At 34.8% G+C, this 57,671-nt stretch carries 52 protein-coding genes; 26 read left to right on the forward strand and 26 right to left on the reverse strand.

Translation table 11 applies throughout. From position 1 onward, the window contains the following. Positions 1–164: 164 nt before the first annotated feature. Complete coding sequence (locus AA089_RS15480) at positions 165–857, reverse strand: LytR/AlgR family response regulator transcription factor (RefSeq protein WP_046757891.1); 693 nt, start codon at positions 855–857, stop codon at positions 165–167. Between the two features lie 187 nt (positions 858–1,044). Here AA089_RS15480 and rpsF point away from each other — a divergent pair, with 187 nt between their 5' ends. From rpsF to AA089_RS15500, 4 genes are all read left to right on the forward strand, one after another. After that, a complete protein-coding gene (gene rpsF / locus AA089_RS15485) occupies positions 1,045–1,383 on the forward strand; it encodes a 30S ribosomal protein S6 (RefSeq protein WP_046757892.1) in 339 nt (112 codons plus the stop codon). Positions 1,384–1,388: 5 nt separating this feature from the next. Beyond that, positions 1,389–1,685, forward strand: coding sequence for a 30S ribosomal protein S18 (rpsR, locus tag AA089_RS15490; protein ID WP_046757893.1), 297 nt, complete (start codon positions 1,389–1,391; stop codon positions 1,683–1,685). A gap of 14 nt (positions 1,686–1,699) precedes the next feature. Beyond that, on the forward strand, positions 1,700–2,152 hold the full coding sequence (rplI, locus tag AA089_RS15495) for a 50S ribosomal protein L9 (RefSeq protein WP_046757894.1): 453 nt from the start codon (positions 1,700–1,702) through the stop codon (positions 2,150–2,152). Positions 2,153–2,251: 99 nt separating this feature from the next. Then, on the forward strand, positions 2,252–2,722 hold the full coding sequence (locus AA089_RS15500; protein WP_046757895.1) for a DUF6495 family protein: 471 nt from the start codon (positions 2,252–2,254) through the stop codon (positions 2,720–2,722). Between the two features lie 261 nt (positions 2,723–2,983). Here the strand turns inward: AA089_RS15500 and AA089_RS15505 are convergent, their stop codons facing one another. The 4 genes from AA089_RS15505 to AA089_RS15520 form a co-directional block, all read right to left on the reverse strand. Next, positions 2,984–3,961 carry a succinylglutamate desuccinylase/aspartoacylase family protein gene (locus AA089_RS15505; RefSeq protein WP_046757896.1) on the reverse strand — a complete coding sequence of 326 codons (978 nt, stop codon included), beginning with the start codon at positions 3,959–3,961 and terminating at the stop codon, positions 2,984–2,986. Continuing rightward, a complete protein-coding gene (locus tag AA089_RS15510) occupies positions 3,951–4,958 on the reverse strand; it encodes an ATP-grasp domain-containing protein (RefSeq protein WP_053002475.1) in 1,008 nt (335 codons plus the stop codon). Before AA089_RS15510 ends, AA089_RS15505 begins: the two co-directional genes overlap by 11 nt. Next, entirely contained in the window at positions 4,958–6,382 is a 1,425-nt protein-coding gene (locus tag AA089_RS15515) for an ATP-grasp domain-containing protein (RefSeq protein WP_046757897.1), read from the reverse strand. Before AA089_RS15515 ends, AA089_RS15510 begins: the two co-directional genes overlap by 1 nt. 84 nt (positions 6,383–6,466) lie before the next feature. Continuing rightward, the gene (locus AA089_RS15520; RefSeq protein ID WP_046757898.1) at positions 6,467–6,772 is read right to left on the reverse strand and encodes a hypothetical protein; all 306 of its coding nucleotides are present in this window, start codon (positions 6,770–6,772) and stop codon (positions 6,467–6,469) included. A 783-nt stretch (positions 6,773–7,555) separates the two neighbouring features. Here AA089_RS15520 and AA089_RS15525 point away from each other — a divergent pair. Genes AA089_RS15525 through AA089_RS15555 form a run of 7 tightly spaced genes read left to right on the forward strand, consistent with a single transcriptional unit; the run spans position 7,556 to position 13,746 of the window. Next, the gene (locus tag AA089_RS15525) at positions 7,556–9,025 is read left to right on the forward strand and encodes an arginine decarboxylase (protein WP_046757899.1); all 1,470 of its coding nucleotides are present in this window, start codon (positions 7,556–7,558) and stop codon (positions 9,023–9,025) included. A 47-nt stretch (positions 9,026–9,072) separates the two neighbouring features. Further along, entirely contained in the window at positions 9,073–10,020 is a 948-nt protein-coding gene (speB, locus tag AA089_RS15530; RefSeq protein ID WP_046757900.1) for an agmatinase, read from the forward strand. Then, the gene (locus AA089_RS15535; protein WP_046757901.1) at positions 10,010–10,984 is read left to right on the forward strand and encodes a deoxyhypusine synthase family protein; all 975 of its coding nucleotides are present in this window, start codon (positions 10,010–10,012) and stop codon (positions 10,982–10,984) included. The genes speB and AA089_RS15535 overlap by 11 nt, the downstream gene beginning before the upstream one ends. Positions 10,985–11,001: 17 nt before the next feature. Then, entirely contained in the window at positions 11,002–11,310 is a 309-nt protein-coding gene (locus tag AA089_RS15540; RefSeq protein ID WP_046757902.1) for a hypothetical protein, read from the forward strand. A 20-nt stretch (positions 11,311–11,330) separates the two neighbouring features. After that, positions 11,331–11,783 (forward strand): NUDIX hydrolase, encoded by a 453-nt coding sequence (locus tag AA089_RS15545; RefSeq protein ID WP_046757903.1) that lies wholly within the window; start codon positions 11,331–11,333, stop codon positions 11,781–11,783. Next, positions 11,749–12,165, forward strand: coding sequence for a VOC family protein (locus AA089_RS15550; RefSeq protein ID WP_046757904.1), 417 nt, complete (start codon positions 11,749–11,751; stop codon positions 12,163–12,165). The genes AA089_RS15545 and AA089_RS15550 overlap by 35 nt, the downstream gene beginning before the upstream one ends. Positions 12,166–12,213: 48 nt before the next feature. After that, a complete protein-coding gene (locus AA089_RS15555; protein WP_046757905.1) occupies positions 12,214–13,746 on the forward strand; it encodes a bifunctional GNAT family N-acetyltransferase/carbon-nitrogen hydrolase family protein in 1,533 nt (510 codons plus the stop codon). A 177-nt stretch (positions 13,747–13,923) separates the two neighbouring features. On the opposite strand, the gene AA089_RS15560 is transcribed toward AA089_RS15555, so the two are convergent. From AA089_RS15560 to AA089_RS15585, 6 genes are all read right to left on the reverse strand, one after another. Beyond that, positions 13,924–15,735, reverse strand: coding sequence for an acyl-CoA dehydrogenase family protein (locus AA089_RS15560; RefSeq protein ID WP_046757906.1), 1,812 nt, complete (start codon positions 15,733–15,735; stop codon positions 13,924–13,926). A 44-nt stretch (positions 15,736–15,779) separates the two neighbouring features. Next, on the reverse strand, positions 15,780–16,133 hold the full coding sequence (locus AA089_RS15565) for a four helix bundle protein (protein WP_046757907.1): 354 nt from the start codon (positions 16,131–16,133) through the stop codon (positions 15,780–15,782). Positions 16,134–16,175: 42 nt separating this feature from the next. Next, the gene (locus tag AA089_RS15570; protein ID WP_046757908.1) at positions 16,176–17,366 is read right to left on the reverse strand and encodes an acetyl-CoA C-acyltransferase; all 1,191 of its coding nucleotides are present in this window, start codon (positions 17,364–17,366) and stop codon (positions 16,176–16,178) included. Positions 17,367–17,444: 78 nt separating this feature from the next. Next, positions 17,445–19,850 carry a 3-hydroxyacyl-CoA dehydrogenase/enoyl-CoA hydratase family protein gene (locus AA089_RS15575; RefSeq protein ID WP_046757909.1) on the reverse strand — a complete coding sequence of 802 codons (2,406 nt, stop codon included), beginning with the start codon at positions 19,848–19,850 and terminating at the stop codon, positions 17,445–17,447. Between the two features lie 80 nt (positions 19,851–19,930). Next, positions 19,931–20,392 carry a MarR family winged helix-turn-helix transcriptional regulator gene (locus AA089_RS15580; protein ID WP_046757910.1) on the reverse strand — a complete coding sequence of 154 codons (462 nt, stop codon included), beginning with the start codon at positions 20,390–20,392 and terminating at the stop codon, positions 19,931–19,933. Between the two features lie 200 nt (positions 20,393–20,592). Next, complete coding sequence (locus AA089_RS15585) at positions 20,593–22,368, reverse strand: AMP-dependent synthetase/ligase (RefSeq protein WP_046757911.1); 1,776 nt, start codon at positions 22,366–22,368, stop codon at positions 20,593–20,595. Positions 22,369–22,680: 312 nt separating this feature from the next. On the opposite strand from AA089_RS15585, the gene AA089_RS24290 reads away from it, so the two are divergent. Both AA089_RS24290 and AA089_RS15590 read left to right on the forward strand, forming a co-directional pair. Further along, positions 22,681–22,854 (forward strand): DUF1843 domain-containing protein, encoded by a 174-nt coding sequence (locus AA089_RS24290; protein ID WP_082113299.1) that lies wholly within the window; start codon positions 22,681–22,683, stop codon positions 22,852–22,854. A gap of 70 nt (positions 22,855–22,924) precedes the next feature. Next, positions 22,925–24,367: a radical SAM/SPASM domain-containing protein gene (locus AA089_RS15590; protein ID WP_046757912.1), complete on the forward strand. Its 1,443-nt coding sequence runs from the start codon at positions 22,925–22,927 to the stop codon at positions 24,365–24,367. A gap of 229 nt (positions 24,368–24,596) precedes the next feature. On the opposite strand, the gene purL is transcribed toward AA089_RS15590, so the two are convergent. After that, positions 24,597–28,304 carry a phosphoribosylformylglycinamidine synthase gene (purL, locus tag AA089_RS15595; protein ID WP_046757913.1) on the reverse strand — a complete coding sequence of 1,236 codons (3,708 nt, stop codon included), beginning with the start codon at positions 28,302–28,304 and terminating at the stop codon, positions 24,597–24,599. A gap of 419 nt (positions 28,305–28,723) precedes the next feature. Then, positions 28,724–29,266, reverse strand: a complete 543-nt coding sequence (locus AA089_RS15600; RefSeq protein ID WP_046757914.1) for a DUF4287 domain-containing protein — start codon at positions 29,264–29,266, stop codon at positions 28,724–28,726. A 109-nt stretch (positions 29,267–29,375) separates the two neighbouring features. Here AA089_RS15600 and AA089_RS15605 point away from each other — a divergent pair, with 109 nt between their 5' ends. Further along, positions 29,376–30,479: a bestrophin family protein gene (locus tag AA089_RS15605; protein WP_046757915.1), complete on the forward strand. Its 1,104-nt coding sequence runs from the start codon at positions 29,376–29,378 to the stop codon at positions 30,477–30,479. Positions 30,480–31,066: 587 nt separating this feature from the next. Next, positions 31,067–31,759, forward strand: a complete 693-nt coding sequence (locus AA089_RS15610; protein WP_053002479.1) for a carbonic anhydrase — start codon at positions 31,067–31,069, stop codon at positions 31,757–31,759. Between the two features lie 82 nt (positions 31,760–31,841). On the opposite strand, the gene fumC is transcribed toward AA089_RS15610, so the two are convergent. Continuing rightward, positions 31,842–33,239, reverse strand: coding sequence for a class II fumarate hydratase (gene fumC / locus AA089_RS15615; protein ID WP_046757916.1), 1,398 nt, complete (start codon positions 33,237–33,239; stop codon positions 31,842–31,844). Between the two features lie 244 nt (positions 33,240–33,483). Between fumC and AA089_RS15620 the strand changes: the two genes are divergently transcribed. Next, a complete protein-coding gene (locus tag AA089_RS15620; protein WP_046757917.1) occupies positions 33,484–34,875 on the forward strand; it encodes a metallophosphoesterase in 1,392 nt (463 codons plus the stop codon). An 85-nt stretch (positions 34,876–34,960) separates the two neighbouring features. Then, positions 34,961–35,125: a hypothetical protein gene (locus AA089_RS25470; RefSeq protein ID WP_046757918.1), complete on the forward strand. Its 165-nt coding sequence runs from the start codon at positions 34,961–34,963 to the stop codon at positions 35,123–35,125. A 73-nt stretch (positions 35,126–35,198) separates the two neighbouring features. On the opposite strand, the gene AA089_RS15630 is transcribed toward AA089_RS25470, so the two are convergent. Both AA089_RS15630 and AA089_RS15635 read right to left on the reverse strand, forming a co-directional pair. After that, a complete protein-coding gene (locus AA089_RS15630; protein WP_046757919.1) occupies positions 35,199–35,993 on the reverse strand; it encodes a type 1 glutamine amidotransferase domain-containing protein in 795 nt (264 codons plus the stop codon). A 57-nt stretch (positions 35,994–36,050) separates the two neighbouring features. Further along, the gene (locus AA089_RS15635; protein ID WP_046757920.1) at positions 36,051–36,644 is read right to left on the reverse strand and encodes a Crp/Fnr family transcriptional regulator; all 594 of its coding nucleotides are present in this window, start codon (positions 36,642–36,644) and stop codon (positions 36,051–36,053) included. Positions 36,645–36,858: 214 nt separating this feature from the next. On the opposite strand from AA089_RS15635, the gene AA089_RS15640 reads away from it, so the two are divergent. Then, positions 36,859–38,496, forward strand: coding sequence for an ABC-F family ATP-binding cassette domain-containing protein (locus AA089_RS15640; RefSeq protein ID WP_046757921.1), 1,638 nt, complete (start codon positions 36,859–36,861; stop codon positions 38,494–38,496). Between the two features lie 144 nt (positions 38,497–38,640). Here AA089_RS15640 and AA089_RS15645 read toward each other — a convergent pair whose 3' ends face one another. Both AA089_RS15645 and AA089_RS15650 read right to left on the reverse strand, forming a co-directional pair. Then, positions 38,641–38,961, reverse strand: a complete 321-nt coding sequence (locus AA089_RS15645; protein WP_156169052.1) for a hypothetical protein — start codon at positions 38,959–38,961, stop codon at positions 38,641–38,643. A 56-nt stretch (positions 38,962–39,017) separates the two neighbouring features. Beyond that, a complete protein-coding gene (locus tag AA089_RS15650; protein ID WP_046757923.1) occupies positions 39,018–39,938 on the reverse strand; it encodes a LysR family transcriptional regulator in 921 nt (306 codons plus the stop codon). Positions 39,939–40,022: 84 nt separating this feature from the next. Between AA089_RS15650 and AA089_RS15655 the strand changes: the two genes are divergently transcribed. The 3 genes from AA089_RS15655 to AA089_RS15665 are packed head-to-tail and all read left to right on the forward strand — an operon-like array spanning position 40,023 to position 41,582. Next, positions 40,023–40,289 carry a hypothetical protein gene (locus AA089_RS15655; RefSeq protein ID WP_046757924.1) on the forward strand — a complete coding sequence of 89 codons (267 nt, stop codon included), beginning with the start codon at positions 40,023–40,025 and terminating at the stop codon, positions 40,287–40,289. An 11-nt stretch (positions 40,290–40,300) separates the two neighbouring features. Then, the gene (locus AA089_RS15660) at positions 40,301–40,591 is read left to right on the forward strand and encodes a hypothetical protein (RefSeq protein WP_046757925.1); all 291 of its coding nucleotides are present in this window, start codon (positions 40,301–40,303) and stop codon (positions 40,589–40,591) included. Between the two features lie 28 nt (positions 40,592–40,619). After that, positions 40,620–41,582 carry a sodium-dependent bicarbonate transport family permease gene (locus tag AA089_RS15665; protein ID WP_046757926.1) on the forward strand — a complete coding sequence of 321 codons (963 nt, stop codon included), beginning with the start codon at positions 40,620–40,622 and terminating at the stop codon, positions 41,580–41,582. Between the two features lie 91 nt (positions 41,583–41,673). Here AA089_RS15665 and AA089_RS15670 read toward each other — a convergent pair whose 3' ends face one another. The 6 genes from AA089_RS15670 to prfB all read right to left on the reverse strand — a co-directional run bounded on the left by AA089_RS15670 (position 41,674) and on the right by prfB (position 47,642). After that, positions 41,674–41,949 (reverse strand): RebB family R body protein, encoded by a 276-nt coding sequence (locus AA089_RS15670; RefSeq protein WP_046757927.1) that lies wholly within the window; start codon positions 41,947–41,949, stop codon positions 41,674–41,676. A 60-nt stretch (positions 41,950–42,009) separates the two neighbouring features. After that, complete coding sequence (locus AA089_RS15675; protein WP_046757928.1) at positions 42,010–42,606, reverse strand: aspartyl/asparaginyl beta-hydroxylase domain-containing protein; 597 nt, start codon at positions 42,604–42,606, stop codon at positions 42,010–42,012. A 342-nt stretch (positions 42,607–42,948) separates the two neighbouring features. Then, positions 42,949–45,375, reverse strand: coding sequence for a TonB-dependent receptor domain-containing protein (locus AA089_RS15680; RefSeq protein ID WP_046757929.1), 2,427 nt, complete (start codon positions 45,373–45,375; stop codon positions 42,949–42,951). 131 nt (positions 45,376–45,506) lie between these two features. After that, the gene (arsC, locus tag AA089_RS15685; RefSeq protein ID WP_046757930.1) at positions 45,507–45,848 is read right to left on the reverse strand and encodes an arsenate reductase (glutaredoxin); all 342 of its coding nucleotides are present in this window, start codon (positions 45,846–45,848) and stop codon (positions 45,507–45,509) included. Continuing rightward, positions 45,841–46,470, reverse strand: a complete 630-nt coding sequence (locus AA089_RS15690) for a hypothetical protein (RefSeq protein ID WP_046757931.1) — start codon at positions 46,468–46,470, stop codon at positions 45,841–45,843. Before AA089_RS15690 ends, arsC begins: the two co-directional genes overlap by 8 nt. Positions 46,471–46,534: 64 nt before the next feature. Beyond that, positions 46,535–47,642, reverse strand: a protein-coding gene (gene prfB, locus AA089_RS15695; RefSeq protein ID WP_156169053.1) for a peptide chain release factor 2 whose coding sequence is annotated in 2 segments (ribosomal slippage) — positions 46,535–47,578 and positions 47,580–47,642 — 1,107 coding nt in all. Because the reading frame shifts where the segments join, the coding sequence is not laid out codon by codon here. A 139-nt stretch (positions 47,643–47,781) separates the two neighbouring features. Between prfB and AA089_RS15700 the strand changes: the two genes are divergently transcribed. Beyond that, complete coding sequence (locus AA089_RS15700; RefSeq protein WP_046757933.1) at positions 47,782–50,205, forward strand: zinc-dependent metalloprotease; 2,424 nt, start codon at positions 47,782–47,784, stop codon at positions 50,203–50,205. A 203-nt stretch (positions 50,206–50,408) separates the two neighbouring features. Then, on the forward strand, positions 50,409–51,431 hold the full coding sequence (locus AA089_RS15705; protein ID WP_046757934.1) for a threonine aldolase family protein: 1,023 nt from the start codon (positions 50,409–50,411) through the stop codon (positions 51,429–51,431). A gap of 56 nt (positions 51,432–51,487) precedes the next feature. Here AA089_RS15705 and AA089_RS15710 read toward each other — a convergent pair whose 3' ends face one another. Further along, a complete protein-coding gene (locus tag AA089_RS15710; RefSeq protein ID WP_046757935.1) occupies positions 51,488–51,817 on the reverse strand; it encodes a YegP family protein in 330 nt (109 codons plus the stop codon). Between the two features lie 246 nt (positions 51,818–52,063). Between AA089_RS15710 and AA089_RS15715 the strand changes: the two genes are divergently transcribed. Then, complete coding sequence (locus AA089_RS15715; RefSeq protein ID WP_046757936.1) at positions 52,064–53,746, forward strand: OmpA family protein; 1,683 nt, start codon at positions 52,064–52,066, stop codon at positions 53,744–53,746. A 76-nt stretch (positions 53,747–53,822) separates the two neighbouring features. Here the strand turns inward: AA089_RS15715 and AA089_RS15720 are convergent, their stop codons facing one another. Further along, positions 53,823–54,146 carry a YbaB/EbfC family nucleoid-associated protein gene (locus AA089_RS15720; protein ID WP_046757937.1) on the reverse strand — a complete coding sequence of 108 codons (324 nt, stop codon included), beginning with the start codon at positions 54,144–54,146 and terminating at the stop codon, positions 53,823–53,825. A 139-nt stretch (positions 54,147–54,285) separates the two neighbouring features. On the opposite strand from AA089_RS15720, the gene AA089_RS15725 reads away from it, so the two are divergent. Both AA089_RS15725 and AA089_RS15730 read left to right on the forward strand, forming a co-directional pair. Beyond that, on the forward strand, positions 54,286–56,346 hold the full coding sequence (locus tag AA089_RS15725; RefSeq protein ID WP_241480004.1) for a S9 family peptidase: 2,061 nt from the start codon (positions 54,286–54,288) through the stop codon (positions 56,344–56,346). An 83-nt stretch (positions 56,347–56,429) separates the two neighbouring features. Next, positions 56,430–57,470 carry a PLP-dependent cysteine synthase family protein gene (locus AA089_RS15730; RefSeq protein WP_046757939.1) on the forward strand — a complete coding sequence of 347 codons (1,041 nt, stop codon included), beginning with the start codon at positions 56,430–56,432 and terminating at the stop codon, positions 57,468–57,470. Positions 57,471–57,671 lie beyond the last annotated feature (201 nt).

Here is a 57,671-nt window from a genome sequence, read left to right on the forward strand (position 1 = left end):
CGAATTACTTAACCTTTACAACTTCGAGTGATTTTCGAAGAAAATAGTATCGAGAAGTGCAGTTAGGTTAGAAGTGAGTATTGAGAAGTTAGAAATGAACACAGTTTTAATCCTTTAATTCTTCAATCTTTCAATTCTTCAATTTTTCAATCAAGCAAAGCGATCTAAATATTCGAAAGTGCTTCGGAAAGTTCCACCTTTTTATTTCTACTAAGTGGAATCAATTGTCCATCTATTTCAACATTTTTACTATTAAAACGATCGACTTTGTCTAAATTCACGATATAAGATTTGTGAATTCGTAAAAATTTATTTTCTGGCAATTGCTTTTCAAAAGCTTTCATCGTAGAAAGTACTACAATATTGCTATCGTCAGTAACTAACTTTACGTAATCGCCTAATGCTTCAATCCACTTGATGCTATTCAAAATAACTTTACGCTTTTTCAAATTGCTTTTCACAAAAATATGATCGTCATCTTCAGCGCTTTTTGCTCCGTAATTAGATTTGTCTAATGCACGTGCAATGGCTTTGTCAAAACGTTCTTTCGTTAAAGGTTTGTGTAAGAAGTCGGTAACGTCATAATTAAATGCTTTAAACGCATATTCTGTTTTACCAGTTACCATAATTACCTGTGGCGGATTTTTTAACGATTCAAGTAAATCGAATCCATTTAGAACAGGCATTTCAATATCCAAAAAGATTAAATCAACGTTATTAGTCTTCAACCCATTCTTTGCCTCTATAGCATTGCTATATTCAGCAATTAGGTTTAAAGATGGATGGTTCAGCGTCAACTTCGCAACAGCCATTCGCTGTATGGAAGAATCATCAACGATAATACAGTTAAGCTTCATATTAAAAAGCGATTTTATCAAATTTGGGTACATGCAATGTTATAAAAAATAAATCAAAGTCGCAACAAAATCAGGGATTTATTACTAATTTTATTACATAATTTAGCGAAAAAAAGATAGTTTTTTATTTGTAATCAAACAATAAAACAGTACTTTTGCGCTCAATTTTAATTAAAAAATAGTATTTATGAATCATTATGAAACTGTTTTCATTTTAAATCCCGTTTTATCTGAAACTCAGATAAAGGAAACAGTACAGAAATTTGAAGATTTCGTTGTTTCAAGAGGTGGAAAAATGATTTCAAAGGAAGATTGGGGACTAAAAAAGTTAGCCTACCCAATTCAGCACAAAAAAAGTGGTTTCTATCACTTATTCGAATTCCAAGCACCAGGAGAAGTAATTACTCCTTACGAGCTAGAATTTAGACGTGACGAGCGTATCATGCGTTATTTAACTGTAAGGTTAGACAAACATGCAATCGCTTGGGCAGAGAAAAGAAGAAATAGAAAAACCGCTAAATCTTAAGAAATATGTCTTCAATAGAACAACAAGCAAAAGGAAAGAAAGAAGGAGAAATTAGATATTTAACTCCTTTAAATATAGAAACTACGAAGGCAAAGAAATATTGCCGTTTCAAGAAATCTGGTATCAAATATATCGATTATAAAGATCCAGACTTCTTAATCAAATTCGTAAACGAGCAAGGTAAATTATTACCACGTCGTTTAACAGGAACTTCATTAAAATATCAACGAAAAGTGTCTGTAGCTGTAAAAAGAGCACGTCACTTAGCATTAATGCCATATGTTGGCGATATGTTAAAATAAAATAGAGACAGATTATGGAACTTATTTTAAGACAAGACGTTGAAAATTTAGGATTTAAAGATGACGTTGTAACAGTGAAAAACGGTTACGGAAGAAACTATTTAATTCCACAAGGATTTGCAACATTAGCAACAAGTTCAGCTAAAAAAGTTTTAGCAGAAAACTTGAAACAAAAAGCATATAAAGAACAAAAATTAGTTGATGAGGCTAACGCAACTGCAAAAGCATTGTTAGACTTAGAGATTAAAATTACTGCAAAAACAGGCGCTGGAACGAAACTTTTCGGATCAGTAAATAATATTAACTTAGCAGAAGCACTTGAAAAAGCAGGTCACTCAATTGAGAAGAAATTCATCAAAGTGATCGGTGGAAGTGTAAAAAGAACTGGTAAATACGAAGCAAAAGTAAGATTGCACAGAAGTGTAGTTGTTGACTTACCATTCGAAGTTATTGCAGAAGCAAAATAATAACGCAACGCGTTTATACAAAGCCACTCAATTTTGAGTGGCTTTTTTTATGGTTAAAAATTTGAATAATTGTAAATTTGCAACTCATTTTTGAAAAGCATGAAATACACAAGACTTACAAAGGAACAATTAGAAGAATTACACCAAGAATTCATCAATTTTTTAGCAACACAATCCATTACTGCGGATGAATGGGCAAGCATAAAAGCGGAAAAACCTGAAGTTGCCGAACAAGAAATTGATGTGTTTAGTGATTTGGTTTGGGAAGGTGTATTAACACGCGCAACATATCTAGAAAATATCTCTCCACAACACATGTATTTATTCCACTTGCGTGAAGATGAAATGAAGCTAATTGCAGTAAAAATCCTCAATGAAAACATCAATATCACGACGAAAGAAGGTTTTGCTTGGCTGCGTGATAATTATTCTACAGGAGAAGTTGAAATCTTAACAGCAAACAAAGCGTATTCAGAGGATAGAAATGCAGATAAATTTACATTAATACAACAAGGTTCAAATATTACAAAAGGACAGCTATTTCAGTGGTTTGAGGGAATGTTGGCTTAATGAATAGTAGTGAGAAATTAGTATTGAGTATTGAGAAGTTTCAAATGCACATCTTCACGAAAAACAAATGAACAGCAAAAGGAGTTTATAAGTTTCATGTTTTAAGAAATAGTAGTGAGAAATTAGTATTGAGAATTGAGAAGTTTCAAATGCACATCTTCACAAAAAATAAATGAACAACAAAATAAGTCTATCTGTTCATGTTACCTAAGCACCTATTTTACCAATACCCAACATCCAACACCCAATACCCAAACCTCCTTATGTTTTTAATATTCCCAAGTGTAATACTCTTCCACCAGTATGTGATACAGGATTCACATTTTTCCCTATAATAACCCCTTTTTCTGGCGCGAAGTATTCTTCTACAATATCTCCAAAAATATTTCGTATTGTGGCAATTTTATCGCCCTTTTCTACAAGTTCGGTCAGTTGAGAATGCACTGTAAGCAATCCGCCTTTAGCCGTATAAATCCAATATGATTTTTTGCAAATAATAGGCGCTACAATATCTTCTTCTACTTCACAATCGAGCAAATTTAGGTATCCAAGCAGATTGTAAATGCCTGTAAGTCCATCACGAATCAATCCTTTCTGAAATAGGTTTGGATTGCCAACTTCCATCGTAATTGCGGGAATTCCAAGCTCGTTAGCAGTTCCTCGGAGTGTTCCATCACTTGGTGGATTGTGTACAATGATTTGTGCATTTTGTAAAAGCGCCATTTTTTGTACTGTCACATCATTCATATCTGCCCGTACATAATACGAGTTTACACGACCATTACTAGCCGTATGTAAATCCAACAAATAATCAAATTGATTGATGATTTTATTTACAACTCTCCAGGTATATACATGACTTACGTTACCAAATTCAGCTCCTGGCATGATGTGGTTTAAATCAACATCATCAATAAATCTACGTTGATTACGTATGTATGATGGCACATTTACCACAGGAATTCCAACAATAGTTCCTTTGAGTTCACGCGTGTCAAGTTCACTAAAAAGTTTTTGAATTACAGAAATTCCATTCAATTCATTTCCGTGTACAGCCGCTGTGATGCCAACCGTTTTTCCTTCTTTGGCACCTTTAGCAACAATGACAGGAATACTAATAGGAGTTCCTAGCCCATCTTCGACAATTTTAAGCCAGTATCGAGTGATGGTTTCTTTCTCAATAGTTTCAATATTAATTTCCTCAACATACAGAGGAGTAGGTATGCGATCATTTTTCATTTGTTTTGTCTATAAAAAAAATCATTAATTCATTTACAGCCTCTTGAATGACTGTAATTCCTTTGTTTTTGTGAAGTTGATAGATTCCACCAACACTTGTTACATTTATTTCTGAGAGAATTCGTGTTCCTTCATCGTTGGTTAATGTATCAATTCCGTACATTCCAATTCCTAATTCTTTTAAAAATGGATTTACTTTTTGAACAATTTTTATTTCATCTTCTGTAATATCAGTATCAACAGAAGTTCCACCGCTAGCAATATTACACAACCAAGAATTTTCAGCAGGTATGCGCAATGTAGCTCCGAATATTTTTCCATTAATCACTACAATTCTTTTGTCGCCTTCGTGTACTTTTTTCAAGTACTTTACTGCTAAATATTCAATCTCTTTTTGGTTCAATTCTTTTAAAAAAGCATATTTCGACACTTTTTTATGCTCAATCCAAACGTTTTCTTTGTCTATACGAATCAATCCTTTTCCTCCGTAAGAATTCGTTGGTTTCAACACAATTTCTTCATGTTTTTCAGTAAAATCAATGATGTCGTCAACAGTTTTACAAAATTGCATCGGAGGACATAATGTTGGAAAATTTAGTAAGTATTCCTTTGTTCCTGCAATTTCAATCCCTGATGGTTTATTAATAATAACTTGATTTTTGAAAGTTTCTTCCAAGAAATCAAGCTGATCTTTTGATAAAGGCGGCGGCAATCGCAACCAAACAAAATCATACTCCGTACTTTCTTTTTTGTTAAGTCCATCTTTAAAAAACATACCATTTTCCACGAATTGAAAAGTAGCATCAATCGGTTTTACCCATAAAGAACTACTGGACTTGTTCTTTAAAAATGCACCATTTTCAGAAATGCCTAAAGAAGCAACATCTACAGATGCGCACAGTTCATGTTGTACTAACATACTCGCCATAATATAAAGTGAGTTTTCTGCTGTATGTGCGCTATGATTTGTTATGATTAAAACGGTAAACTTTTTCATTAATGAATTTTTATTTCATCTAATAAACTCTGATCATTGTTTAAACTTTTAAAAAGATTGTACTTAAAAACACCTTTGGTATTGATTAACATTTTCGCCATTTTGTCAATCGCAACCGTTGACAATACCGTTTGGATGTAAGCTTCTATCAAATCGTCTAATCCTAATCCTAGTTTGTTAAAGTCGCGTCTGTCCATCAACATTAATCGTTTTGCATCACTTCCCCAAGAACCATCTTTTTCTTTGTATGAAAGGTTTGTTCCTAACATTTCCCAACTATCTGAGCCATCGTGAATTTGATCTTTTAAAGGCGCTTTGGCTCTTCTTGCATATGCTACCAAAGGCAAAATTCCCTTTTTTGTAGCGCTTACCATCAAACGAACATCAGCAATATAGGTTTCATTCTTTTGGTTAGGAATCATGCCTACATGATACAATCTCCCAGAAGACGTAACGCTACTCCAATTAGAATTTCCGATCAAACTTTGAATGATAAATAGGTCATAATCAAAATCAATCGCCATAAAATTCTCTAATTCCTTTTCATTGATAATTGTATATACACCTTGTCCAGCGTTGCTATACGGAACTTTTATAACTGCTTGTCCGCCCAATTTATTTACCCATAACGGAATTTCTTCTTTTCTAACATCCCAAATGGTCTCAGGCGTATTTATTTTTAGTCCAAAAGGTTTTAATTCTGCATTGAATATATCATATGCTTTTGCTGCGACCATTTTATTTCGTCCACCTGCCAAACACACTATTGTAGGATTCAAAACCTTTGTTTTTGTGTTCAATGGAAGTCTATTCCACGGTTTTTGTGTCAAATAACGAAAAGCAGCTCTGATCGGAATTGGTTTTTCTTCATCAGATTTTACATGCATCACTCCATCTTCAAAAAACACTTTTGGAGCTGTATCGCCATTATGAAAAGGAACACAATACACAGGTTCGTTCATTACATCCGCAATAACTTTGGCGTATCCAAAAACTTCAATTTCATTTTTATCATATATTACTGCCAAGCTTCCTTTTACATCTTTAATCGTTTTAATGTACGGTTTAAAAGTTCTTTCGATAAGCAAACGATAACTTCCTTGTTCATCATTATCGTCTAATAATGGCATCGATTTTTGTCCTGATGGACATGAATTGTTTTCAATAACCACCATTTGTCTTTTGCCTCCTGAAGAAGTTACATTTAACAAATCGGCACCGCCCCATAAAAAGTATTTAGCTTTATAATTGAGGATTTCACGTAATTTCTCTGCACTTACCGATGGATGCATGTGGCAGTATCGTGTAATGATTCGATCTCTGTCAAGATTAAAAAAGAAATTAACCATTGGATGAATAGTTGCATTCAAAGCTTTAGGATACCAGTGATCAGTTGGCTCAAAATCATTTGGATGAAAAATCATTTTTAAATTTTGTTTGTAATATATTGTTTATAAAAAATTAATGTATGGCTAGGGAACAAAATATATTCCCTAGATTTTTTAGCATTACTTTTCTTCTTTCAATTTTAAAGCTGTGATAACATATGAAGTGTATTCTTCGTCTCCGTCGTCTTCTACCACTTCTTTATAGGTTACTTGAAATACTTTATTTTCGAACTTTTTTGACATCAAATCGTAAGTTTCTAAAACACTCTTTTCAACGTCTTGAAATTCAAGTGACTCGTCTTTTGTATCCGTGAAGTAGTAAATACCTTCTTCGTATCCGTCATACGTAGCTTCTATTGTTTTGTTTTGAGTGTTGGCAAATAAAAAGACAGCCAAGAAACAAGTAATTGTTGTGATTGTTTTCATTGTAATAAATTTTTTAAAAATTAAATTAATGGTGTTTCCGATTTTTGATATTTTGTAGCGCTCGGATGACGCAAACCAATCAATCTTTTAGAAGTATATTTTGCTGAATGTAATGCTGTTTTTAACGATACAAATCGTTGTTAAAAATTGATAAACAGTTGTGAACTCTAAAAAATAATTGGGTTATTTTCTATGCTGAAAAAATTAAGCAATAAAACATCGGGCGACAAGAATCGCGTCTATATACTTTAATAAGAAGTTTTTTGCGGAAGTTGGCTTTATATTTTGGTTACTTATCTGATAAGTTGTTAATGGATTTGACTTCCAAATATCCATAAACCCAAAATTGTAAACACATTTCATAATGTATAGCAAATAGCCAATGTAAATGTATATAAAAATTTGATATGCAATATTTTTTTTTCACTTTTTTGAAAAAAAAATAAAAAAAGCTTTTTGAACTCTTTTTTTCACTATGTTTGTTTTGTAAATGAGTTCATAAATAGAACGCATTGCCTATATAAATGAATGCTTTTTTCAGATTCGGGCTCAGGAGAATAAAGAAGTCTACTCCAAAAGCTGTCTTACGTATCAGACGCCGAATTCTCAGGCTGACTTCTGAAACAGAACATATTTTCAAGTGCTTATTACAACGCACTTTCATGCCGTTTACGGTATTTGCTTTCCGTATTTGAGAAAATCAAATCTTTATTGCTTTTTAATTACTAGTTCAACACCTAGTAATCCTTGATTATTTCTTTAATTCTTTACTCATTTTAACTAATGAAAACAAAATACATTGATCTCATTGAGCAAACATTTGATTTTCCTCAAAAAGAATTCACGCTTGATGAAAAAAAACAATTACAATTTCACGGCATTGACCTTTCCAAGCTCATTGCTGAATATGGTGCGCCTTTAAAATTTACGTACCTACCAAAAATATCGGAAAACATCAACAATGCAAAAACATGGTTTGCCAACGCGATGCAAAAACACAACTACGCTGGAAACTATAATTATTGTTACTGTACCAAAAGTTCACACTTTAAACATGTACTGAACGAAGCATTAAAAAATAATATTCATATTGAAACGTCTTCAGCGTTTGATATTGATATTGTAGAAAACCTAAAAGCACAAGGCAAAATTACAGACGAAACATTTGTCATAAGCAATGGTTTTAAACGTGATCAATACATAAAAAATATCGGAAGACTCATCAATAATGGACACAAAAACTGTATTCCTATCATTGATAATTATGAGGAAATCAGCTTGTTGAGCGAAGAAATCAACGGGAATTACAATATCGGAATTCGAATTGCTTCTGAAGAAGAACCAAAATTTGAATTTTATACATCGCGTTTAGGAATTGGCTACAAAAACATTGTACCTTTTTATAACCGAGAGATCAAAGATAACCCAAAAGTAACGCTCAAAATGTTGCACTTTTTCATCAATACAGGCATTCGCGATACAGCATATTACTGGAACGAATTGTTAAAATGTATGAAAGTGTACATCAACCTAAAAAAAGTATGTCCTTCATTGAACAGTCTTAATATTGGTGGCGGTTTCCCGATCAAAAACTCATTAGCGTTTGATTATGATTACGAATATATGATTGATGAAATCATTCAACAAATCAAACAAACCTGCGACGAAGCTGACGTGCCTGTTCCAAACATCTTTACAGAATTCGGAAGCTTTACCGTTGGCGAAAGTGGCGGCGCTATCTATGAAGTTTTATACCAAAAACAACAAAACGATCGTGAAAAGTGGAATATGATCAATTCATCTTTTATCACAACAATGCCAGATACGTGGGCAATCAATAAACGTTTTGTGATGTTACCAATTAATGGATGGCAAAAAGAATACGAACGCGTATTATTGGGCGGATTAACGTGTGATAGTGACGATTATTACAACAGTGAACAACACATGAACGCTATTTATTTGCCAAAATATAACAAAGAAAAACCGTTATACATAGGCTTTTTCAATACTGGCGCATATCAAGAAACCATTGGTGGTTTTGGCGGATTGCAACATTGCTTAATTCCACAACCGAAACACATCTTAATTGACCGTGATGAAAATGGAAAAATCGTAACAGGCTTGTTTTCACAACAACAAACATCCGAAAACTTGCTGTCGCTTTTAGGCTACGATTACCAAATCAACAATGAACTTTCGGATACACAACAAGAAAAAGGCATTCAAAAAACAACAATAGAAGTAATATAACCAACATATATAGTAAACTAAAAGTAGTAGTAACAATTTTAAAAAAAATGAAAACCACAAAAACATACGCAGGTATTCCTGACGAGTACGCAAACTTCGAAACATCAAAAATCATGTTAATCCCAGTTTCCTATGATGGAACAAGTACTTGGGGAAAAGGTGCCGATAAAGGACCAGAAGCTTTTTTACACGCTTCTGAAAATATGGAATTGTACGATATTGAAACCGATAGTGAAGTGTACAAACAAGGAATTTACTTAGCGGATACCATCACAGAAGATACATCACCGGAAGCTATGGTAAACGCAGTTCATGAAGTAACAAAAACAAACATCAAACGCAATAAATTTGTAACCCTAATTGGTGGCGAACACTCTATTTCCATTGGCGCTATGAGAGCTTTTGACGAATGTTTTCACAATTTAACCGTATTGCAAATTGATGCACATGCCGATTTGCGTAAAGAATACGAAGGTTCTAAGTACAATCATGCTTGCGCGTTATACGAAGCGAATCAAAACACAAACTTAGTGCAAGTTGGAATTCGTAGTATGGATGCGATTGAGCGCACCGAAATGAACGAAGACAATGTGTTTTTTGCACACGATATGGTCAATGATGATTATTGGATGGACAATGCCATTGAAGCAATGACTGACACGGTATATATTACTTTTGATTTGGATGGGTTTGATTCGTCTATCATGCCATCAACAGGAACACCAGAACCTGGCGGATTATTTTGGTACGAAACGTTAGAGTTTTTAAGACGTGTATTTGAAGAAAAAAATGTAGTAGGATTTGACATTGTAGAACTTTGCCCAAATCCGAACAATAAGTCATCAGATTTCTTGGCTGCAAAATTATACTACAAAATGTTGAGCTATAAATTTTTAGCGCAAGATGAAGATGAAGAAAATGAAAACTTATACAAAACAGCAAACGAAAATAAAATCAATCGTTTAAAATACAATGATGACGAAGATGAAGACTAACGGCGCCATTACACAATTCATAGAAAAATACTTCTTACACTTCAATGCAGCGTCTTTAGTAGATGCCGCAAAAGGATACGAAGCCAATCTTGAAAACGGTTCAAAAATGCTTGTATCGTTAGCAGGCGCTATGAGTACTGCTGAATTGGGGAAAATATTTGCAGAAATGATTCGTCAAGACAAAGTACATATCATTTCCTGTACAGGTGCGAATTTGGAAGAAGATATCATGAACTTAGTCGCGCATTCTCACTACAAACGTGTGCCAAATTATCGCGATTTAACGCCGCAAGACGAATGGGATTTGTTAGAAAAAGGCTTAAACCGTGTGACAGATACTTGCATTCCAGAAGAAGAAGCATTTCGAAGATTGCAAAGTCATATCTATAAAATATGGAAAGATGCGGAAGCGAAAGGCGAACGCTATTTGCCACACGAATACATGTACAAAATGTTATTATCAGGTGTATTGGAAGAATACTATGAAATTGATTTAAAAGATTCTTGGATGTACGCTGCGGCGGAAAAAAACTTACCAATTGTATGTCCTGGTTGGGAAGATAGCACAATGGGAAATATTTTTGCTAGTTACGTGATGAAAGGAGATTTGCAAGCAAGTACCATAAAATCAGGTATAGAATACATGACGTTTTTAGCAGATTGGTACACAGAAAATTCAGAAAATGGAATCGGATTTTTCCAAATTGGAGGAGGAATTGCAGGCGATTTTCCAATATGTGTGGTGCCAATGTTATATCAAGATATGGAACGAACTGACACACCATTTTGGAACTATTTCTGTCAAATAAGCGACTCAACTACCAGTTACGGATCGTATTCAGGAGCTGTACCAAACGAAAAAATAACCTGGGGAAAACTTGATATTGACACGCCAAAATTCATCATAGAAAGTGATGCTACCATCGTGGCACCGCTGATATTTGCTTACTTATTAAACATGTAATTCAAAAAAAATAAACTGTGAAACCACAAAGAGAAAATTTAAAACGCGTCATTGTTGACTTTAAAAAGCTGACACCTGAAATTTTAGGACTTTTAGTAGAAAAATATCCTTTTGGCTACGAAAAAGAACACATTATAAAGTTCAAAAATGCCAAAGGAGAATCTGTAGAAGCTGTTGAAGTCATAGCTGGCGACACAAAATATTTAGTAAAAGTAAGTGTCAAGCTCGAAATGACAATGGAGAATTATGATGAAGATGATTATGCAGATTATGACGACGACGATCCAGATGCAGTGCAAGCTCCTTCAATGGATGATGATTATTAATCGTAGTAACGTTTGCTAGAATGAAAACGATTCAAAAAACACGTTTGCTGGCAGTAAAAGGAGAGCAACTTTTAGTCATTGAAAAAAAAGATGCTATCAAAAGATTTACACTTGCTGGTGGCGTAAAAAAACGTAACGAATCACTTGAAGAAAGTCTTGTTAGAGAAACACAAGAAGAAATTGGGTTGTATCTAAATGCTAAAACACTTGCGCATGTAATTTCGAAAGTAAAATTGAAACAAAACATTACAACTATAAAGCATCATTTCGTAACAACAATAAAAACCAATGTATTCAAAGTAGTTGAAACAGAAAAATTTAAAGCTGTATATTGGTGTTATTGGGAAGACGCATTGCCATATTTAGATAAAGAAGACAAAAATGCAGTAAAAAAGTATTTCAAAAGTAAATTTAAAAAGAAAGTAAAATCAAAAAATTATGAAAGCAGCATTCCACCTCGCATTGCCATGTGATGATATTCAAAAAGTAAAAGAGTTCTACGTAGATATTTTGGGCGCAATCCAAGGACGTGGAACCGACACATGGCTTGATATCAATTTGTATGGAAACCAATTAACGTTTACCAATGCAGGCTCTTTTAACTTTGATTTTAAAAACTATCGTTTAAGCGGGCAAGTATTACCATCATTTCACTTTGGTGTTATTGTCGACATGGAAACTTGGGGGAAACTCTACACAAAATTGTTTTCCATGGACATCGAAGTAACTACCGAAGTAACCTTTTTGGAAAACAAAGCTGGAGAGCATATTTCCTTTTTTGTGACTGATCCTGATGGGTACAAAGTAGAATTTAAAAGTTTTAAAAACGAAAACGAAATATTCACGCATGCATAACTACAGATGGTAAGGTTGTGTCAAAAGCAATCTTACCATTCTAAAAACATGAAACCAACAAACATAGAAAACATTGAGCTTACTTTTTTAAGTATTGATGATTATCAAGAACTAAAAGAAGCAATGATTCAAGCATACAAAACGATGCCTGATTCATATTGGCAGGAGTCACAAATTGAAACCTTACTGACAAAATTTTCGGAAGGGCAAATTGTTATCAAAATTAACGGGCAATTGGCTGGTTGTGCGTTGTCAATTATTGTTGATTACAATTCGTTTGAAGATTCACACACGTACAAAGACATTGTGCAAAAATCATTTGATGCACACACTAACGAGGGCGATGTATTGTATGGAATTGATGTATTTATCAAACCTGAATTTCGTGGACTGCGTTTGGGAAGACGTTTGTATGATTATCGTAAAGAATTGTGCGAGAAAAGAAATTTAAAAGGAATCGCTTTTGGCGGACGAATTCCTAATTATCACAACTATGCGGATACTCTTAGCCCAAAAGAATACATCGAAAAAGTAAAGCGAAAGGAAATTAACGATTCTGTATTGAACTTTCAAATTTCAAATGATTTTCATCCGACAAAAGTTCTAAAAGGTTACTTAAAAGGAGATGAAGCTTCGAATGAATTTGCGGTATTGATGGAGTGGGACAATATTTATTATGAAAAACCTACTAAAAAGGCAACCACGAAGAAAAAGATTATTCGTTTAGGCTTAATTCAATGGCAAATGCGTCCGTACAAAGATTTGGAAGAATTATTGCAGCAAGCCGAATTTTTTATTGACGCTGTTGCGGGATATCGTTCAGATTTTGCTCTATTTCCAGAATTTTTCAATGCACCTTTAATGGCGATCAACAATCACATGTCTACGCCTGATGCAATTCGTGAACTCGCGAAACATACCAAAGCCATCGTTGATAAATTTTCAGAATTTTCTATATCCTACAACATCAATATCATTTCAGGAAGCATGCCCGAAATACGTGATGGTAAGCTGTATAATGTCGGTTATTTATGCAAGCGTGACGGAAGTATGGAACGGTATGAAAAACTGCACGTTACACCTGATGAAGCCAAAGTTTGGGGAATGCAAGGTGGAAACAAATTGCAAAGTTTTGATACCGATTGTGGCAAAATAGGAATCTTAATTTGTTACGATTCAGAATTTCCTGAGCTTAGCCGATTACTTGCAGATGAAGGAATGGATATCTTGTTCGTTCCGTTTTTAACAGATACACAAAACGGATATTCGCGAGTGCGAAACTGTGCGCGTGCGCGTGCTATTGAAAACGAATGCTATGTAGCTATTGCAGGAAGTGTAGGCAACTTGCCAAAAGTGCAAAATATGGACATTCAATTTGCACAATCAATGGTATTTACACCGTGTGATTTCTCTTTTCCAACCAATGGAATTAAAGCAGAAGCCACGCCAAATACGGAAATGATTCTTATTGCAGATGTTGATATCGATTTGTTACGTGAGTTGAATCAGTTTGGTGCCGTAAAAAACTTAAGAGATCGTAGAAAAGATTTGTTTGAGTTGAAAAAACTGAATGTGAAATAAATTTGAAAGTATTTGTTAGCTCTATTAATTCACGAACTTTTGTAGAAATATACTTTTAAATAGTACTTGTGCAGAAATATCAAAAAAGCCATCTCAACGAGATGGCTTTTTAACAAACAACTAAATTCTAAAACCTATCAAGTGTATTTAGAATTACTTTTATATACTTTTTGAATACTAGAAGCAGTATTCGTTTTCTGCTGACATTTTTTCTGCAATTTGGTTACGCAACGCAACTACATTTGGCATGTTTGCGTATTTTGTAAAACGCTTTAAGCCCATTAACATCATACGTTGCTCATCGCCTTCAGCAAAAGATACAATTCCTTCTTTTGCTTTGGTTGTAATTTTTTCTACGGCGTTGAATAAGTTCAAACGTGTCATTGCAATTTGAAGTTCTTGCGAATCTTCTCCGAAACGTTTTGCGTTCTTTTCCGTACGTAAAATTGAAGATTCAATCATGTAAATTTCGATCAAAATATCAGAAGCTGCCATGAGTAATTGTTGGTGCTCTTCTAGTTTTGGTCCAAATTTTTGAACTGCCGATCCAGCAACCATTAAGAATACTTTTTTCAGTTTCCCTAACAATTCTTTTTCTTCAGAGAATAATTCTGAGTAATCAGGAATGTCAAATGAAGGAATTCCCATCAATTCATCCGCAACTTTCATTGCAGGTCCTAATAAGTCAACATGACCTTTCATCGCTTTTTTCACTAACATTCCAACGGCTAACATTCTGTTGATTTCGTTAGTTCCTTCATAAATACGAGAAATACGCGCATCTCTCCAAGCAGATTCCATTGGTGTATCTGCCGAGAATCCCATTCCACCGAAGATTTGAATTCCTTCATCTGTAACAAATTGTACGTCTTCAGATATTTTTACCTTTAAGATAGAACACTCAATTGCGTATTCTTCAACACCTTTTAATTCTGCTTCTTGGTGTGTATTTCCTTCTGATTCACGAATTGCAATTCTGTCTTCAATATTTTTTGCTGCTCTGTACGATCCAGATTCTCCAACGTAACAAGCAGTTGCCATTTCAGCTAATTTTGCTTTGATAGCTCCAAAGTTTGCAATTGGTGTTTTAAACTGAATACGCTCGTTGGCATATTTTGTTGCTTCTGTAATGACACGACGTTGTGCATCTAAACATGCCGCCGCCAATTTGATACGTCCAACGTTTAAAGCATTCATGGCAATTTTGAAACCGTTTCCTCTTTCAGAAAGCATATTTTCCACAGGAACTTTCGTTTCGTTAAAAAATACTTGACGTGTAGATGAAGAGTGAATACCTAATTTGTGTTCTTCTTCTCCAAGCGTCATTCCGTTTGGATTTTCTTTGTCGAATTCAACAATAAATCCTGTAATGTTTTTATCGTCTTCAATACGAGCAAATACGATGAATACTTCTGCAAAACCTGCATTAGAAATCCACATTTTCTGACCAGAAATTAAATAGTGTTTTCCATCGTCAGATAAAACAGCTTTTGTTTTTCCTGAGTTTGCATCTGATCCAGCTCCTGGTTCTGTAAGACAGTACGCGCCAAATTTTTCTCCAGCGGCTAAAGCAGGAACATATTTTTTCTTTTGTTCTTCTGTTCCGTATAGTGTAATTGGCATAGTACCAATTCCTGTATGTGCTCCGAAAGCTGTTGCAATAGAACCTGTAGCGCCAGAAATGTAATCACAAACTAACATGGTAGACACAAATCCCATTCCCATTCCGTCATAGGCTTCAGGAACTGCGATTCCTAAGAATCCTAGTTCTCCTGCTTTGCGCATAATTTCTTCCGTAAGTGCATAGTCTTTCTTCTCAAACTTTTCTTTGTTTGGCCATACTTCACGATCGATAAATTCTTTTACCGATTCTTTCATCATGATTTGCTCCTCGGAAAAATCTTCAGGAGTAAATACGTCTTCACATTTTGTTTCTTTTACTAGGAATTGTCCTCCTCGTAAGATGTCTGTTTTTAATTCTGTGCTCATTTTTGTAGGATTATTATTTTAAATGTTGAATTATAAATTTTAAATTATTTTAAATTCTGTTGTGCCGTTTTTACAATTTTTGTCAAAATGCTTATTAAGTGCTCAATTTCTTTTAAATGAATATCAACATTTGTATTTGTTAAATTGGATTTATTTAATAATTGTAACCAATATCTGGTTTCTCTTGCTTCTTTTGATGCTATTGACATTTTGTGTGTGAAATCTTTTTTAGAAAATCCAGCAGTTGCTTCTTGAACATTTGCTCCGATACTGGTACCACTTCTTAATATTTGTTTAGAAATGATAAATTCATTTTCTTTTTGTAAGATTTTATATAGTTCAATAATTTTTAATGCGAATTCAAAACTCTTATCAACAATTACATTTTTTTTATTCATGGCGATAATTCAGCATTTATAATTCAACATTTAACATTCGTGTTAAGCGAGAAACTCAAAAACTCCAGCAGCGCCTTGTCCAGTTCCTACGCACATGGTAACCATTCCGTATTTCCCTTTCATATCGCGCTTGCGCATTTCGTCAAATAGTTGCACCGATAGTTTTGCGCCTGTACAACCTAATGGATGTCCTAATGCAATGGCGCCACCATTTACGTTTACGATGTCTTGATTTAAATTTAATTCGCGCATTACAGCTAACGATTGCGAAGCAAAAGCTTCATTTAATTCGATAAGTTCAATATCGTTTTGTTGCAATCCTGCTTGCTTTAATACTTTTGGAATTGCCGCTACAGGTCCAATTCCCATGATACGTGGTTCCACACCTGCCGCAGCATAGTTTACTAAGCGTGCAATTGGTTCAAGATTTAATTCTTTGACCATTTCTTCGCTCATAATTAATACAAACGCAGCTCCATCACTCATTTGAGATGAGTTTCCAGCCGTGACACTTCCGCCTTGAGCGAAAACCGCACGCAACTTATTTAATACCGCAGTACTTGTTCCTTTACGTGGTCCTTCATCTTTGGTAACAGTATAGCTTTTTGTCGCTTTTTTACCATTTTCATCAATGTAGGTTTGATCTACCGTAATTGGCACAATTTGATCTTGAAAACGATCTTCTGCTTGTGCTTTCAACGCTTTCATATGTGAATTGTATGCAAATTCATCTTGATCTTCACGAGATACGTTGAATTGGTTGGCAACAGCTTCTGCCGTATTTCCCATTCCCCAATAGTAATCTTCGTGACCTGCATTTACGATATCGTAGTTTAATTCCGTTTTGAATCCTGTCATTGGAACAGAACTCATGCTTTCGGCACCACCAGCAATGATACAATCTGCCATTCCTGCTTGAATTTTTGCGGCCGCCATTCCAATCGTTTCTAATCCTGATGAACAGAAACGGTTTACGGTAACTCCTGGAACATCAACAATATCTAATCCCATTAAAGAGATGAGACGTGCCATATTTAATCCTTGCGAACCTTCTGGCATTGCGTTTCCAACAATAACGTCATCAATACGTTTTTTGTCAAAATCTGGCAGTTCATTCATCATGTATTGAATCGTTTCGGCTGCCAATTCATCCGTTCTTTTAAATCTGAACACACCTTTTGGAGCTTTTCCAACGGCAGTTCTGTATGCTTTTACTATATATGCTGTTTTCATTTTCTTTTGAATTTTGAATTTTGAATGCTAAATTTTAAATCAACTAATTTATAATTCAACATTTAAAATTTAACATTATTAATTACGCAACGGTTTCCCAGTTTTCAACATATGCTGAATACGCTCCAACGTTTTACGTTCTGTACATAAACTTAAGAACGCTTCACGCTCTAGGTCTAATAAGTAATCTTCACTTACCAATGTTGGTTCTGATAAATCGCCACCAGCCATTACATAGGCAAGTTTGTTGGCAATTTTATGATCGTGTTCGCTAATGTAGTTACTTGCTTCCATAGCGTCCGTTCCTACTAAGAACATTCCTAAGGCTTGTTTTCCAAGTACTTTTACATCATTTCTTCGAATAGGTTGTGTATATCCAGATTCAGCCATGAGTTTCGCATGTGCTTTTGCTGTTGCGATTTGACGATCTTTGTTGACAACTACGATGTCTTTTCCTTTTTGTAAGATTCCCATATCAAAAGCTTCATACGCTGACGTAGCTACTTTTGCCATTCCGATTGTAAGGAAGTGTTCTTGTAATACGTTTAATTCGATATCTCCTTTTTTGAAGGTGTCCGCAGCACGTAATGCCATTTCTTTAGATCCTCCACCGCCAGGAATAACGCCGACGCCAAATTCAACTAAACCAATGTACGTTTCTGCAGCAGCGACAACTTTATCCGCATGCATAGAAAGCTCGCATCCACCACCAAGTGTCATTCCGTGAGGAGCCACTACAACAGGAATAGAAGAGTAACGCGCACGCATCATGGTGTTTTGGAACATTTTGATCGCCATGTTCAATTCGTCATATTCTTGCTCAACAGCCATCATGAAAATCATTCCGATATTTGCTCCAACAGAGAAGTTTGCTGCTTGATTTCCAATAACTAAACCTTGGAAGTCTTTTTCTGCTAAGTCAATTGCTTTATTGATACCTGCTAAAACGCCACCACCAATCGTGTTCATTTTTGATTGGAATTCTAAGTTGATGATTCCGTCTCCTAAATCTTCAATAACCGCTTCACTGTTTTTCCAAACTTCATTCGATTTACGGATATTGTCTAAAATGATAAACGCATCTTGACCTGGTTTTTTCGTTTGTGCTTTCGCTGGAATGTCGTAATAATACGTCGCTCCATCTTTTACGGTGTAGAAACTTTTTTCGCCAGCAGCAATCATTTCCGTTACCCAAGTCGCAGGTGCTAAACCTTCCGCCTTCATGAGTTCAACTCCTTTTTCAATACCGACAGCATCCCAAATTTCGAAAGGACCATTTTCCCATCCGAAACCAGCTTTCATTGCGTCATCAATTCGGTACAATTCGTCAGAGATTTCAGGAATTCTATTTTGAACGTATGCAAACATTGCTGCAAAGTTTTTACGGTAGAATTCGCCCGCTTTATCTTTTCCACCAACTAATACTTTGAAACGATCAATTGGCTTGTCAATAGTTTTTGTTAATTCAAGTGTCGCAAACTTGGCTCTTTTCTTTTCACGATATTCTAACGTGTCTAAGTCTAACGAAAGAATTTCTTTTTTTCCTTCAGCAGTTACTGTTTTCTTGTAGAAACCTTGCCCAGTCTTACTTCCTAACCATTTGTTTTCCATCATTTTTTCGATGAAATCTGGCAGTTTGAAAAGATCGTGTGCTTCGTCATCTGGACAATTCTTGTAGATTCCGTTTGCAACATGCACTAAGGTGTCTAATCCAACAACATCAACTGTACGAAACGTAGCTGATTTTGGACGACCAATTACTGGACCAGTTAATTTATCAACTTCTTCAATAGTTAATCCAAGTTCTTTTACTTGGTGGAATAGACTTTGAATTCCGAAGATTCCAATTCTGTTTCCAATAAAAGCTGGAGTATCTTTTGCTAAAACTGAAGTTTTTCCTAAGAATTTTTCTCCGTACATCATTAAGAAATCCGTAACTTCTTGTTTACAATCAGGTCCTGGAACAACTTCAAATAGTCGTAAATATCGTGGAGGATTGAAGAAGTGTGTTACAGCGAAATGTTTTTGGAAATCTTCGCTACGACCTTCATTCATAAATTGAATAGGAATACCAGAAGTGTTTGATGTGATTAACGTTCCTGGTTTTCTGTGTTTTTCAATTTGTTCAAATACTTTTTGTTTGATGTCTAATCGCTCTACAACAACCTCAATAATCCAATCGACATCTTTTATTTTATGAATATCATCCGTTAAATTCCCCGTAGAAATTCGATTTGCAAATTTTTGAGAATAGATAGGAGATGGTTTCGATTTTAGTGACGCTTTCAGATTGTCGTTTACCAATCGGTTGCGTACTATTTTATCTTCAAGCGTTAAACCTTTCGCTTGTTCTTTTTCGTTAAGTTCAAAAGGCACTATATCTAATAGTAACACTTCGACTCCGATATTTGCAAAATGACAGGCAATTCCAGAACCCATAATTCCAGAACCGATGACTGCTATTTTGTTAATTGGTCGTTTCATCTTTTTTTCAATTTTTAATGTGTTAATCAAAATTTACTTTGTAATGAGTTAAGTAGATTTTAAATATTTTTTGGTTATTATTATTTCTCAGCACTAACTTCCATTTCGGAGTTATATATTTTCTTATTACTTATGAGTTCTAGAATGACTTCCGAAACTTCATGAAAATTTCTCAATTTTTCTTCGTCAATATTCGCACGAATGGCGTCGTTGAAGCGTAAAACAGTCGTTTTTGAAACGTCGCGCATTTCTTTTCCGAATTCTGTTAAACAAATTAAGACACTTCGTCCGTCTTTGGGATTTTTTTTTCTGTAGATAAGTCCTTTTTCTTCCATACCTTTTAAGGTACGTGAGAGACTTGTAGCTTCCATGCCCATTTTGGGGCCGAGTGTAGTGGAAGGTGTTCCGTCTTCTTGATCAATACTAAGTAATGTAAACCCAGTAGCCATTGTGCTACCATACTTTCCAGCCTCTTCATTGTACATTTTGGAGATGGCTTGCCAAGTGGCTCTCATTACATGATCTATCGTTTTTTCTTTCATATAGTTGTTTGTGCTTCAAATATATGAAAAAATACTATGCATGCATAGTAAAATAAAAAATAATTTTATGAATTTGCTAAAATATTAGCAAGATGAATAGGAGTATTGTAGAAAAATGGCTCTTTATCGAGGATTTTATATTTTTTTGATGTAGAAAGATACAAAAAAAACCGTTCAAAAAAATTGAACGGTTTTAAGTTTTATGCTCTGTCATATATTTTTTCGCAGTAGTCTTTGTAAATTTCTTTGATGACTTTTCGTTTCATTTTCATGGTAGGAGTTAATTCGCCACCATCAATAGACCAAACTTTTGGAATGAGCTCAAAACGTTTGATTTGTTCCCACTTACCAAAATTGCTATTGGCTTCATCAACTTCTTTTTGAATACGTTTGATGATTTCTTCAGAAGCACAAATTTCAGCTTCGGAAGCTCCAATGTTTTTACCTTTCTTTTCAATCCAATCTTTTATGAATTCAAAATTTGGTTGAATTAAAGCAGCAGGCATTTTTTCGCCTTCTCCAATCACCATAATTTGTTCTATGAATCGTGATTGCTTGAATCGATTTTCTATCAATGCAGGAATTACATATTTTCCACCAGAGGTTTTAAACATGTCTTTTTTACGGTCTGTGATTTTTAAGAAACCTTCTTCACAAACTTCTCCGATGTCTCCTGTGTGGAAATATCCATCAGACATTACACTTGCTGTTTTTTCAGCATCTTTGTAATAACCTTGCATTACGTTTGGTCCTTTTACAAGAATTTCTCCATCGCTAGCAATTTTAACTTCTACATTATCAATGACGCGTCCTACAGTTCCAACTCGGAATCCGCCACCACGTTGATCGTTTACAGACACTACAGGTGAAGTTTCCGTTAAACCATAACCTTCCATGATCGGAATTCCTGCCGCAGCAAATACACGCGTTAAACGTGCTTGTAATGGCGCACTTCCAGAAACCATCAATTCCAGATTTCCACCAAGTCCTTCTTGCCATTTGCTGAAGATAAGTTTGCGTGCAATTTTAAGTTGGAATTCATACCACCAACCGTTTTGTCCGTAAGGCTCATATTTTAATCCAAGCTCAATTGCCCAGAAGAATAGTTTCTTTTTTATTCCTGTAAGATCAGCACCTTTTGCATAAATTTTATCATATACTTTTTCGTATAAACGTGGAACTGCCGTCATTACGTTTGGTTTCACTTCTTTTAGGTTGTCGCTAATTTTTTCAATCGATTCAGCAAAAACAATTTCAATTCCACAGTATTGGTATAGATATAATATCATACGTTCAAATACGTGACAAACAGGTAAGAAACTCAATGCTTTTGCTTGTCCGTTGTGAAGTGGAACTCGTTTTTGACTATCCAACACATTGGAAACCAAATTATTGTGCGATAACATAACACCTTTTGGTTTTCCTGTAGTTCCAGACGTATATATTAAGGTCGCTAAATCTGATGGTGTTACCGCATCTTTACGTGCTTGTAATTCATCATCATTGCTCGCGTCTTCTCCTAATTTTAGTACTTCAGACCAATTTGTTTCGCCTGTTACTTGATCAAAAGTATATACACCTTTCAGCTTCGTATTTCCTTTGATCGCATTTAGCTTTTCCACAATTTCAACATCTGAAACAAAACAATATACCGATTCTGAATGATTTAAAATATATTCATAATCTTCTTTGGCAATTGTTGGATAAATAGGAACATTTTGCGCACCAGTTTGTAAAATACCGATGTCCATAATATTCCATTCTGTTCTGTTTGTAGTAGATATTACTGCAATTTTGTCATTCGGCTGTACGCCTAAACGTAGTAAACCTCTACTGATGGCATTTGCTTGATCTATATATTCTTGTGTACTTGTAGAAATCCATTGTCCGTTTTTGTTGGACGTTAAAGATTTTGCTAAGGGATAGTTTGCTAACTGATAGTAAGGAAAATCAAATAGTCGCGTTACATTAGTCATTCTCTGATTTGGTTTTTATGAAATTGCAAATTATGAAATTTGTCAATCATTTTCAAAAGTAATGTTAAAAAAGCATACGATTTTATGACAATTTTATAATTGCAATAAAAATATACTTGCGAATTTGTTAAATTTTAGTATAGTATCATTTTTCAGCTAATGTATTCAAGTACAAACACTTGTTTTTAAAAACAGCGTTTTTCACGTAAAAAAAATCGATTTCTTTTTGTGTTATTTGGTTATAGGTGTGTATGGATATTTTATCTATATATCATCTGAAAAGTAATATTAACCTTTTTAAACTTTTACATTATGGGAATACAAATGCTTTACGGAGTAGGTATTAGAGAAGCCATTGCTTCTAACGATTTAGAGAAAATGAAAGCTGTTGCTGCACAAGCAGAAGTAACATTGAAAGCTCAAGGAGATATAGGCGCTGCTTATGTAGAATTGAGAGATGCTATTCAAGCACTAGAAAGCAAATAGTAAAACAAGTTTTTAAAAGTTTGAGAAGAAACCTCTTCTCAAACTTTTTTTAATCTCTAAAAAGAAAATTATGGAAGCATTGAGTTCAAAAAGATATCGTGTACGTGATGATTTTAAAACGGCACGTCCTGTATATGTAGTTTGGGAAATTACCCTAGCCTGTAATTTAAAATGTACACATTGCGGATCGAGAGCAGGAAAAGTGCGTCCTGGCGAATTGACAACGGAGCAATGTTTTGAAGTGGTTGATAGTTTGAAGAAACTCGGAACTCGGGAAATTTCCATTATTGGTGGTGAAGCATTTTTACGAAAAGATTGGTTAGATATTATTAGAAGAATTGACGGTCATGGTATGGAATGTTCCATGCAAACTGGCGCGTACAACCTTACCGAAAAGCGAATTACAGATGCAAAAGAAGCAGGCATTAAAAATATTGGCGTTTCTATTGACGGTTTGCCTGATGTTCATAATGAAATTCGCGGACGAAAAGATTCTTTTGAACAAGCAATTACTTGTCTAGGATTGTTAAAAAAGCACAATATTGTTTCTAGTGTAAATACGACGATTACAAAGAAAAATAAAAATCAACTCAATGAATTGTTAGACATTTTAATTGCGAATGGTGTCAAAAATTGGCAAGTTCAGTTGGTCGTTGCGATGGGAAATGCGGTTGATCATTCTGATGAATTGATCATTCAACCGTATGAATTGATTGAATTTTATGATAATTTAATTCAAATTTACAGACGTGCATTGGCTAATAATGTTTTGGTACAAGCTGGAAACAATATAGGGTATTTTGGTCCGTATGAACATATTTGGCGACAAGGATCTGTTGGGTATTATTCTGGTTGTGGCGCAGGACATACCGCTTTAGGAATTGAAGCCGACGGCGTAGTAAAAGGTTGTCCTTCCTTGCCAACCACAGATTATACTGGCGGAAACATTAAAAATATGAGTATTGAAGATATTTGGAATTATAGTGAAGAAATGTTCTTTTCTAGGTATCGAAATAAAAACGAAATGTGGGGCGGATGCAAAGGTTGTTATTATGAAACTTCCTGTTTGGCAGGTTGCAGTTGGACGAGTCATGTACTGTTTGGAAAACGCGGAAACAATCCGTTTTGTCATCATAGAGCATTAGAATTGCACAAAAAAGGTCAAAAAGAACGCATTCGGAAAATAAAAGAAGCCGAAGGAACTTCGTTTGATTATGGTTTGTATGAAGTTGTGGTAGAAGATTTTAATGGAAATATTATTGAAGTACAAACGCCAACTTCTACACCAACAATTGTGAACGAATATACAACTCGAATTCCGAGGGATCCAGAACCGTTGAAATTATGTCAATCGTGTAAAAATCATATTTATGAATCTTCTGAAGATTGTGATTTTTGCGGAGAAAATTTTGAAGCATCCACAGCGAAATACGAGAAAAATCTCGCGCATGCGAAACAAGTTTTAATACGTTTAGAAAATCTAATCAATTTAGACAAAGTGAATGATGAATGATAGAAGCGCAACTCGATATAATTTCCCAATGAATACTCACGTATTGTTATAAAAAAGAGATTGTCTGAAAGGCTAAATTTTCGTCAAGCCGAACTTGATTCGGTTTCTCATCATCATTGAAAATATGTGTAATGAGATTTTGAATTCATGCTGAATCAAGTTCAGTGCATGGTTCAGAATGATGCTTTTTTTACACCTTTTAGACAGCCTCTTTTAACTATACATTAAATTATTTATTTTTTGCTTCAATCCACTTTCTAGCATTGACAAACGCTTCCAACCATGGAGAAACTTCATCTTTTCGTCCAGCTGGATAATTTGCCCAATTCCATTGGAAAGTAGAACGCTCAATGTGCGGCATCGTTACCAAATGTCTTCCTGTTGCATCACACAACATTGCAGTGTTAAAGTCCGAACCATTAGGATTTGATGGATAACCTTCATATCCATATTTGGCAACTATATTATAGTCAGCTTCTTCTTGCGGAAGTTTAAATTTTCCTTCTCCATGAGAAATCCAAACTCCTAAAGTTGTTCCTGCCAACGTAGAAAGCATCACCGAATTGTTCTCTTGAACTTTTACAGACGTAAACGCGCTTTCGTGTTTTTGAGAATCGTTATAGGTCATTTTTCCATGTGTTTTATGATCAGGATTGATGACTTCTAATTCCATAAATAATTGGCAACCGTTACAGATTCCAACAGATAAAGTATCTTCTCTTTTGAAGAAATTTTTCAAGGCAGTATTAGCCTTTTCATTATATAAAAATGCGCCAGCCCAACCTTTTGCCGAACCTAATACATCTGAGTTTGAAAATCCTCCAACAGCGCCAATAAATTGAATATCTTCCAACGTTTCACGACCAGAAATTAAATCAGTCATGTGTACATCTTTTACATCAAAACCAGCTAAATACATGGCATTTGCCATTTCGCGTTCAGAATTTGAACCTTTTTCACGAATGATGGCAGCTTTTGGTTTCTCGATACTATTTTTCTTCGAAAAATCACTCGAAATGACGCTGCTCAATTCGCCTGTAAAGTGACTTGGAAATGTATATGTTAATGGTTGATTTTTGTAGTTTTCGTATCTCGCTTCCGCTAGATTGTTCGCGGTTTGTTTTTGATCGAGTAGGAAAGAGGTTTTATACCACATGTCTCTCGTTTCTGAAACATCAAACGTAAACGAATCTTCATGGTTTTTGATGGTCACTTCTGCTTTGTCTGTCACGTTTCCAATATTGAAAAAATCAATTTGATTTGCTTGCAGCGTTTCTTCAACACTTGCATCTGCTTGAAAAACGATTCCTGCATTTTCAGCAAATAACACTTTGATAGTATCTTCTTCGCCTAAATCTGAAATGTTGAGGTCTGCGCCTACATTGACATCGGCAAAACACATTTCAAGCAATGTCGTAATCAATCCGCCTGAAGCGACATCGTGTCCTGCAACGATTTTATCTTCTTTAATTAAATTTTGAATCGTGTTGAAAACGGTTTTTACATATGCCGCATTTGTAACATTTGGCGCTTCGTTTCCAATCGTATTTAATACTTGATGAAATGAACTTCCACCTAATTTGAAATCGTCCTGCGAAATATTGATATAGTAGATATTTCCGCCGTTTGGTTGTAAAACAGGTTCCACAACTTTGCTAATTTCATTACAATTTGCTGCCGCAGAAATGACAACCGTTCCTGGAGAAATGACTTCATCGTCGCCATATTTTTGCTTCATTGACAACGAATCTTTCCCTGTAGGAACATTGATTCCTAAATTGATGGCAAACTCAGAAATTGCTTCTACAGCTTTGTACAAACGTGCATCTTCGCCTTCATTTTTGCATGGCCACATCCAGTTTGCTGAAAGGGAAACACTTTGTAAATTGTCTTTTAAAGGTGCCCAAATTATATTTGTCAATGCTTCTGTAATTGAATTGCGACTTCCCGCCACAGGATCAATTAATCCAGAAATTGGCGAATGTCCAATAGACGTTGCAATTCCTTCTTTTCCGTTGTAATCTAGCGCCATGACACCAACATTATTCAATGGTAATTGTAAAGCTCCCACACATTGTTGTTTGGCAACTTTTCCACCAACACAACGGTCTACTTTGTTTGTCAACCAATCTTTACAAGCAACGGCTTCTAACTGCAATACTTGGTTGAGATACACATGAATATTTTTGGTTTTATATCTTGAATTCTTGTAATTTCTTTCGATAGTTGCATCGGTCATGATGGTTTTTGGAGAACTTCCAAACATGTCGCTCAACGCTAAATCCATTGGTTTGTCGCCTTTCGTAGCCGATTCAAACGTAAAACGATCATCGCCTGTTACTTCTCCAACAGTATACATCGGCGAACGTTCACGCTCAGCAATTTTGTTTAGCGTTTCAAGGTGTTCTTCCGCAATCACTAATCCCATACGTTCTTGCGATTCGTTTCCGATGATTTCTTTAGCAGAAAGTGTAGGATCGCCCACAGGCAATTTGTCCAAATCAATTTTTCCACCAGTTTCTTCTACTAATTCTGATAGACAATTTAAATGTCCACCAGCGCCATGATCGTGAATAGAAACGATGTGATTTTCATCACTTTCCACCATACCACGAATGGCATTTGCTGCACGTTTTTGCATTTCAGGATTGGAACGTTGTACTGCATTTAGTTCAATTCCTGTTGAGAAAGCACCTGTATCTGCTGAGGAAACTGCTGCGCCGCCCATTCCAATTCGGTAGTTTTCTCCACCAAGAATAACAATTTTATCGCCAGTTTTTGGTACATCTTTTATCGCTTGTGAGGCTTTACCGTATCCAATTCCACCAGCTTGCATAATGACTTTGTCATACCCAAGTTTTCTAGCTTTTGCTGTACTTGATGATGAATTTTCTTCGTGCTCAAAGGTTAAAACCGAACCGCAAATTAGTGGTTGTCCAAATTTGTTTCCAAAATCTGAAGCTCCATTTGAGGCTTTAATTAAGATGTCCATTGGTGTTTGGTATAGCCAATCTCTTGCTTCAAATTTATCTTCCCAATACCTGCCTTTTTCCAAACGTGAATACGCAGTCATATATACTGCTGTTCCCGCTAATGGAATTGATCCTTGTCCGCCAGCAAGTCTGTCTCTAATTTCTCCACCAGAACCTGTTGCTGCGCCATTGAATGGTTCAACAGTTGTTGGGAAGTTGTGTGTTTCTGCTTTTAGCGAGATTACTGATTCAAATTCTTGTGTTTGGTAAAAGTCTGGTTTATCTGCTGTTTTTGGTGCAAATTGTTCCACTTTTGGCCCTTTTATAAACGCAACATTGTCTTTGTAAGCAGAAACAATATCGTTCGGGTTTTGTTTTGAGGTTTCTTTGATGAGTTTGAAAAGTGATGTTGGTTTTTCTTCGCCATCAATTACAAATGTACCATTGAATATTTTGTGTCTACAGTGTTCTGAGTTTACTTGCGAAAAACCGAATACTTCAGAATCGGTTAATTTTCTCCCTAATTTTTTAGCAAGATTGTCTAAGTATTCAATTTCTTCAGTGCTAAGTGCCAAACCTTCTTGCGTGTTGTATTCGGAAATATTGTCTATTTCTAGGATACGTTCTGGTACGACATCAATGGTAAACGTATCTTGGTGTAAACCGTTAAATTTCTGAGAAATCATTGGATCAAAATCTGAGAAATCTTCAGCGACAGCTTTAAATTCTTCAATTCTGACAATGCCTTCAATGCCCATATTTTGGGTAATTTCTACGGCATTTGTACTCCAAGGTGTTATCATTGCGGCTCTTGGTCCAACAAAAAAAGCATCCAGAGATGCTTGTTCTATTTTAGAAGTGTTGCCAAAAAGCCAGTTTAGTTTTGCAACGCTTTCTGTTGATAATTCTTTTACTGTTTGTACAGCAAATACTTTGCTGTGTGCGTTTCCAAAGAAATGAATCATTATGTAGTTTTTGTGTGTTGTTGTTTTGAAAAGGCAAATTTACACTATTTCCTTTTATTTTGAATGATAATTTTGTTGATAATTTGGGAGTTATTCACTAGGTTTTGAACAGGTTTTTATCGCTTTGCTAAATTCAAGGATTCAAAAATTTAAAGATTCAAGTTTGTTGGTATCGCTTCACTCTAATATATGAAACTACTTTGCTGTTAGACTTTTATTCTGTATAGTTTCAATCTTTCGACGTGTTTTGTGGAAAAGAGTATAAATCATAGAAAAAAGAGCATAGAGAATAGAATATTACGAGAAGAAATTTAAAATGAAATACTCAAAATTTAAATTAAAAATTTTTTTCCTTAAACCTTAACCGAATAACAGTTTTGAATCTTTAAATCTTCAATTTTTCAATTGAGCGAAGCGATTTATCCAGCTGCATCATAGGCTTCTTTGATCCAAGTTTTTACGGCTTCTGAAATATCTTCTGTATTTGTCAAACGAATTCTGTGAGAACACATGGCGTTAAAACTTCTTGAAAGTTCTACTATTCCTTCGGCTTCCTTGCCTTTTATGTTTAATCCTACATCCAAGCGTGTTTTAGTAGAGGGTTGAATGATGGCGAATTGCTTTTTGCGACGAACACTTACATAGGCTTTTTTAGGCGCAAATTCGATATCATTTCCCAACGTTTCTATGTATGATTTTAGTGAATCGTAAATGGGTTTTAAATCTTGCTTTTTTTCATATTGAACAGCAACTAAATCAACTGTTTCCGTAGCATCTTGTTTGGATAAATGTACAATGGTGTTTGCAAAACCATGTGTAACTTCGTGCTCTTTTTTTAAGAAATTGACAGCTTCAGAATGTTTGGTAAATGCTTTCGTTTTTAAAATAGCAAGCCATTCTTCAAGTGATTTTCCTGTTTTTTCGGGCATGTTGCCAATCATTGTTTCTAAAGCTTTGTCCATGATTCAAATTTTTCATAATTGAACTAGAAAGATATACATTCTAATTAAAAGTAGAAAAAAATAGTTTGGTTGGTTTTTGTATCTTTCAAACAGAAACTAAAACCAATTTATGTATACAAGACGGATATTTCCCATCGCAGGTGTTTTAAAATGGACACGACGTCATATTTTCTTATTTCTTATTATTTCCATAATTCCTGTCATTTTGTTTGATGTTTTAGGAATGAAATGGTTTCGCGTGCCTTGGTTGCCTTTGAGTGTTTTGGGTACAGCAGTTGCGTTTATTGTGAGTTTTAAAAATAATGCTTCCTATGATCGTTTGTGGGAAGGTCGAAAAATTTGGGGCGGTATTGTAAATGCTTCTCGATCGTGGACCATTATGGTAAAGGATTATATAACCAACGATTTTGCTAGTGATGAGGTTTCATCGGACGAATTGAAAACACTTAAGACAGAATTGGTACACAGACACGTAGCTTGGTTGACGGCGTTGCGTTATCAACTGCGTAAGGATCGACCTTGGGAAATGCATATTAAAAATAAACGTTCGAATAAAGAATTTCGATCGGATCGCTATAAAGTTTGTGAAGATGAAGAAGCCATTACGGATGTCATAAAACCATATATTTCACAGAAAGAACAGGATGAAATTTTTGCCAAAGGGAATCAAGCTTCACAACTCTTAGGAATTCAATCAAAACGATTAAAGGAGTTGAGAACGAAAGGTTTGATAGACGATTTTCGCCATATGGAGATGACAAACATGTTGGTAGAGTTGTATACCTTACAGGGAAAAAGTGAACGCATTAAGAACTTTCCATATCCGAGACAGTTTGCTACATTAAATTATATTTTCGTTTGGGTTTTTATCATTTTATTGCCTTTTGGAATTATGGATGGTTTTGAAACTATTGGTGATCATATCATTACAGATTTAGCTTCTCATACATCGCATTCATCTACAATACATCAAATTCAGGAGTTTATTGCGGTACATTTTGTATGGTTTTCAATTCCGTTTAGTACAATGTTGGCTTGGGTTTTTCATACGATGGAAGCGATTGGAGAAAATACAGAAAATCCATTTGAAGGTGGACCAAATGATGTGCCAATTACAGATTTGAGTAGAGGAATTGAGATTGATATTAGACAATTAATTGATGATTCAGACATTCCAGCGCCTTATGAATGGAAAAATGATATTGTGATGTAGGTTGGTTGTTATTTTAGTTTATGAGTTGAGATGATACTTGGGGTTATTTTTTGGAGATTTGAGAATAGATAAAAGAGATTAGAAAATAGAAAAAAGACTCAAGATTCAAGACTCAAGATTCAAGATTCAAGACTTAAGATAAAAGATCATAGAGTAAAGAACAAAGACCTAAGACCCGAGACCTAAGACCCAAATTTGAAATTGTAAATGTTAAATGTTGAATTTTAAATTTTAAGTGCTTGATTTTAAAAACTTAACAACTTACATAAGAATAAAGAACAAATTTTTAAATTATAAATATTGAATGCTGAATTTTAAATTGAAAAATAATATTTAAAGACCCAAAACCTAAGACCCAAAACCTAAGACCCAAATTTGAAATTGTAAATGTTAAATGTTGAATCATAAATTTTAAGTGCTTGATTTTAAATACTCAACAACTCAACAACTCAACAAAACTCAAAAACATTCCCACTCATTTTTACTACGCTTATACCGTATAAATACCCGTTTATGCCTTCTTTTTCTGTTAGGAGTATATAATTGGCTACCTTGATTTAAAAATAGGAACTAATTAATTATATGATATGAAGTTTAAAGAATGTAGTGATCATGAAAATTGTGACGGAAACTTTCCAGATAGAAGCGATTTTAAAGCCATTGAAAAACGGTTGAAGAAAGGAAATAAACGCTTCCGAAACAACGCTTCCAAGCATCCCAACCAAAGTGAAAAACGAAGAAAATGTACTGCGGAAAAAGGACAAAAGCCATTTGCAATTGTTTTAAGTTGTGCAGATAGTCGCGTACCGCCAGAATTAATTTTTGATACCGGAATTGCTGATTTGTTTGTGGTACGCGTAGCAGGAAATATTGCCAACGTTTCTTCCATTGCAAGTATTGAGTTTGCTGTAGCGGCTCTTAAATGTAAATATATTCTGGTATTAGGACATGAAGGTTGCGGTGCCGTCAAAGCTGCCATGTCAAAAGATCCAGCTCCAAGTGATAATTTGAGTCAGTTGATTGGTCATATTTTGCCAGCCGTACATGCTTGTAATTGTTCTTGCGAAGCTGAAAATAATGATTATTATACCGTTTCAGAAAAAGAAAAAAATTCTTTAGAAATGGTCACTAAAGAAAATGTGCTTCATAGCGCTAAAGAACTTACTAGATGTTCAGAGATTATTAGGAACGCGGTTAATTCTGACACAGTAGAGATTCATACTGCATATTATAATTTAAGTAGCGGAAAGGTAAATTTTGATATAGAATCTGGTTGCTAATATTTTTAAAAGTTACCAAAAAAATAAAACCGCTCTAAATATGTTTTAGCGCGGTTTTTATCTATTTTTTAGATTGAAACGTTTATTTCATGGCTCCAACCATATCTTCAGGTTTTACCCATTCGTCATATTCTTCAGGAGTTACATAACCTAAATTAACAGCTTCTTCACGTAAGGTTGTTCCGTTTTGATGCGCCGTATTTGCAATTTCAGCCGCTTTGTAATATCCAATTTTGGTATTTAACGCCGTTACTAACATTAACGAATTATTTACTAATTCTGTAATTCTTGAATGATTTGGCTCAATGCCTGCCACACAGTTTACATCAAAACTTACACACGCATCTCCAATCAATTGTGCAGATTGTAATACGTTAGCAATCATCATTGGTTTAAAAACGTTCAGTTCGTAATGTCCTTGCGTTCCACCAACAGTGACAGCAACATCGTTCCCCATAACTTGTGCGCACACCATCGTAATAGCTTCACACTGAGTCGGATTTACTTTTCCTGGCATGATAGAACTTCCAGGTTCGTTTGCAGGAATGATCAATTCTCCGATTCCTGAACGTGGTCCAGAAGCCATTAAACGAATGTCATTCGCTATTTTATTGATAGAAACTGCCAATTGTTTTAATGCACCATGTGTTTCCACCATGGCATCATGTGCAGCTAAAGCTTCAAATTTGTTTTCAGCCGTAATAAAAGGCAATTCTGTAAAACGTGCGATAAATTCAGAAACACGTTTTGCATATCCTTTTGGAGTGTTTAATCCTGTTCCAACAGCAGTTCCACCTAAAGCCAATTCGCTCAAATGTGGCAAGGTGTTTTCCAACGCTTTTAAGCCGTGATTTAACTGAGAAACATATCCTGAGAATTCTTGTCCTAATGTTAAAGGTGTTGCATCCATTAAGTGTGTTCTCCCAATTTTTACAACATCTTTGAATGCTTCTGATTTTTTCTTTAATGTATCACGTAATTGTTCTACGCCAGGAATTGTGTTTTCAACAATTTTCTTGTATGCTGAAATGTGCATTCCTGTTGGAAACGTATCGTTTGACGATTGTGATTTGTTTACATCATCATTTGGTTGGATGGTTTTTTCGCCTTCGCCAATTACTTTTCCCGCCAATTGATGTGCTCTGTTAGCAATTACTTCATTAACATTCATGTTAGATTGCGTTCCAGAACCTGTTTGCCAGATGACTAACGGAAACTGATCGTCATGTTTTCCAGCTAAGATTTCATCACAAACTGTAGCAATTAAATCTCTTTTTTCAATTGGTAATACGCCCAATTCACAGTTTGTAAATGCTGCTGCTTTCTTTAAATAAGCAAACCCATACACAACTTCTAGCGGCATACTAGCTGGTGCACCAATTTTAAAATTATTTCTTGAACGTTCCGTTTGTGCTCCCCAAAGTTTGTCTGAAGGAACTTTAACTTCGCCCATTGTATCTTTCTCTATTCTATATTCCATGTGGATAGTTTTTAGCAGTTGCAAAATTAAATATTTTACATGTAGTAATGTAGTTTTTTTGATTTTTTTATGATGAATTACTACAACTTTTTACTTCCTTCTGTTTTATAACTAATTCTGCTGATTGTTGATTTATATATCAGAAAAACAGGTTTTTAATTCGAAAACCACGTAGATATACTTGTAGAAGGTCACGACTCTTTTTAGTATCTTTTGCAAGCAATTAACCAATAAATTCAAAAAAATGAAAACTAACTTTTTATATGTACTTCTTTTGAGTGTGCTTTTTTTTGCATGTAAAGGAAAAACAGATTCCAAATCAAATTCAACTCCTGATCCGAAAGCAGAACCAGCAGTGACAGCGGTACCAGACGCAACAATGTTAACTAATAAGTTTTTGGTATTATCAGATGTGCATGTAGATAAAGATTTGGCAAATACAACTTTTGGAAATTCATACGTAAGCGTAACAAGTGAAAATTTGTGGAAAAAGGCCAAAGCTAAAATCGAAAATGTGGTACAAACAGAACAGCCAAAGTTTATGGTGTATTTGGGAGATTTGCCAGGATATGATGATAATGAAAGACGTGAAAATACACATGAAATGCTCGAAAATTTAAGGAATCTACAAATAGGAATCCCAATATTGTATTTACCAGGAAATAATGATTCCTTAGAAGGCGATTATCATTCGTTTACCAATTCAAATGGAAACAGTGTGTTGACAAAAGATGCTGATCCTGCAAATCCGTGGCCAATTATTAATAAAGCTTCTACCGTAATTAGGGCAATTAATTTAGATTTTAATAAAGAATTTGGATATTATTCAGTGGATTTGGTCGACAAAGGAAAAAAGCTAACAATTATAGCGTTGAACACAGTAATTTTCTCTAATAGCGGAAGTCATCCATATGTTGGCGACGATGGTAAAACCCAACAAGAGGCAACTAACACACAAATGGATTGGTTCAAAGGAAAACTTAAAAGTTTGGGCGCAACGGATCGTGTACTGATTATGATGCACATTCCGCCCGGAACTGATGGTTATAAAAACAAACATCATCATAGTGAAACTACGTATGATAAAATGTGGCATCCATCTTTGCTGTATACAATGAAAAATGCATCTGGCACATCTGTAACGTATCAACTTCAAGATGCTTTTATTGAGTTAATCAGCAAACATAAGTCAAATATCATAGGAATGCTCAATGGACATACGCATTTGGACGGTTTGCGTCGTGTTGTAAATTCTACACCAAAACAAACTCCAGAATTTATAACGTACAGTATTACAACTCCAGGAATTGCTGTAAATCACGGAAACAATCCAGGATTTAAAATGTTTACGTATAATGCTTCTAATTTCGATTTGTTAGACTTTAAAACCTATTATGCACTTCCAACAAACAAAGCTATGGACGGAGATTTTCAATTTTCAGATACTAACTTTTATACATTCAGGCAAGCATACAATTCGTTTGGAGGCGTCACAACTATCAAATCTGTTTTAGAAAATTCGCCAAAAGATTCTGTTGTTAAAAATATGTACAAGACTATTGGTGTAAAAACAAATCAGAATGTTAATAACAACATGAATTTAGACACTGCCTACACTGTTTACAAGCAGAAATAAAATTGTTAATAATTCTCAAGGTTTCTATATGAATTTTGAATTTATTGCAATATCTTTGTGATGAATTCGATAAATTCCGGAAAACATGTTTGAATTTGATCAATATTTAGGCTTTTTAGCTTTCCTTACCATCTTAACCATTGGATTTTGGTTAATGATTCTTTTATTAACTTTCATCGTACCATATTGGGTAGGTGGAGCTTTAAAAGAGCGTTTTGACGAGTGGAGAGCATCAAAAAAAGAATCCTAAATACCAAAAGGACAAAAACAAAAAGGGAACTCAATATGAGTTCCCTTTTTTTAATTAAAACATATCGGGTTTATTAGTCTAATGACTCTAATAATAGTTCAGCTACTTTTTCAGATGACGCAGGATTTTGTCCAGTAATTAACAAACCATCTTTTATTGCATACACATTCCAATCGTCAGTTTTTGAATATATTCCGCCATTTTCTTTCAACATATCTTCTACCAAAAATGGTACTACGTCAGTTAACTGTACCGCTTCTTCTTCAGAATTGGTAAAACCAGTTACTTTTTTCCCTTTTACAAAAGGTGTTCCATCGGTATTTTTTACATTTTTAAATACGCCTGGCGCATGACAAACAGCAGCAACAGGTTTGTTATTGTTGTAAAAACGTTCAATTAATTTGATAGAATCTGGATCTTCTGCCAAATCCCATAACGGTCCGTGTCCACCAGGATAAAAAACAGCATCGTAATCAGCTTCATTTACAGTTGATAACTTCAGTGAATTTGCCAATACTTGCTGCGTTTCCTCATCTTTATAAAAACGTTTGGTAGCTTCTGTCTGTGCACTTTCTTCCGTACTTTTTGGATCAATTGGTGGTTGTCCACCTTTAGGCGAAGCAATAGTTATAATTACATTGTTATCTTTCAATGCATAATATGGAGCGGCAAATTCTTCTACCCAAAACCCAGTTTTTTCTCCAGTTTTTCCCAATTCATCGTGACTCGTTAATACGAATAATACTTTTTTCATCTGTTTTTGATTTATAGTTGATTCTTTTTCTATGGTTTTTTCAGAATTTTCACTTTTCATATTGCATGCCATTATCAAAATCATAACAGCTAGTACACTCATTATATATTTCATAGGGGGAAATTTTATAACAAAATTACAAGATGGAATGTAGAAAAAAATTGATCTATGTTAAGAAACGTCTTGTGCGATTTCTTTTCGAATACGACTCAAACTTTCAGTCGTAATTCCTAAATATGAAGCAATGTGGTAATTTTTGACATACTGTTCAATATTTGGATACTCTTGTGCAAAATTCAAGTAACGCTCTTTGGCAGTTTGCGAAAGATTTGCGAGAATTCGTTTTTGAAAATTAACAAATGCGCGTTCTAACTTTTTACGAATGTAACTTTCCGTTGTTGGAATTTTGGCATAAATCGCTTCCATGTCGTCATGTGAAATTTTGTACAACACCGCATCTTGAATACACTCAATGTTTAAAATTGATTTCGATTGTGAAAAATAACCGATATAATCACTGATCCACCAGTTTTTTATGGCAAATTGGATGGTGTGTTCTTTTCCCGATTTTGATATTAAGAAAGTGCGCAGACAACCTTCCGACACAAAATATTGATACTGTACAAATGTATCAGCTTGAAGAATTATAGTGCCTTTTTCAAAGGTTACACGTTTAAATTTTTGTGCAATAAAAGCCAACTCATCTGGTGTAAAAGAGAGTTTTTCTGAAAAAATTTCTTGAACGAAAGCTAGTGTATCTTGCATGAAACTTGTCGCGATTTTGGGAACAAAAATTTACTTAAAGGTAAGAAAAATATGCATATGGATTCATTCGAAAGCCATTTTTAAACATATTCAAATTCATTTTAAATAAACAATCTTCCTGTACTTTAGAAGCCAACATAATTCGTAAAAAGATGCAACTTATACCAATTCCTATTGTCTTTTTCTTAATTTCGCAATCTCAAAAAAAGAACACATGATTACTGTTGATGCAATTGCTGTAGAATTTAGCGGAACTACATTGTTTAAAGATGTAAATTTTGTCATTAATGAAAATGATAAAATAGCCTTAATGGGGAAAAATGGCGCTGGAAAATCGACCATGATGAAGATTATTGCTGGTGTACAGAAAGCAACACGTGGAAAAGTTGGCTGTCCTAAAGATACCGTAATTGCTTATTTGCCACAGCATTTATTAACAGAAGATGAATGTACTGTTTTTGAAGAAGCATCTAAGGCGTTTCAGCACGTTTTTGAAATGCGCGATCGCATGGAAGAACTGAACAAACAGCTCGAAACACGTACCGATTACGAAAGTGAAGCGTACATGAAAATCATTGAAGAAGTTTCAGAATTGGGCGAGCGTTATTACGCACTAGAAGATGTAAATTATGATGCAGAAGTTGAAAAAGCTTTAAAAGGACTTGGTTTTAAACAAGATGATTTTCAGCGAATGACAAGTGAATTTAGTGGTGGATGGCGTATGCGAATTGAATTGGCGAAAATTTTATTGCAAAAACCTGATTTAATTTTGTTAGATGAGCCAACGAATCATATTGATATTGAATCGGTAATTTGGTTGGAAGATTTCTTGGTAAACAAAGCAAATGCGGTTATGGTAATTTCGCATGATAGAGCATTTATTGACAACATTACCAATCGTACTATTGAAGTGACAATGGGACGTATTTATGATTATAAAGCCAATTATTCTCACTATTTAGAATTGCGAAAAGACAGAAGAGCGCATCAAATAAAAGCTTATCAAGAACAGCAAAAATTTATAGCAGACAATCAGGCGTTTATTGAACGTTTTAAAGGAACATTTTCTAAAACGAATCAAGTTGCGTCGCGTGTTCGCATGTTAGAAAAGTTAGAAATTATTGAAATTGATGAGGTGGACAATTCTGCGTTAAAACTAAAATTTCCACCAGCGCCACGTTCTGGCGATTATCCTGTAATTGTAGAAGAATTATCCAAAAGCTACGACGATCATGTTGTATTTAAAAATGCTAGTTTTTCCATTGCAAGAGGCGAAAAAGTATCGTTTGTGGGACGAAATGGAGAAGGGAAATCGACCATGATCAAATCTATTTTGGGAGAAATTGAACATGAAGGAACTTGCACGTTGGGACACAATGTAAAAGTGGGATATTTTGCGCAAAATCAAGCTTCATTACTAGATCCAGATTTGACAATTTTTCAAACGGTTGATGAAGTTGCCAAAGGCGATATTCGTACACAAATAAAAAATATTCTCGGTCAATTTATGTTTAAAGGCGATGATATTGACAAAAAAGTCAGTGTACTTTCAGGTGGAGAAAAAACACGTTTGGCAATGGTAAAACTATTGTTAGAACCTGTGAATTTGCTGATTTTGGATGAACCGACAAACCATTTAGATTTACGTTCCAAAGATGTATTGAAAGATGCTTTAAAAGCTTTTGATGGAACACTAATTTTAGTTTCTCACGATCGTGATTTCTTGCAAGGATTGTCGCAAAAAGTATTTGAATTCAAAGACAAACGTGTACTAGAACACTTTGAAACTATTGACGCTTTTTTAGAACGCAATCGTATAAAAAGTATCAAAGAAATTGATTTAAAGGCGTAATTTCTTAAACGTAATTATTCCATATAAATCTTGCTGTCGCTATCAATATTGGTTTTCTTGTTGAATTGAAATTCGAAGAAATCGGCTTCTCCCATTTTAGCCGTAACGATTTCGTGTGTTCTTCCCATTTCTAAATCATTATTATCAAAAACTTTCAAAATATAAAGTATCGTTAAAATCCTGATCAAAAATTAGATACACATTTAGCAAATTGTCACGACCGCCGTGTATACTTCCGAGCGTTATTTTACCAAACGAAATACCTTTAGCTGTAATAGTTTCGTTAGCATTTATCGTAATCTGAAACGTTTCTTCAACACCTTCGGAAACACCTTTGCTGAACTCGCCAACAGATTCGCCCACAATTTTTCCGCCTTCTTTGATGGCATTTTTGGTGGTTTCTTTCACTTTTCCACAAGAAATAATGCAAAAACAGATAAGAATTAGTGTATAAATTGATTTCATTGTATAGTATTTTTTTTGAAAATTATCGTGTATAATTATGTAGCTTTTGTGCTGTATCAAGCATTTACCCAGTTAAAATATTTTTCTGTAATAGCATCTTTATCCATTTCTAAATGTTTCACAAAAGCTTGTGCCACAGGCGATAGTGATTTATTTTTCAACCACACAATATTCCATTGTGTATTAATAGGCAATCCTGGATAATCAATAATTTTTATATTTCCCGCATCTAATGCATTTTTAATTCCAATCATGGGCATAATAGAATAGCCCAAACCTGCAATAACTGCTTGTTTTAACGCTTCATTTGAAGTCAGCTCAATTTTCTTTGTAACCGAAACATTCCGTCCGTCAATAAATGCTTCCATGGCGTTTCGAGTTGCAGAACCTTTTTCACGATAGAGTAGTGGTTCATCTTGAAAAATGGTAGAAACTTTAGTTTTTCTATTCGCTTCTCGCGAAGCACCACCAACGAGATACAAACTATTTTTTAGTAACGGAATGGCTTCTAGCGATAAATGATCGGGAAGTACGGAAACCAAGGCAAAATCAATTTTATTCTGTTCCAAATCGCGCACTACATTTTGCTTGTTCGTTACATCAATTGAAAAATCGACGCCAGAATGTCCATTTACAAAATCCGAAATGTAATACGGCATCACATATTTTCCAGTGGAAACAATCGAAATTTTCAATTTTCCCGCCAACTTTCCTTGATACACTTTTGTTTTATGATCAATAGTGGCAACTTCATCCAGAATTTTTTGTGCTGTTAGCGCAATCTCTTGACCAAAATCGGTCACGTATAATTTGCGTCCAATGACTTCTGTAAGTGGCAATGGAAACTGGTCTTGAAACTTCTTTAATTGTATGGAAACTGCTGGTTGTGTTAGGAATAGCACTTCGGCAGCTTTGGTAATACTTTCTTTTGTAACAATTTCTACAAAGACCTTTAATTGATGTAATGTATAGTTCATAAATATCGCTTATGTTTTATATAATAAATATAAATAAAAATATATGATTTTTAAATATAATCTTTGCATTGTTAAAATTAAGCGATGGAAAAGGTAATCACACTCAATAACAACAGGAGAACGAATATACGTTCAATCGACATTAAGAATAACACCGCCGTTTTTTTAGTACGAATTAATAAGGAATGGTTGACAAAATGGGCACGTCGTATTGGAATGATTGCAATTTTAGTAGGATACATTTCAATGACAATTATTAGTTACAGCATAAGTCCTGTATATTTTTGGACATTCATAAAAGCTGGTACAGTATTAAGTTTATTATTCATTATTTCATTAAGCAAAAATTAAAAATCAATATTATGACAACAACAGAAGTAACACACAAAGTACAGTTAGTAGACGGTAAATTCACAGCAATGGAAGCTTCAGATGTGATTAATGCATTATTAGATGAAAAGATAAATTTTCATAAAATTCACAGATTATCTATGTGTGAAGGAGATGTTTTAAGCGATACTACTTTTGATGACAGTCGTCTTGCACAATTAATTAGAGAGAAAGAAAACTTTAGAGCAGTATACCAAGAAGCAAAACGTGCTGGAAAGCAATTGCGAATTAACGGTGTATTGAAAATTGAAATTATTGACTAATAAGCGCATTACAGCTTAAAAACTAAAGATGGATTTACATCTACTCTTCGATAATTTAACAAATCCTGCTTTATTATTTTTTGGATTAGGAATTATTGCAGCTCAAGTCAAAAGTGACTTAGAAATTCCGAAAAATTCTTCAAAATTTATTTCATTATATCTCTTGCTCGCTATTGGATTTAAAGGTGGGCAAGAACTTGCGCATAGCGAGTACACCGCTGACATTGGTTGGTCAATAGTCTTCGGAATCGTGATGGCTACTGTAGTTCCACTATATACCTATTTTATTTTAAGACTTAAATTTTCTGTTGAAAACGCAGGCGCTATTGCGGCAGCTTATGGTTCGGTAAGTGCGGTAACGTTCGTGACAGCAGTAAGTTTTTTAGAAATGAAAAATATAGAATTTGGCGGACACATGGTCGCTGTGATGGCTTTAATGGAAGCACCTTCAATTATTATAGGTGTCTTATTGATGCGAATTTATTCTAACGGAAAAAAATCGTATAAAGAATTGGTCGGACTCGTAAAACACGCCGTGACAAATGGAAGTGTTTTATTAATTTTAGGAAGTTTGGTCATAGGTTTTATGGCTAGTGATGCACAAGCCGCAGGAATTAAACCGTTTACCACAGATATTTTTAAAGGATTTTTAGCAGTATTTTTGTTAGATATGGGAATTACTAGCGGAAAGAAAATTGGCGCTTTAATCAAAAAAGGTTGGTTTGCTTTGGCGTTCGCCATATTAATTCCATTGGCAAATGGAATAACAGTTGCGTACTCTTCCGTACATATTTTATCAAGTGATGGCGATCGATTATTGTTAGCAATTTTAGCAGCAAGTGCTTCTTATATTGCCGTTCCTGCCGCTATGCGAATTGCAGCTCCGAAAGCCAATCCGAGTTTGTATTTGCCCATGGCATTAGCAATTACTTTCCCGCTAAATATTACCCTTGGAATGCCAATATATATGTGGTTTATTCAGTATACGTGATATTTTTAAACATATAAAATACCAAAGGCGTTGTTTTTATAGTGACGCCTTTTCTACTTATAATTGTTGGTTCGTAAGAAATATACGGTAATTAGTTAGTGTCTTTTAAAATTTTACGTGTTGCAACACCCGAACTTGCAGTGTCAATACTTTCTAATGTTTCCACGCCTTGTGTTGTTGCAGCTTGTGCAGTTTCATTAGCGGAATTTTGTGCAGTAGTTGCATTGTGAGCCGCATTATTTAGCGCTTGCGAAGTAGCTTCCAAGAAGTTGTCGGTAGCTACTGCTGGCGCATCACCAAGAACTTTTGTGTTTGCTTGTGTAATGGAATCTGTAATTTGCGAGTTTACGCTTGTAGGTTCTGCCATAATAGGATAGATTTATAATAATTGATATGATTTTCTGCGCGTAGTTATATTTTTATCAACTTAGACATCACTCTCTTTAATAATAGTACGAATCCAATCATTCGGAATCATATCAATAGTTAGATTTACACGTTCTTCTGTACCATTATTAATCACTCTGTGCGGATCTGTTAAGCGTAAATACCAACATTCGCCAGGTAGCATTGGTACTTCAGAATCGTTCAAAAAAAATTGCACACCATCTTTGTTTACAATAGGAACTGTCAACCGAATTACCGATTTATGCACTTCCAAACCAAGTGTAGGATCTGTATGTTGCTGTACCACAGAATTTGGCGCTAAACGCAACAAACGTACTAATGTAACTTTGGTATTTGCTTTAAAGGTATCAATAACACTTTGTAAATAGGGTGAACTTTTTAAGTAATCTGTATCTAACCAATCGCACCAAGAACCATCTGCGTAATCGTCTGCTGGTGGCGGAAATGGTATAGACGTATCAACCGTATGTGCTGGCGCGCGTAATGGAATTACATTGTAATATTCGAAATTTTGAAGTTTTAACGCTTCAAACTCAGCGAGCATTTTTTCAACATCAAATGTAAATGGTAATTTAATTCGATCTTTCGTTTTTGGAGTTGGAGAAGCGTGTGCCATGGTGTATGATTTTTATGGTATGATTTCTAAAAAATCTAAAATACTAAAAAAGTATATAAGTGTTCACATTAAAATGAAAACCAATCTGAAAATAGCGAAATTCACGTAAGGTAAATCGTATAAAAAAAAGCTGTAACAATGAACGTTACAGCTTGTATATGTTTGAAGATGGTATAAAAAGGCATCATTTCGAACCAAGTGTTGAACTTGATTCAGTATCAATTCAGAATCTCATCACACTGATTTTCAATGATTATGAGAAATCGAATCAAGTTCGGCTTGATGAAAATTTAGCCTTTCAGACAGTCTTAATTTATATTTAAGACATAGTAAAAAGAGTTGTTATGGTCTCGCACTAAAACCTCCGTCATCGCCATCGTCGTCGCCTCTTCCATTACCAGTATTTTTCTTTTTCTGGTTAAAACGATACGTAAATGCTAAGTTAAACGTACGAACGCGCCACTGAAATTCTCCTTCACTCGTAAATGTATCTGTAAACGATTCCGAACGTCTTACACGCGAATTGAATACATCACTTACGTTGAAGGCAATGGAAGCTTTGTCTTTAAATAAATCTTTACTAAATGCTAAATTTGCTGAGAAAAGTCCTTTTCTAATATTTTGTGCATCTTCATTAGGACCGCGATAAAATAAACGTGTTTGCCAATCAATATTTCCAGGCAATGTTACTTTGTTATTGATACGTACAAACCAACTTAGGTTGTCTGCATCAAAATTAACACCGTTGAATTCTCCACGATTGAACGACTGAAACAAGTTAAAGTTTCCGTTTACACGCCACTTACGTGATGGATTGTATGTTAATGTAAATTCAAATCCATAACGATCATTTCTAGCTAAGTTAATTGGTGTTCTACGAATAATTGGTACTTCTTCGCCATTCAAAATAACAGTTTGTCCTGTGTCTTCATTGATAAAATTAAATACATCTGTAGAACGTTGAAAGTAGATAGATGTATTCAACGTAAGTTTTCCAAAACGATTTAAATAACCTAAGTCAATAGCATTTGAAAAACTTGGGTCAATGTCAGGATTTCCTTGAAAAATATTGGTAATACTTGATCGTGAAGGAAACGGATTGATAAAGCGCGAACGTGGTCTACGGATTCTTCTGTTGTATCCTAAAGTAATACTTTGATCTTCCGAAATTTCATAACCCAAATTGATGGTAGGGAAGAAGCTTAGGTAGTTTTTTCGATCTGTGTCACCACTTGTTAATTGGTTGACAGCAATACGAGAATCTTCCATACGTAATCCTAATAAATAAGAGAATTTGTCACTTACTTTGTTTCCGTATTGTGTGTAAAATGCATTTACATATTCACGATAATTTAAAACATTACTCAAATCGGTATCTGCTACAAACTCATCGTTTTCTAGAAATGCTACTAAATAATCAGTCGTTAAATCGAGAAAATTTCCTCGGTACCCAAACTCAAATTGTGCCGTTTCACTTAATGGAACGACATAATCGGTTTGTAATAAAATACGATTTTGATCTTCAATTGTAGTTACTTGTTCCGCTAAATCTCCATTGACCAAAATAAACGAGTTTTCTCCTTCTGTTGTGGTTTCATACTGAAAATCAGCTGTTAATTTATGCCCGCTTTTGTCAAAATTCTTATCAAAATTTACGGCATATTGTAACGTTTTATCACTTTCGGTCTCAGGATCAAAACGCGAACTGACATTTGTAACATTAAAATCGGAATCAAACTGTGTTAATATATTTGTAGTTTCTTGCTCGTTATCACTATCTCTAAATACCAAAGACGCAGTTATGGATGTTTTGTCGTTAATATACCATTCGACACCAAAATTTGAGTTGAATCCTTTACGAATACGCTCAAAATCACGATCTTCATTTAAAAAGGTATTTGGTTCGTCGCCATTAAAATATTCGGTAAATGTGTTTGAATTCCCTGGAATGGTACGATAATTATAGCCAGAAGTCGTAAAAAAGTTAAAATCGCCCGTACGATAATTTATATTTCCTGAAACTCCATAACCTTCTGGGTGCGAAACATTTGTAGTAATAGCGCCATTGATACCTTGTAGTTTGCTACGGCGTAAAATAATGTTTAAAATTCCGGCACTTCCTTCGGCATCATAACGTGCAGATGGCGATGTGATAATTTCTACTTTTTCAATTGCTTCCGCTGGTAACTGTCGCAATGCATCTGTAGAATTCAATCCGACCAAGCCCGAAGGTTTGCCATTGATCAAAATACGTACATCTTCATTTCCTCGAAGCGATACATTTCCTTCTACATCAACAGAAACGGAAGGTACGTTGTCTAGAACATCACTAACTGTTCCTCCACGAACCGTTATATCTTTCCCAACATTGTATATTTTTTTGTCTAGTTTGAGTTGCACTGTTGTTTTTTCGGCAATCACTTCAACCGCTGCCAAACTTTCTAAATCTTCCAAAAGGAAAAAACTTCCTAAATTGGTATCCGTTAAGAGTGGCTTATTTTTAATTTCTTGGGTTTTAAACGAAATAAATTCAACTTGAATGTCATACGTATCCGCGTCAACAACAATGCTAAATTCTCCTTTTGGATTCGTTATTCCGCCCGTTACGGGTCTTTTTTTAGCAACATCTTGAAAAATAATCGTTGCATATTCAAGTGGCTGATTCGTGGTTTTATCAAACACTTTTCCTGTAATAGTGACTTTCTTTTTTTGTGCAAATACAGTAGAAATGGTTCCTAGAAAGCATAGGAAAAATAATAGTTTTTTCATTTTGTGAGTAGTTTCTTTTTTATACAGTTTTTTAGTTTGATGTAGGACTGCAAAGAAAATACATGGTTTAACGGCTTTTGGTTAAAGTTCTGTTAAAAGAAAAACCCAGCAAATTTTCGCTGGGTTTCGTATTATAGAATTGTTTTAATATTTTCTGGTGGACGGCCAATAACTGCTTTGTTATTATTAACAACAATTGGGCGTTCCATTAGTTTAGGATTTGAAAGCATAAGTTTCATAATGTGTTCTTTAGAAATGCGTTTGTCTTTATAGTTTTCTTTCCAGAACGTTTCATTTTTTCGAACTAAATCAATAGGTTCAATGCCCAAGAGTTCAATAATTCGTGTCAATTCCGCTAACGAAAGTCTATTCTCTAAATATTTGACAATGATGAATTCCTTGCCTGATTCTTTTAAGATTTCGAGTCCTTCTCTAGATTTTCGACATCTTGGATTGTGGTATATTTTAATCATTTTGTTTGTAGATTTCAACTAATTCTTCAATTTGGTGTAAAGAATCAATTTCTGATTGTGTAAAATAGTACGTATCGTCATAAGAATAAAAGTCAGAAATCGTAGCTTTTTCTTTTTTATATTTAGATTCGCTAGGCTTTCTTCCTTCATAAGTATAACTGCTATAATTTAAGTAAATGGTATCGTTTGATTTTTTATTTACTTCTGCAAACGTATATTCTTTCGAAGAAACTTTAAATACAACAACATCTTTAGCTTCTAAATTTTTCACGTTTGCAGCGAGTTCTTCATCATGTTTGCCTGAAGCGTAAAATGCGTATACAACGAGCAATGCAATGATAGCTAAACCTGAAAATAAATAGATAGGTGTCTTAAAATGGTGTTTCTCCATATCTATTTTATCTTTCAGTTGCTGTGGCATTTCTTTCTTTTCAAGTACTTGATCACAATGTAGGCAAACTGACAAAAACTTTTTTGACATTGGGAAAATAGGAATCCAAAATACTTGTGCATAATTAGAAGTTACATTTACACACATTTCAGTAGACTCGCAATTTGGGCACTTTGCACCTTGAATTTTCCGAGTTCCTATGTCTTTGGAACCAGTTCCGTATACAATCATTCTTTAAGTTATTAGGGTTATGTTTGCTACAATGATAGGCAAATTTTGAAAGATAGAAATGATATTATAACGTATCTTCTTCCTTTTTTTGTCCAACAGACATTAAATACGCTTTCAAAAATTCATCAATTTGACCGTTCATCACTGCATCTACGTTTCCTGTTTCATGCGAAGTACGAACATCTTTGACCAATTTGTACGGATGCATTACATAGTTTCGAATTTGCGATCCCCATTCAATTTTCATCTTTCCAGCTTCAATATCATCACGCGCTTCCAGTTGTTTTTTTAGCTCAATTTCATACAACTGTGATTTCAGCATTTGTAATGCACGTGCACGGTTGTCGTGTTGCGAACGTGTTTCAGAACATGAAATTTGAATTCCAGAAGGTTTGTGTGTCAATTGAACTTTGGTTTCAACCTTGTTTACATTTTGTCCACCAGCGCCACTTGAGCGTGCCGTTGTAATTTCTAAATCAGCAGGATTAATATCAATTTCAATAGTATCATCAACCAAAGGATATACATATACAGAAGCAAACGAAGTATGACGTTTTGCATTGCTGTCAAATGGAGAAATACGGACCAAACGGTGCACACCATTTTCTCCTTTGAGCCAACCAAAAGCATAATCGCCTTCAATTTCCAACGTTACCGTTTTTATACCAGCAACATCGCCTTCTTGATAGTTGAGTTCTTTTATTTTGTATCCTTGCTTTTCGGCAAACATCAAATACATACGCATCAGCATACTTGCCCAATCGCAACTTTCGGTTCCACCAGCACCTGCAGTAATTTGCAACACGGCACTCATGCTATCGCCTTCATCGGACAGCATGTTGCGGAATTCTAAATCTTCAATTTTAATTTTTGCGGTTTCAAAATGTGATTCTACTTCTTCGATAGTTGTATCGCCTTCTTTGTAGAATTCATACAATACTTCCAAATCGCCAAGCAAATCGGCAATTGTATTGTAATCTGAAACCCATTTTTTTTCTCCACGAAGTTTTTTCATGAGGATTTCGGCTTCTTTTGGATTGTCCCAAAAATCTGGCGCATAGGTTTTTTCTTCCTCGTTTGAAATTTCTATAAGTTTGGCATCAATGTCAAAGATACCTCCTTAACGCACCAAGGCGATTGATAAGATCTTTAATTTGATCTGATGTTATCATGTTTTATCTTTTTAATTCATACAAAAATAAGATGTTTTATGTATATTCATAGCGTAAAACAGAAAAACCAGAAGAATCAAAAATATCGCTCCTTTTTACATGATTTTTTAAGGTTAAAAATGACTAAAATATTACTCCGATGAAAAAATCTATGGTACTGGTTTTCATTTTCTTATATGCGACATGTAGTTTTTCGCAAGAGAAAAAGAAACAATATCCACGTGAATACTACAAAGGCTTTTTTAATTTTTCGTATGAAGAGAAACGCGATAAGATTTTTTTAGATGTAAAGCGTCTTAATGAAGATTTTTTATACGTTTATTCACTTGCAAGTGGCGTTGGCTCTAATGATATTGGCCTAGATAGAGGTCAAATTGGCGATGGCGTTGTAGTACAATTTCAAAAAATAGGGAACAAACTCATGTTGGTGCAACCCAATTTACGATACAGAGCAAATACAACGAATGATTTGGAACGGAAAAGTGTAGAACAAGCTTTTGCTACATCTATTTTATTCGGTTTTCCGATTGTTTCTGAAAAAGAAGGTGTCTTTACCATCGATGTAACCGCTTTTTTAATGCAAGATGCACACGGAGTCATTCAAAGATTAGCAAACGGTAAACAAGGTGTGTACAAATTAGATGCTTCTAAAAGTGCAATTTCACTGCCTAGAACAAAAGCATTTCCAAAAAATGTAGAGTTTGAAGCAGTATTGACTTTCAAAGGAAAACCTACAGGAAATTATATTAAAAGTGTTACGCCAAACGCTGGTTTGGTTACGGTTATTCAGCATCATTCTTTTGTAGAATTACCAGATAATAATTACAAACCAAGAGTTTTTGATCCGCGAAGTGGCGCTATTAATATTTCGTATTACGATTATGCAACGCCTATTCAAGAACCTATGCAAAAACGTTTTATTACCAGACATCGTTTGGAAAAGAAAAATCCAGCTGCGGCAAGTAGTGAAGCGAAAGAACCAATAGTATATTATCTTGATCCTGGAACACCAGAACCTGTGCGTTCGGCATTATTAGATGGCGCACGTTGGTGGAATGAAGCCTATGAAAGTATTGGCTATACAAATGCTTTTCAAGTAAAAATGTTGCCAAAAGATGCTGATCCGATGGATTTGCGATACAATGTAATTCAATGGGTACATCGTTCTACGCGCGGTTGGAGTTATGGCGCAAGTGTGGTAGATCCGCGAACGGGAGAAATCATTAAAGGACATGTAAGTTTAGGAAGTTTGCGCATTCGACAAGATTTTCTCATTGCGCAAGCATTATTGAATAAGCCTTTTGCAACCAATGATGACAATTATCAACCAATGTTACAAATGGCATTGGCTCGTATTCGTCAATTATCAGCGCATGAAGTTGGTCACACGATCGGTTTTGCACACAATTTTGCAGCAAGTACTAATAATAGGAGTTCTGTAATGGATTATCCGCATCCAACAGTGAAAATCACAAACGGAAAAGTAGATTTGTCAAATGCGTACGCAACCGGAATTGGTTCATGGGATAAAGTTACAGTGGCATATTCTTATGCTGAGTTCAATTCAGCGCAAGCGGAAAAAGAAGGATTAAAAAAGATATTAGACGACGCATACAACGCAGGACACCGTTTTATTTCAGATTCGGATGCACGACCAGCTGGTGGCGCGCATGCAAAAGCACACTTGTGGGATAACGGAAAAAGTGCTTCGGAAGAATTGAAAAATGTGCTTGAAGTACGTGAATTGGCAATGCGGAATTTCTCTAAAGATAACATTCGTAGTAATGAACCGTATACTGTGTTAGAAGATGTTTTTGTGCCGTTATATTTCTTCCATCGATATCAAACGGAAGCCACTTCCAAACTCATTGGCGGATTAAATTATAATTATGCTACAAAAGGTGATGGACAGTTGATTACTGAAGTTGTGTCTCCAAAAATACAGCGTAAAGCTTTGGATGCAATGTTACAAACCTTAGATGCGAAAACACTGGAAATTCCTAAAAATATACTCGATTTGTTTCCGCCTAGAGCGTATTCTTATCGTCGATCAAGAGAATCATTTAAAGGAAATACAGGTGTCGCTTTTGATGCGGTAAGTCCTGCTGCAACGGCTAGTGATATGACATTATCGTTTTTGTTTCATCCAGAACGTGTAGCGCGATTGATTCAACAAAAAAGTTTAGATACAGAACAATTAGGATTTATGGAAATGATCAATGAAGTATTGAAAAACACAGTATATAAAACCTATAAAGATGCGCATGAATATGAAATTGGACACGCCATCAATATAAATGTATTAAAGCGTTTGATGAATTTGGCGCAACATGCCAAAGCGTCTCCAGCTGTGAAAGCGCAAAGTAACTATATGTTGCGTGAAATTTTAAAAACAATCCAATCAAAAAGATATACTGATGCTGAAAAGCCATACCAATTATTTTATGTAGACATGATAGAACAGTTTAAAAAATATCCAGAGAAATTTAAAATTAAAGCGTCTCCAAAAATTCCTGATGGTTCGCCAATTGGAAGTGATGCGTGTCATTATATGAATTACTGAAAAGTGAAAAGAAATTATAAATCTTAAATGTGAAATTTTAAATAAAAAAGTATTTCTTTCGAATAACGAATAACGAATAACGAATAACGAATAACGAATAACAACTCAACAACTTTACATAGAACAAAGAACAAAGAACAAAGACCCAAGATCCAAGACCCAATTTCAATACTAAAACCTCAATACTCAATACTATACAAAGAATGCGAATTAATTTAATTAGCGATACGGTTACCAAACCGACTCCACAAATGCTCAAAGCGATGTTTGATGCGAAAGTTGGAGATGACGTTTTCAAGAAAGATGCATCGATCAATCATTTAGAGCAAAAAGTTGCGGAACTATTTGGCAAAGAAGCGGCGTTATTTTTCCCGAGTGGCACAATGGCAAATCAAACAGCCATTAAAATACATACAAATCCTGGCGATCAGGTTATTTGCGATAAAGATGCACACATTTACAACTATGAAGGTGGCGGTGTGAGTTTTAATAGCGGCGCATCGTGCAAATTAATTGATGGACATCGTGGAATGTTTACGGCAGCACAAGCCAAAGCTGCTATAAATCCACCAGATTTTTATCACAGTCCACTGACTTCTTTAATTGCGTTGGAAAATACGGCAAATCGTGGTGGTGGCTCCTGTTGGGATTTTAGTGAAATTGAAAAAATACACGCTGTTGCACGCGAACATAAGTTAGGTTTCCATTTAGATGGTGCACGTTTGTGGAATGCGTTGATAGAAAAAGGCGAAACTCCAGAACAATATGGGAAACTATTTGATACCATTTCTGTATGTTTATCTAAAGGATTGGGTTGTCCTGTAGGTTCTATATTGGTTGCAGATGAAGAAACGATTCACAAGGCATTGCGAATTCGAAAAATATTAGGTGGCGGAATGCGTCAGGCAGGTTATTTAGCTGCTGCTGGAACCTACGCACTCGACAATCATGTAGAACGTTTGGCGGAAGATCACGCGAAAGCGAAAGAAATAGGGAAGACGTTGGAAAGTTTGGCAATCATCAAAAAAGTAGAACCGATTGATACCAATATCATTATTTTCTATTTGCAAGATGATATTGATGAACAAGCCTTTTTAGACAAGCTAGAAAAGTTAGGAATTGATTTAATTGGAATGGGAAGTGGAAAGCTTCGTATTGTTACACACTTAGACTACACCGCTGAAATGCATCAGAAGTTTTTGAAAACTATTCAAAGCATTATATAAGAAAGCAAAAAAGCAACTCAATGAGTTGCTTTTTGTTTTATGTTTAGGATGAGTTTCTACTCTGTTAAATCTTTCACTTCTGCGCTTCCAGCATTTTTCTTAACAGATTCAATTCCATTTTCCATTCCTGCTTCACTAGCGTACATTTGACTACTACCAATAATTTGTCCGTTTCCTGCTTTTAAATTAAAATGAAACTTTCCATTCTTAGCGGTTTTACGTTCAAATTTACTATCATCTGTTGAGTTCTTTTTACAAGATTCCACACCGTTTTTAGCACCACTTTTATCAGCGTATCCTTGACTAGACATGATGATTTGCCCGTTTTTAGCTTTTAAATTGAAGTAAAACTTTTCATTGTTTTCACTTTGATATAATTCAAACATAGTTATTAGAGATTTAGTTATATGTAGTAAATATATCAAAAAATTATGGTAAAAGAAATCCCTTAAACAGCAATTTATGAGTTTCATCAGGGTTTTTCCCCTAATAATGCGTTTTAACGAAAATCAATGCAGTTAAACTAAATATCATATGAGTCAACAATCGCAATTAGCGGTAACTCTTTTAATATAGATATTTTCGTACCTTTAAACTTCAATAATAACAATTAATAATTAATCATTAGAAACATGAGAAAAAAACTATTATTTGGACTAGCCTTTGCCATTAGTTCTTTTGCTTTTGGACAAGACTTGCCAACAAATCCTGAACCAGGAAAATGTTATGTTCGTTGTGTTACTCCAGACGTGTATGAAAATCAAGATGTACAAGTTATGGTTTCGCCAGCTTACAAAAAGTTAAAGTCTGTGCCAGCACAGTATCGAACTGAGAACGAAACGGTTACTTCTAAAGTTGCTGGTCAAAAATTAGCAGTTGTTCCTGCTGAGTACGGAACAGAATCATTTGAAGTAGTTACAAAAGAAGCTTCTCAACGTTTAGTGAAAGTCCCATCACAAACGAGTAGAGATTCGGAAACTGTTGTGGTAAGTGAAGCAAGTTATAGATTGAAAGTTGTACCAGCTGTGTACGAAACAAGAACTTTTGAAGTGGTAACAAGACCTGCATACCAGAAAGTAGAAATTGTTCCTGCTGTATATGAAACAAGAGATGTTGTCATTACAACAAAAGAAGCTTCACAACGTTTGGAAATTGTTCCAGCAGAGTGGGGAACTGAAACCGTAACATACAAGAAAAGAGAATACGGATCTTCTATATCAATCGTTCCAGCATCATTTACTAGCGATTTTGAAACTGTTGAGGTAAAGCCAGCTGCTGCACAATGGCAAATGAGCGAAATTCCACCAGCAGATTGTAATTCATCAAATCCTGATGATTGTAGATACTGGTGTTACAAAGCTATTCCAGCACAGAATGTAACAATTCCTGTAAAGCGTTTGGCAGCTGATGCATCTTCAGTAGCAACACCTGATTGTGATCCTAACAATAATGGAGGAAAGCCATGTGGAGAAGCAACTTACACAAGAACAATTATGGTAACGCCTGCATCAACTAGAGTTATTCCTATTCCTGCAACATCGAAAACGATCAAGAAAACAGTTATGGTAACGCCTCCAACAACAAGAATTATTGATGTTCCTGAGGTTAGAAAGACTATGAAAAGAAAAGTAATGGTAACGCCTCCAACTACAGAGCGTATTGAAATTCCTGCGATTACTGAAACTGTTAGGAAAACAATCATCACTAACGAATCAACACGTGTGGAAGATATTCCATCTGTAAGTAAAACGTTTAAGAAAACAGTAATGACAACGCCTCCAACAACAAGAACTATTGATATTGCTAGTAAAGAAGCAACAATCAAGAAAACGAAGTTAGTTGAAGATGCAAAAGTTGTCACAACTGAAGTGCCAGCGGTATTCAAAACAGTAACGAAAGAAGTATTGACTAAAAAAGGTGGTTTAACTACTTGGAAAGAAGTTGATTGTAAATTATTAGTTTATAATGACTTAAACATCAACTGGAACTTAGGAAGTGCAACATTAACTGCTGCTGCAAAGCGTGAAATTGATACGAAGTTATTACCTGTATTACAATCAGGTGTTTCTGTAGAAATTGCTTCTCACACAGATTCTAGAGGAACAGCTTCAAGTAACGAAGCATTATCTCAACGAAGAGCACAAGCAGTTACAAACTACTTAATTTCTAAAGGAATTAATGCTAGTAAAATTGTTTCTAATGGATACGGAGAAAGAAGATTATTAAACAGATGTAAAGATGGTGTTTCTTGTACAGAAAGAGAGCACTTGGCAAACAGAAGAACTCAATTTAGAGTATTAGATCAGAAGAACTAAGATTCTACATCTATTATATATAAAAAGGGAAGTCACTAATTGGCTTCCCTTTTTTAGTTATGCAAGTTTTTTAAGTTTACGAAAACATATCCATGCCAGGTATATTTGGCATGCCATCTTTTGCAACGGCAGCAACTTCCGTTTCATGAACTTCTCCAGCACGTTTGATAGCTTTATTTAATGTTAAAATTAAATAATCTTCAAGTTGCTCTTTATCCTGTAGCAATTCGTCAGCAATTGTAATCGATTTTAACTCTCTATTTGCTGTAATTGTGACATTCAAAAGGTTGTCTGAACTTTTTTCGTCAATCAATACTGTATGCAGTCGTTGCTTTGTTTCTTCAACTTTTTTCTGGGTTTCTTTAAGTTTTCCCATCATTCCCATTAAATCTCCAAACATTTATAAATAATTAAAAGGTTAATTTTTACAAAATTATTAAATTGTAAGCTTTTAACACACTTTTCTAATGAAAAAAAATGTAACTCTACTGTTAATCAGTATGATACTTATAAATTCCTGTAAACAGAACACACAAGAAATGAAAAACACCTTATCAGTACCTACAGTCGCCAAAAAACCTACAAAGTTAGAAAAACACGGAGACGTTAGAATTGACGACTATTATTGGTTAAAGGATAGAGAAAATCCAGAAGTAATAGCATACCTAGAAGCTGAAAATGCATATAATGATGAAATGACAGCGCATACGAAGGATTTTCAAAAAGATTTATTTGAAGAATTAAAAGGAAGAATTAAAGAAGATGACGCTTCTGTGCCTTACAAATTGAACGGATACTGGTACATTCGCAAATATGAAGAAGGAAAAGATTATCCAATTTACACACGAAAAAAAGAAAGCTTAGAAGCTCCAGAAGAAATTCTATTTGATGTCAACGAAATGGCTGAAGGACATTCGTACTATAAGCTTACTGGAATAAGTGTAAGTCCCGATAATAGACTTGCTGCTTTTGGAGTAGATACGGTCAGTAGACGACAATACATTATTCACATTAAAAATCTTGAAACAGGAGAAATTTATGATGAAAAAATAGAAAATACCACGGGAAGTTCTACATGGGCTGCAGATAATAAAACATTATTTTATGCCAATAAAGATGAACAAACGTTGCGTTCTGAAAAAATATACAAACATAAACTTGGCGATGATGTTGCTAATGACGAAGTCGTATTTCATGAAGAAGATGAAACCTACATAACGTTCATTTACAAGTCAAAATCAAAAAAATATCTTGTTATTGGATCGTATAGTACGATATCTACAGAATACAGAATTTTAGAAGCGAACAATCCTGATGGAGAATTTAAAGTATTTCAAGAACGTATTCGCGGTTTAGAATACAATATTGCACATTACAAAGATCATTTTTATGTACTAAGTAATAAAGATGCTTCTATCAACTTTAAACTGTCTAAAACGCCTGAAACCAAAACAGGAATGGGCAACTGGGAAGATATCATTGCACATCGTCCAAAAGTATTGCTTGAAGATATAGAAATATTTAAAGACTTTTTAGTAGTTAGCGAGCGTGACAATGGTTTAAACAAAATTCGTATCATCCGATGGGACGAAACCGAAGATTATTACTTACCGTTCGATAATGAAACGTACACGGCAAGTACCACTACGAATGTTGATTTTGATACGGAAATCTTGCGTTACGGATACAATTCGTTGACAACACCAACTTCTATAATTGATTTCAACATGGTAACAAAAACCAAAGAGGTCAAAAAAGAACAAGAAGTACTCGGCGGAAAATTTGATAAAAACAATTACATTTCCGAGCGTTTGTGGGCAACTGCTGATGACGGAACAAAAATACCAATGTCTGTTATATACCGCAAAGGAATCAAAAAAGACGGAAGCAATCCTACATTGCAATATGCGTATGGTTCGTACGGTTCTACTATAGATCCTTATTTTTCTTCGGCAAGATTGAGTTTGCTTGATAGAGGATTTATCTTTGTTATTGCACACGTTCGTGGTGGCGAATACTTAGGTAGAAACTGGTATGACAATGGGAAACTAATGGACAAAAAAAATACATTTACAGACTTTATTGACTGTTCAAAATACTTAATAGAACAAAAATACACATCAGCAGAACATTTATATGCTTCTGGAGGAAGTGCTGGAGGATTATTAATGGGCGCTATCGTTAACATGAATCCTGAACTATACAACGGAGTCATTGCATCTGTTCCTTTTGTAGATGTTGTCACTACAATGTTAGATGACAGTATCCCACTTACTACGGGAGAATATGATGAATGGGGAAATCCAAACAACAAGGAATATTACGATTACATGAAATCATATTCGCCGTATGACAATGTAGAAGCAAAAGCCTATCCAAACATGTTAGTGACAACAGGTTTACACGATTCGCAAGTACAATATTGGGAACCTGCAAAATGGGTAGCAAAGCTCAGAGAATACAAGACAGATGATAATATTTTACTCTTGCATACCAATATGGATGCTGGTCACGGAGGAGCTTCTGGACGCTTTGAAGCATTAAAGGAAGTTGCCGAAGAATACGCATTTTTACTGGACTTAGAGAATATAACGGAGTAATTCAAAAATTTAACTTAAATTTGCAAGGTTTTGCATTTTTGTAAAACACTAAAATAAAACCCTATTACAATCGAATAGTTTTTATGGAACAACAAATTAATGCTTTTGATAACGTACTCGAACTCATTGGAAATACGCCTTTAATAAAGTTAAAACACATCACTAAAAACATTAAAGGAAATTTCTATGCTAAAGTAGAGGCATTCAATCCAGGACACTCAACAAAAGATAGAATTGCTTTATACATTATCGAGGAAGCTGAAAGGCAAGGAATCTTAAAGCCAGGCGATACCATTATTGAAACCACTTCAGGAAACACAGGATTTAGTATTGCAATGGTAAGTATCATTAAAGGATATGAATGTATCTTGGCAGTAAGTTCTAAATCTTCAAAAGATAAAATTGACATGTTACGTTCCATGGGAGCCAAAGTATATGTGTGTCCAGCACATGTTAGCGCGGATGATCCACGTTCGTACTATCAAGTAGCAAAACGTATTCACGAAGAAACAAAAGGTTCTGTATACATCAATCAGTATTTTAATGAGTTAAATATAGATGCTCATTACAACAGTACAGGTCCAGAAATTTGGAAACAAACAAATGGACAAATCACACACTTTGTAGCTTGTAGTGGAACTGGTGGTACGATCTCGGGAACGGCAAAATACCTAAAAGAACAAAATCCAGCGATTAGAGTTCTTGGTGTTGATGCATATGGTTCTGTATTAAAAAAATACCATGAAACACGTGAGTTTGATGCCAATGAAATTTATCCATACCGAATAGAAGGTTTGGGGAAAAACTTAATTCCGACTGCGACAGATTTTGATGTAATAGACAAATTTGTCAAAGTAAAAGATGAAGAAAGTGCGCACAAAGCACGTGAAATCTCAAAAACAGAAGGTTTATTTGTTGGATACACTAGTGGAGCAGCAATGCAAGCCATTGAACAATTGGCAGAAGAAGGAGAATTTGATGAAAACAGTAATGTCATCGTTATCTTTCCAGATCATGGTTCACGCTATATGAGTAAAGTATATAGTGACGAATGGATGAGCGCACAAGGATTTTTTGACAGTAAAAATATTGAAGAAGCACAAAAAATAGAATATATCAAATAAAAAGTATTCTATACATAACATATTAAAAAGCAACATATTACCAATATGTTGCTTTTTAGTTTCATCTACTTACGTATTTTTAATTTAAATCATAAAATCTTAACAACTCAACATAAAAGTGTAATAATTATGATAGCCAATTAAAAATAATTATTTTTGCCGTTGAAGTTTTGAGAAAACTTCTTAAATTACTCCGATAAC

Origin of the sequence: Kordia jejudonensis (assembly GCF_001005315.1) — a bacterium.
Taxonomy (GTDB): Bacteria; Bacteroidota; Bacteroidia; order Flavobacteriales; family Flavobacteriaceae; genus Kordia; species Kordia jejudonensis.

Bases quoted from the DNA above. Each gene is read 5' to 3' on its own strand.
- fumC (WP_046757916.1), bottom strand. From the start codon at position 33,239: ATGGAATATAGAATAGAGAAAGATACAATGGGCGAAGTTAAAGTTCCT.
- AA089_RS15690 (WP_046757931.1), bottom strand. From the start codon at position 46,470: ATGATTGTATACGGAACTGGTTCCAAAGACATAGGAACTCGGAAAATT.
- AA089_RS15590 (WP_046757912.1), top strand. From the start codon at position 22,925: ATGGAAGCATTGAGTTCAAAAAGATATCGTGTACGTGATGATTTTAAA.
- AA089_RS15720 (WP_046757937.1), bottom strand. From the start codon at position 54,146: ATGTTTGGAGATTTAATGGGAATGATGGGAAAACTTAAAGAAACCCAG.
- AA089_RS15675 (WP_046757928.1), bottom strand. From the start codon at position 42,606: ATGGCACACGCTTCTCCAACTCCAAAAACGAAAGATCGAATTAAATTA.
- AA089_RS15660 (WP_046757925.1), top strand. From the start codon at position 40,301: ATGACAACAACAGAAGTAACACACAAAGTACAGTTAGTAGACGGTAAA.
- AA089_RS15650 (WP_046757923.1), bottom strand. From the start codon at position 39,938: ATGAACTATACATTACATCAATTAAAGGTCTTTGTAGAAATTGTTACA.
- rpsF (WP_046757892.1), top strand. From the start codon at position 1,045: ATGAATCATTATGAAACTGTTTTCATTTTAAATCCCGTTTTATCTGAA.
- rpsR (WP_046757893.1), top strand. From the start codon at position 1,389: ATGTCTTCAATAGAACAACAAGCAAAAGGAAAGAAAGAAGGAGAAATT.
- AA089_RS15550 (WP_046757904.1), top strand. From the start codon at position 11,749: ATGAAAGCAGCATTCCACCTCGCATTGCCATGTGATGATATTCAAAAA.
- AA089_RS15545 (WP_046757903.1), top strand. From the start codon at position 11,331: ATGAAAACGATTCAAAAAACACGTTTGCTGGCAGTAAAAGGAGAGCAA.
- AA089_RS15655 (WP_046757924.1), top strand. From the start codon at position 40,023: ATGGAAAAGGTAATCACACTCAATAACAACAGGAGAACGAATATACGT.
- AA089_RS15580 (WP_046757910.1), bottom strand. From the start codon at position 20,392: ATGAAAGAAAAAACGATAGATCATGTAATGAGAGCCACTTGGCAAGCC.
- AA089_RS15670 (WP_046757927.1), bottom strand. From the start codon at position 41,949: ATGGCAGAACCTACAAGCGTAAACTCGCAAATTACAGATTCCATTACA.
- arsC (WP_046757930.1), bottom strand. From the start codon at position 45,848: ATGATTAAAATATACCACAATCCAAGATGTCGAAAATCTAGAGAAGGA.
- AA089_RS15535 (WP_046757901.1), top strand. From the start codon at position 10,010: ATGAAGACTAACGGCGCCATTACACAATTCATAGAAAAATACTTCTTA.
- AA089_RS15515 (WP_046757897.1), bottom strand. From the start codon at position 6,382: ATGATTTTTCATCCAAATGATTTTGAGCCAACTGATCACTGGTATCCT.
- AA089_RS15640 (WP_046757921.1), top strand. From the start codon at position 36,859: ATGATTACTGTTGATGCAATTGCTGTAGAATTTAGCGGAACTACATTG.
- AA089_RS15480 (WP_046757891.1), bottom strand. From the start codon at position 857: ATGAAGCTTAACTGTATTATCGTTGATGATTCTTCCATACAGCGAATG.
- AA089_RS15575 (WP_046757909.1), bottom strand. From the start codon at position 19,850: ATGAAACGACCAATTAACAAAATAGCAGTCATCGGTTCTGGAATTATG.
- AA089_RS15520 (WP_046757898.1), bottom strand. From the start codon at position 6,772: ATGAAAACAATCACAACAATTACTTGTTTCTTGGCTGTCTTTTTATTT.
- AA089_RS15510 (WP_053002475.1), bottom strand. From the start codon at position 4,958: ATGAAAAAGTTTACCGTTTTAATCATAACAAATCATAGCGCACATACA.
- AA089_RS15525 (WP_046757899.1), top strand. From the start codon at position 7,556: ATGAAAACAAAATACATTGATCTCATTGAGCAAACATTTGATTTTCCT.
- rplI (WP_046757894.1), top strand. From the start codon at position 1,700: ATGGAACTTATTTTAAGACAAGACGTTGAAAATTTAGGATTTAAAGAT.
- AA089_RS15725 (WP_241480004.1), top strand. From the start codon at position 54,286: ATGAAAAACACCTTATCAGTACCTACAGTCGCCAAAAAACCTACAAAG.
- AA089_RS15500 (WP_046757895.1), top strand. From the start codon at position 2,252: ATGAAATACACAAGACTTACAAAGGAACAATTAGAAGAATTACACCAA.
- AA089_RS15555 (WP_046757905.1), top strand. From the start codon at position 12,214: ATGAAACCAACAAACATAGAAAACATTGAGCTTACTTTTTTAAGTATT.
- AA089_RS15605 (WP_046757915.1), top strand. From the start codon at position 29,376: ATGTATACAAGACGGATATTTCCCATCGCAGGTGTTTTAAAATGGACA.
- AA089_RS15700 (WP_046757933.1), top strand. From the start codon at position 47,782: ATGAAAAAATCTATGGTACTGGTTTTCATTTTCTTATATGCGACATGT.
- purL (WP_046757913.1), bottom strand. From the start codon at position 28,304: ATGATTCATTTCTTTGGAAACGCACACAGCAAAGTATTTGCTGTACAA.
- AA089_RS24290 (WP_082113299.1), top strand. From the start codon at position 22,681: ATGGGAATACAAATGCTTTACGGAGTAGGTATTAGAGAAGCCATTGCT.
- AA089_RS15715 (WP_046757936.1), top strand. From the start codon at position 52,064: ATGAGAAAAAAACTATTATTTGGACTAGCCTTTGCCATTAGTTCTTTT.
- AA089_RS15600 (WP_046757914.1), bottom strand. From the start codon at position 29,266: ATGGACAAAGCTTTAGAAACAATGATTGGCAACATGCCCGAAAAAACA.
- AA089_RS15705 (WP_046757934.1), top strand. From the start codon at position 50,409: ATGCGAATTAATTTAATTAGCGATACGGTTACCAAACCGACTCCACAA.
- AA089_RS15645 (WP_156169052.1), bottom strand. From the start codon at position 38,961: ATGAAATCAATTTATACACTAATTCTTATCTGTTTTTGCATTATTTCT.
- AA089_RS15730 (WP_046757939.1), top strand. From the start codon at position 56,430: ATGGAACAACAAATTAATGCTTTTGATAACGTACTCGAACTCATTGGA.
- AA089_RS15630 (WP_046757919.1), bottom strand. From the start codon at position 35,993: ATGAAATATATAATGAGTGTACTAGCTGTTATGATTTTGATAATGGCA.
- AA089_RS15610 (WP_053002479.1), top strand. From the start codon at position 31,067: ATGAAGTTTAAAGAATGTAGTGATCATGAAAATTGTGACGGAAACTTT.
- speB (WP_046757900.1), top strand. From the start codon at position 9,073: ATGAAAACCACAAAAACATACGCAGGTATTCCTGACGAGTACGCAAAC.
- AA089_RS25470 (WP_046757918.1), top strand. From the start codon at position 34,961: ATGTTTGAATTTGATCAATATTTAGGCTTTTTAGCTTTCCTTACCATC.
- AA089_RS15710 (WP_046757935.1), bottom strand. From the start codon at position 51,817: ATGTTTGAATTATATCAAAGTGAAAACAATGAAAAGTTTTACTTCAAT.
- AA089_RS15635 (WP_046757920.1), bottom strand. From the start codon at position 36,644: ATGCAAGATACACTAGCTTTCGTTCAAGAAATTTTTTCAGAAAAACTC.
- AA089_RS15565 (WP_046757907.1), bottom strand. From the start codon at position 16,133: ATGAATAAAAAAAATGTAATTGTTGATAAGAGTTTTGAATTCGCATTA.
- AA089_RS15585 (WP_046757911.1), bottom strand. From the start codon at position 22,368: ATGACTAATGTAACGCGACTATTTGATTTTCCTTACTATCAGTTAGCA.
- AA089_RS15680 (WP_046757929.1), bottom strand. From the start codon at position 45,375: ATGAAAAAACTATTATTTTTCCTATGCTTTCTAGGAACCATTTCTACT.
- AA089_RS15620 (WP_046757917.1), top strand. From the start codon at position 33,484: ATGAAAACTAACTTTTTATATGTACTTCTTTTGAGTGTGCTTTTTTTT.
- AA089_RS15665 (WP_046757926.1), top strand. From the start codon at position 40,620: ATGGATTTACATCTACTCTTCGATAATTTAACAAATCCTGCTTTATTA.
- AA089_RS15570 (WP_046757908.1), bottom strand. From the start codon at position 17,366: ATGAAAACAGCATATATAGTAAAAGCATACAGAACTGCCGTTGGAAAA.
- AA089_RS15560 (WP_046757906.1), bottom strand. From the start codon at position 15,735: ATGAGCACAGAATTAAAAACAGACATCTTACGAGGAGGACAATTCCTA.
- AA089_RS15505 (WP_046757896.1), bottom strand. From the start codon at position 3,961: ATGAAAAATGATCGCATACCTACTCCTCTGTATGTTGAGGAAATTAAT.